Origin of the sequence: Streptomyces sp. NPDC044571 (genome assembly GCF_040647115.1) — a bacterium.
GTDB lineage: Bacteria > Actinomycetota > Actinomycetes > Streptomycetales > Streptomycetaceae > Streptomyces.
Genome location: NZ_JBEZBN010000008.1, coordinates 1 through 56979, shown reverse-complemented (window position 1 = coordinate 56979; position 56979 = coordinate 1). Strand labels below are relative to the sequence as shown.

The 56979-nt window shown below is 72.0% G+C and carries 46 protein-coding genes, 1 tRNA gene and 2 pseudogenes (1 of these 49 only partly in view); 30 read left to right on the top strand and 19 right to left on the bottom strand.

The window, feature by feature from the left end:
• Together iolB and iolC are read right to left on the bottom strand one after the other, a co-directional pair.
• On the bottom strand, positions 1–67 hold the 5' portion of the coding sequence (gene iolB / locus AB0B01_RS06460) for a 5-deoxy-glucuronate isomerase (protein WP_361713665.1). Its footprint begins 770 nt before the window's first position; 67 of the gene's 837 nt are visible here — the first part of the coding sequence; it begins with the start codon at positions 65–67; the stop codon falls past the left edge of the window.
• 7 nt (positions 68–74) lie between these two features.
• Positions 75–1016: a 5-dehydro-2-deoxygluconokinase gene (iolC, locus tag AB0B01_RS06455; protein WP_361713663.1), complete on the bottom strand. Its 942-nt coding sequence runs from the start codon at positions 1014–1016 to the stop codon at positions 75–77.
• 63 nt (positions 1017–1079) lie between these two features.
• Here iolC and AB0B01_RS06450 point away from each other — a divergent pair, with 63 nt between their 5' ends.
• The 5 genes from AB0B01_RS06450 (at position 1080) to AB0B01_RS06430 (ending at position 6335) form a co-directional block, all read left to right on the top strand.
• Positions 1080–1994: a sugar phosphate isomerase/epimerase gene (locus AB0B01_RS06450; RefSeq protein WP_361713527.1), complete on the top strand. Its 915-nt coding sequence runs from the start codon at positions 1080–1082 to the stop codon at positions 1992–1994.
• A 30-nt stretch (positions 1995–2024) separates the two neighbouring features.
• Positions 2025–3035: a Gfo/Idh/MocA family oxidoreductase gene (locus AB0B01_RS06445; RefSeq protein WP_361713525.1), complete on the top strand. Its 1011-nt coding sequence runs from the start codon at positions 2025–2027 to the stop codon at positions 3033–3035.
• Positions 3036–3267: 232 nt separating this feature from the next.
• Positions 3268–3468 (top strand): MarR family transcriptional regulator, encoded by a 201-nt coding sequence (locus tag AB0B01_RS06440; RefSeq protein ID WP_361713523.1) that lies wholly within the window; start codon positions 3268–3270, stop codon positions 3466–3468.
• Positions 3469–3665: 197 nt separating this feature from the next.
• Entirely contained in the window at positions 3666–3908 is a 243-nt protein-coding gene (locus tag AB0B01_RS06435; protein WP_361713521.1) for a heavy-metal-associated domain-containing protein, read from the top strand.
• A 138-nt stretch (positions 3909–4046) separates the two neighbouring features.
• Complete coding sequence (locus AB0B01_RS06430) at positions 4047–6335, top strand: heavy metal translocating P-type ATPase (protein WP_361713519.1); 2289 nt, start codon at positions 4047–4049, stop codon at positions 6333–6335.
• A gap of 349 nt (positions 6336–6684) precedes the next feature.
• Here AB0B01_RS06430 and AB0B01_RS06425 read toward each other — a convergent pair whose 3' ends face one another.
• Together AB0B01_RS06425 and AB0B01_RS06420 are read right to left on the bottom strand one after the other, a co-directional pair.
• Entirely contained in the window at positions 6685–7974 is a 1290-nt protein-coding gene (locus AB0B01_RS06425; RefSeq protein ID WP_356846725.1) for a citrate synthase, read from the bottom strand.
• Between the two features lie 182 nt (positions 7975–8156).
• Positions 8157–10400, bottom strand: a complete 2244-nt coding sequence (locus AB0B01_RS06420) for an ATP-dependent RecD-like DNA helicase (RefSeq protein WP_361713517.1) — start codon at positions 10398–10400, stop codon at positions 8157–8159.
• 270 nt (positions 10401–10670) lie between these two features.
• Here AB0B01_RS06420 and AB0B01_RS06415 point away from each other — a divergent pair.
• A pseudogene (locus AB0B01_RS06415) lies at positions 10671–11024 on the top strand (GNAT family N-acetyltransferase); the annotation flags it as partial.
• Here AB0B01_RS06415 and AB0B01_RS06410 read toward each other — a convergent pair.
• Positions 10975–11928 (bottom strand): EamA family transporter, encoded by a 954-nt coding sequence (locus AB0B01_RS06410; RefSeq protein ID WP_361713515.1) that lies wholly within the window; start codon positions 11926–11928, stop codon positions 10975–10977. The pseudogene AB0B01_RS06415 and the gene AB0B01_RS06410 overlap by 50 nt on opposite strands.
• Positions 11929–12016: 88 nt before the next feature.
• Between AB0B01_RS06410 and AB0B01_RS06405 the strand changes: the two genes are divergently transcribed.
• Entirely contained in the window at positions 12017–12925 is a 909-nt protein-coding gene (locus tag AB0B01_RS06405) for a LysR substrate-binding domain-containing protein (protein ID WP_361713513.1), read from the top strand.
• A gap of 67 nt (positions 12926–12992) precedes the next feature.
• A complete protein-coding gene (locus AB0B01_RS06400; RefSeq protein ID WP_361713511.1) occupies positions 12993–14891 on the top strand; it encodes a glycoside hydrolase family 3 N-terminal domain-containing protein in 1899 nt (632 codons plus the stop codon).
• Positions 14892–14952: 61 nt separating this feature from the next.
• On the opposite strand, the gene AB0B01_RS06395 is transcribed toward AB0B01_RS06400, so the two are convergent.
• The 5 genes from AB0B01_RS06395 to speB all read right to left on the bottom strand — a co-directional run bounded on the left by AB0B01_RS06395 (position 14953) and on the right by speB (position 23731).
• Positions 14953–16386: a S28 family serine protease gene (locus AB0B01_RS06395; RefSeq protein ID WP_361713510.1), complete on the bottom strand. Its 1434-nt coding sequence runs from the start codon at positions 16384–16386 to the stop codon at positions 14953–14955.
• Positions 16387–16471: 85 nt separating this feature from the next.
• A complete protein-coding gene (locus AB0B01_RS06390; protein ID WP_361713508.1) occupies positions 16472–16945 on the bottom strand; it encodes a hypothetical protein in 474 nt (157 codons plus the stop codon).
• A 108-nt stretch (positions 16946–17053) separates the two neighbouring features.
• The gene (locus AB0B01_RS06385; protein WP_361713506.1) at positions 17054–20893 is read right to left on the bottom strand and encodes an ABC transporter ATP-binding protein; all 3840 of its coding nucleotides are present in this window, start codon (positions 20891–20893) and stop codon (positions 17054–17056) included.
• Between the two features lie 203 nt (positions 20894–21096).
• Positions 21097–22764, bottom strand: coding sequence for a thiamine pyrophosphate-binding protein (locus tag AB0B01_RS06380; protein WP_361713504.1), 1668 nt, complete (start codon positions 22762–22764; stop codon positions 21097–21099).
• A gap of 4 nt (positions 22765–22768) precedes the next feature.
• Complete coding sequence (gene speB / locus AB0B01_RS06375; protein ID WP_361713502.1) at positions 22769–23731, bottom strand: agmatinase; 963 nt, start codon at positions 23729–23731, stop codon at positions 22769–22771.
• 117 nt (positions 23732–23848) lie between these two features.
• Here speB and AB0B01_RS06370 point away from each other — a divergent pair, with 117 nt between their 5' ends.
• From AB0B01_RS06370 to AB0B01_RS06355, 4 genes are all read left to right on the top strand, one after another.
• Positions 23849–25402, top strand: a complete 1554-nt coding sequence (locus tag AB0B01_RS06370; RefSeq protein ID WP_361713500.1) for a helix-turn-helix domain-containing protein — start codon at positions 23849–23851, stop codon at positions 25400–25402.
• Positions 25403–25502: 100 nt separating this feature from the next.
• The gene (locus tag AB0B01_RS06365) at positions 25503–26660 is read left to right on the top strand and encodes an acyl-CoA dehydrogenase family protein (protein WP_361713498.1); all 1158 of its coding nucleotides are present in this window, start codon (positions 25503–25505) and stop codon (positions 26658–26660) included.
• A 19-nt stretch (positions 26661–26679) separates the two neighbouring features.
• Positions 26680–27561, top strand: coding sequence for an acyl-CoA thioesterase II (locus AB0B01_RS06360; RefSeq protein WP_361713496.1), 882 nt, complete (start codon positions 26680–26682; stop codon positions 27559–27561).
• Between the two features lie 68 nt (positions 27562–27629).
• Positions 27630–28115, top strand: coding sequence for a hypothetical protein (locus tag AB0B01_RS06355; RefSeq protein WP_361713494.1), 486 nt, complete (start codon positions 27630–27632; stop codon positions 28113–28115).
• Here the strand turns inward: AB0B01_RS06355 and AB0B01_RS06350 are convergent.
• Entirely contained in the window at positions 28081–28554 is a 474-nt protein-coding gene (locus AB0B01_RS06350) for a MarR family transcriptional regulator (protein WP_361713492.1), read from the bottom strand. The genes AB0B01_RS06355 and AB0B01_RS06350 overlap by 35 nt on opposite strands.
• 91 nt (positions 28555–28645) lie before the next feature.
• Here AB0B01_RS06350 and AB0B01_RS06345 point away from each other — a divergent pair, with 91 nt between their 5' ends.
• A complete protein-coding gene (locus AB0B01_RS06345) occupies positions 28646–29494 on the top strand; it encodes an SDR family NAD(P)-dependent oxidoreductase (protein ID WP_361713490.1) in 849 nt (282 codons plus the stop codon).
• On the opposite strand, the gene AB0B01_RS06340 is transcribed toward AB0B01_RS06345, so the two are convergent.
• Together AB0B01_RS06340 and AB0B01_RS06335 are read right to left on the bottom strand one after the other, a co-directional pair.
• Entirely contained in the window at positions 29491–30297 is an 807-nt protein-coding gene (locus tag AB0B01_RS06340; protein ID WP_361713488.1) for a phosphatase, read from the bottom strand. The two genes, AB0B01_RS06345 and AB0B01_RS06340, sit on opposite strands and share 4 nt — an antisense overlap.
• Before the next feature lie 64 nt (positions 30298–30361).
• Entirely contained in the window at positions 30362–30940 is a 579-nt protein-coding gene (locus AB0B01_RS06335; protein WP_361713486.1) for a TetR/AcrR family transcriptional regulator, read from the bottom strand.
• A 108-nt stretch (positions 30941–31048) separates the two neighbouring features.
• Between AB0B01_RS06335 and AB0B01_RS06330 the strand changes: the two genes are divergently transcribed.
• From AB0B01_RS06330 to AB0B01_RS06315, 4 genes are read left to right on the top strand one after another with little or no spacing between them, the layout of a single operon-like run.
• Complete coding sequence (locus tag AB0B01_RS06330; protein ID WP_361713484.1) at positions 31049–32665, top strand: carboxyl transferase domain-containing protein; 1617 nt, start codon at positions 31049–31051, stop codon at positions 32663–32665.
• A 16-nt stretch (positions 32666–32681) separates the two neighbouring features.
• Positions 32682–34769 carry a biotin carboxylase N-terminal domain-containing protein gene (locus AB0B01_RS06325; RefSeq protein WP_361713482.1) on the top strand — a complete coding sequence of 696 codons (2088 nt, stop codon included), beginning with the start codon at positions 32682–32684 and terminating at the stop codon, positions 34767–34769.
• A complete protein-coding gene (locus tag AB0B01_RS06320) occupies positions 34766–35698 on the top strand; it encodes a hydroxymethylglutaryl-CoA lyase (protein WP_361713480.1) in 933 nt (310 codons plus the stop codon). Before AB0B01_RS06325 ends, AB0B01_RS06320 begins: the two co-directional genes overlap by 4 nt.
• Positions 35699–35705: 7 nt before the next feature.
• Complete coding sequence (locus AB0B01_RS06315) at positions 35706–36866, top strand: acyl-CoA dehydrogenase family protein (protein WP_361713478.1); 1161 nt, start codon at positions 35706–35708, stop codon at positions 36864–36866.
• A gap of 249 nt (positions 36867–37115) precedes the next feature.
• Here AB0B01_RS06315 and AB0B01_RS06310 read toward each other — a convergent pair whose 3' ends face one another.
• The gene (locus AB0B01_RS06310) at positions 37116–37868 is read right to left on the bottom strand and encodes an ASCH domain-containing protein (protein WP_361713476.1); all 753 of its coding nucleotides are present in this window, start codon (positions 37866–37868) and stop codon (positions 37116–37118) included.
• Positions 37869–38084: 216 nt separating this feature from the next.
• On the opposite strand from AB0B01_RS06310, the gene AB0B01_RS06305 reads away from it, so the two are divergent.
• On the top strand, positions 38085–39125 hold the full coding sequence (locus AB0B01_RS06305; protein WP_361713474.1) for an ABC transporter substrate-binding protein: 1041 nt from the start codon (positions 38085–38087) through the stop codon (positions 39123–39125).
• Positions 39126–39128: 3 nt separating this feature from the next.
• Positions 39129–40031, top strand: a complete 903-nt coding sequence (locus AB0B01_RS06300; protein WP_361713472.1) for a siderophore-interacting protein — start codon at positions 39129–39131, stop codon at positions 40029–40031.
• A 447-nt stretch (positions 40032–40478) separates the two neighbouring features.
• Here the strand turns inward: AB0B01_RS06300 and AB0B01_RS06295 are convergent.
• Positions 40479–41328 (bottom strand): annotated as a pseudogene (locus AB0B01_RS06295) (IS30 family transposase); the annotation flags it as partial.
• 143 nt (positions 41329–41471) lie between these two features.
• Here AB0B01_RS06295 and AB0B01_RS06290 point away from each other — a divergent pair.
• The 4 genes from AB0B01_RS06290 to AB0B01_RS06275 all read left to right on the top strand — a co-directional run bounded on the left by AB0B01_RS06290 (position 41472) and on the right by AB0B01_RS06275 (position 46696).
• The gene (locus AB0B01_RS06290) at positions 41472–42980 is read left to right on the top strand and encodes an aspartate aminotransferase family protein (protein WP_361713471.1); all 1509 of its coding nucleotides are present in this window, start codon (positions 41472–41474) and stop codon (positions 42978–42980) included.
• An 82-nt stretch (positions 42981–43062) separates the two neighbouring features.
• Entirely contained in the window at positions 43063–44334 is a 1272-nt protein-coding gene (locus tag AB0B01_RS06285; RefSeq protein ID WP_361713661.1) for a SidA/IucD/PvdA family monooxygenase, read from the top strand.
• Positions 44331–44918, top strand: a complete 588-nt coding sequence (locus AB0B01_RS06280; protein WP_361713469.1) for a GNAT family N-acetyltransferase — start codon at positions 44331–44333, stop codon at positions 44916–44918. The genes AB0B01_RS06285 and AB0B01_RS06280 overlap by 4 nt, the downstream gene beginning before the upstream one ends.
• Positions 44915–46696, top strand: coding sequence for an IucA/IucC family siderophore biosynthesis protein (locus AB0B01_RS06275; protein WP_361713467.1), 1782 nt, complete (start codon positions 44915–44917; stop codon positions 46694–46696). The genes AB0B01_RS06280 and AB0B01_RS06275 overlap by 4 nt, the downstream gene beginning before the upstream one ends.
• Positions 46697–46700: 4 nt before the next feature.
• Here the strand turns inward: AB0B01_RS06275 and AB0B01_RS06270 are convergent, their stop codons facing one another.
• Positions 46701–48284 carry a beta-N-acetylhexosaminidase gene (locus AB0B01_RS06270; protein WP_361713465.1) on the bottom strand — a complete coding sequence of 528 codons (1584 nt, stop codon included), beginning with the start codon at positions 48282–48284 and terminating at the stop codon, positions 46701–46703.
• A gap of 51 nt (positions 48285–48335) precedes the next feature.
• Between AB0B01_RS06270 and AB0B01_RS06265 the strand changes: the two genes are divergently transcribed.
• The 3 genes from AB0B01_RS06265 to glmS all read left to right on the top strand — a co-directional run bounded on the left by AB0B01_RS06265 (position 48336) and on the right by glmS (position 51495).
• Complete coding sequence (locus AB0B01_RS06265; protein ID WP_361713463.1) at positions 48336–49232, top strand: DUF4429 domain-containing protein; 897 nt, start codon at positions 48336–48338, stop codon at positions 49230–49232.
• 119 nt (positions 49233–49351) lie between these two features.
• The gene (locus AB0B01_RS06260) at positions 49352–49627 is read left to right on the top strand and encodes a hypothetical protein (protein WP_356846763.1); all 276 of its coding nucleotides are present in this window, start codon (positions 49352–49354) and stop codon (positions 49625–49627) included.
• Between the two features lie 50 nt (positions 49628–49677).
• The gene (gene glmS, locus AB0B01_RS06255) at positions 49678–51495 is read left to right on the top strand and encodes a glutamine--fructose-6-phosphate transaminase (isomerizing) (RefSeq protein WP_361713461.1); all 1818 of its coding nucleotides are present in this window, start codon (positions 49678–49680) and stop codon (positions 51493–51495) included.
• Between the two features lie 94 nt (positions 51496–51589).
• Here glmS and AB0B01_RS06250 read toward each other — a convergent pair whose 3' ends face one another.
• Both AB0B01_RS06250 and AB0B01_RS06245 read right to left on the bottom strand, forming a co-directional pair.
• The gene (locus AB0B01_RS06250) at positions 51590–52156 is read right to left on the bottom strand and encodes a GPR1/FUN34/YaaH family transporter (protein ID WP_361713459.1); all 567 of its coding nucleotides are present in this window, start codon (positions 52154–52156) and stop codon (positions 51590–51592) included.
• Between the two features lie 99 nt (positions 52157–52255).
• Positions 52256–52786, bottom strand: a complete 531-nt coding sequence (locus AB0B01_RS06245) for a universal stress protein (RefSeq protein WP_356846768.1) — start codon at positions 52784–52786, stop codon at positions 52256–52258.
• Positions 52787–53276: 490 nt separating this feature from the next.
• Here AB0B01_RS06245 and AB0B01_RS06240 point away from each other — a divergent pair, with 490 nt between their 5' ends.
• The 4 genes from AB0B01_RS06240 (at position 53277) to AB0B01_RS06225 (ending at position 55962) form a co-directional block, all read left to right on the top strand.
• The gene (locus AB0B01_RS06240) at positions 53277–53564 is read left to right on the top strand and encodes a hypothetical protein (protein WP_361713458.1); all 288 of its coding nucleotides are present in this window, start codon (positions 53277–53279) and stop codon (positions 53562–53564) included.
• A 374-nt stretch (positions 53565–53938) separates the two neighbouring features.
• Positions 53939–55111 carry a helix-turn-helix domain-containing protein gene (locus AB0B01_RS06235; RefSeq protein WP_361713456.1) on the top strand — a complete coding sequence of 391 codons (1173 nt, stop codon included), beginning with the start codon at positions 53939–53941 and terminating at the stop codon, positions 55109–55111.
• A gap of 68 nt (positions 55112–55179) precedes the next feature.
• Positions 55180–55782 (top strand): oligoribonuclease, encoded by a 603-nt coding sequence (orn, locus tag AB0B01_RS06230; RefSeq protein ID WP_361713454.1) that lies wholly within the window; start codon positions 55180–55182, stop codon positions 55780–55782.
• Positions 55783–55889: 107 nt separating this feature from the next.
• Positions 55890–55962: transfer RNA gene (locus tag AB0B01_RS06225), tRNA-His, on the top strand.
• Between the two features lie 99 nt (positions 55963–56061).
• Here AB0B01_RS06225 and AB0B01_RS06220 read toward each other — a convergent pair.
• Positions 56062–56979 (bottom strand): VCBS repeat-containing protein (locus AB0B01_RS06220; RefSeq protein ID WP_361713452.1); only part of this gene is annotated, 918 nt, incomplete at its 5' end.

Below are 56979 nucleotides of genomic sequence, written 5' to 3'. Positions count from 1 at the left end.
CGCCGCACTCGAACCCGTACGTCTCTCCCGGCTCCAGGGCCAGCACCCGCAGCCGGGTGTGGGCCATCCCCCACTCAGACACCACCGGCACGGCCGAGCACCTCCTCCACTTCCTCCGGGTACGGCATCGCCGAGGAGCAGGCCAGCCGCGAGGCCACGATGGCCCCCGCCGCGTTGGCGTAGCGGACCACCCGCTCCAGGTCCCAGCCCGCGAGCAGGCCGTGGCAGAGGGCGCCCCCGAAGGCGTCGCCCGCGCCCAGGCCGTTGACCACCTCCACCGGCACCGGTGCCGCCTCCACCACCGTTCCGTCGCGCCGGGCCGCCAGCACGCCGTCCGGTCCGCGTTTGACCACCGCCAGCTCCACCCCGGCGGCCAGCAGGGCCCGCGCCGCCGCGCGGGGGTCGGACTCGCCCGTCGCGATGGCGCACTCCTGTGCGTTCCCGACGGCCACGGTGGCCAGCCCCAGCGCGTGCGCGTAGGGCCCGCCCGGTTCGTCCTCCCACAGCATCGGCCGCCAGTCCAGGTCGAAGACCGTGATCCCGGCCTTGGCCCGCGCCTCCAGCGCGGCGAGGGTCGCGGACCGGCTCGGCTCCGCGCTCAGGCCCGTTCCGGTCATCCAGAACACCCGCGCCGCCCGTACCGCCGCCAAGTCCAGCTCCCCGGCCCCGATCTCCAGGTCGGGCGCCTTCGGCCACCGGTAGAAGTACAGCGGGAAATCGTCCGGCGGGAAGATCTCGCAGAACGTCACCGGCGTCGGGTACCGCTCCACCTCCCCCACCCACCGGTCGTCCACCCCGAACGCCCGCAGCTCACCGCGCAGATACGCCCCGAAGGGATCGGCTCCGGTCCGGGTGATCACCGCCGTCCGGCGGCCCAGACGCGCCGCCGCGACCGCGACGTTGGTCGGGGAGCCGCCCAGGAACTTCCCGAACGTGTCCGCCTCCGCCAGCGGTACGCCGGATTTCAGCGGGTAGAGATCCACCCCGATCCGCCCCATCGCGATCAGGTCGAACATGACTTCGTCCGCGGTGGTCACACGCAGTCCTCCCACTCGTCCCACACCCCTAAGGTGGCCGTCATGACGTCCTCCCCACCCCCGTTGACCCGTATCCGCATCGGTTCGGCTCCGGACTCCTGGGGTGTCTGGTTCCCCGACGATCCCTTGCAGACCCCGTGGGAGCGTTTCCTCGACGAGGTGGCCGAAGCCGGGTACGAGTGGATCGAACTCGGGCCCTACGGCTACCTCCCCACCGATGCCGCCCGGCTCACCGACGAGACCGCCAAGCGCGGCCTGCGCGTGTCCGCGGGCACCGTCTTCACCGGACTCCATCACGGGCCCGCCGTCTGGGAGCAGACCTGGGAGCACGTGTCGCGCATCGCGGAGCTCACCCAGGCCATGGGCGCCGGGCACCTCGTCGTGATCCCCTCGTTCTGGCGGGACGACAAGACCGGCGAGGTGCTGGAGGACCGCACCCTCACCCCCGGCCAATGGCGTGAACTGGCCGGGCAGACCGAGCGCCTGGGCCGGGAGGTGCACGACCGGTACGGGCTGCGGATCGCCGTCCACCCGCATGCCGACACCCACATCGACACCCCGGAGAACGTGGCCCGCTTCCTGGACGCGACCGACCGCGACCTGGTCTCCCTCTGCCTGGACACGGGGCACTACGCGTACTGCGGCGGCGACAGCGTCCAGGCCGTCGAGACCTTCGGCGAGCGGATCGGCTACCTCCACCTCAAGCAGGTGGACCCGCGGATCCTGGCCGAAGTCGTCGCGGACCAGGTGCCCTTCGGGCCGGCCGTGGCCCGCGGGGTGATGTGCGAGCCGCCGTCGGGGGTGCCCGCGCTGGAACCCGTACTCGCCGCCGCGCAGCGGCTCGGGGTGGACCTGTTCGCCATCGTGGAGCAGGACATGTACCCGTGCCCGCCCGACCGGCCCCTGCCGATCGCCCGCCGCACCCGCGCCTACCTGCGCTCCTGCGGCGCCCGCTGACTCCGAGCCGCACCGAAGGGAACCCACACCATGAGCATGCTCGGCATCGCCGTCCTCGGTACGGGGAAGATGGGCGCCGACCACGTCCGGCGGATCGGGCGGACGGTCGGCGGAGCCCGGGTGGTGGCGGTCGCCGATCCGGACGCGGACCGGGTCAAGGAGGTCGCCGCGGGTCTCGACGGCGCGAGCGCGCACACCGACCCGGCGGCCGCGATGGCCGCTCCCGGCGTCGAGGCCGTGCTGATCGCCTCCCCCGGGCCCGCCCACGAGGAAGCGATCCTGCACGCCCTGCGGCGGGAGCTGCCGGTGCTGTGCGAGAAGCCGCTGACCCCGGATCCGGAGGGGGCGCTGCGGGTGATGGAGGCCGAGCAGCGCCTGGGCCGAAGGCTGGTGCAGGTGGGGTTCATGCGGCGCTTCGATGCCGAGTACGAGCGGCTCAAGGAGCTGCTGGACGCGGGCGGGATCGGCCGGCCGCTGTTCCTGCACTGCCGGCACCGCAACGCGGCCTCGCCGTCCTTCTTCACCAGCGACATGCTGATCAGCGATTCCGTGGTGCACGAGGTCGACGCGGCACGCTGGCTGCTGGGGCAGGAGATCACGGCGGTGTCGGTGTTCTCCCCCACTGCGACCTCGGCGGCTCCCGAAGGACTGCGCGACCCGCGGCTGGTCCTGCTGGAGACCTCCGGCGGGGCGGTCGTGGACGTGGAGATCTTCGTCAACTGCGGGTTCGGCTACGAGGTCCGCTGCGAGGCGGTGGGCGAGGCCGGCAGCGCGCTCATCGGAGGCGGTGAGGGGATGCTCGTCCAGTCGGCGGGGCGCCGGTACGGGGAGATCTCCCAGGACTTCACCGTCCGCTTCGCCGACGCGTACGACCGCCAGCTGCGGCGGTGGGTGGCCGCGGCGGCCCGGGGCCGGGTGGCCGGGCCCGACGCGTGGGACGGCTACGCGGCGGCCGCCGTCTCCCGGGCGGGCATCGCGGCCGCGCGCGGCGGCGTACGGGCAGCGGTGGAGCTGGTGGAACGGCCGGCGCTCTACCGCTGACCCGGCCGGGCCCGCTCCGCCCGTCACGTGTCACGTACGTCACGGGTGTCGCGCGCGTGTCACGCATGTCCGCGTAACGCGGGATTTCCGTCACAGGCAGTCGACAGCCGCTCCCCCGCCTTCACCGTCCGTCGTTCTCCGGGCACTACCCGAGTGATCGTCTGTGTCCGCGCGCGGGCTCCCCCGACGGCCTCCCGGCCGGCCCCGTGGCGTGGACAAGGAGGTGTCGTGCATGAGCGACCGGCAGCTGTGGTCGTACAAGGAGATCGCCGCCCACATCCGGGTCCAGCCGGACACGGTGCGCTCGTACCGCAAGCACGGGCTGCTCCCCGCGCCCGACCACGTGGAGGGCGCCAAGCCGTACTGGTACCCCGCCACGATCCACGCCTGGGTGGCCCGCCGGCCCGGGAACCGGGGGCGCCGCGAGGAGTGACCCCGGCAGGACCGTGCCCGGCGCGGTGCCGGTGAGCGCGGTGCCGCGCGGGGCGGCGAGCCGTGCCCCCACGGACCGGAGCGTGGGCAGCCCTCGCATTCATACCCCCTAGGGGTATAGTCTTCGGGTGTCGGCAGGCCCGTGGCGTGACACCGTGGCCTTCCGCGACCCGATACGCCCTTGAAGAGGAGAACGACATGACCGCCGAGACGGACACCCAGACCACCACCGTCTACCGGGTGACGGGCATGACCTGCGGCCACTGCGAGGGCGCGGTGACCACCGAGCTCTCCGCCCTGCCCGGCGTCAGCTCGGTCAAGGCCGTCGCCGCCACCGGCGAGGTCACCGTGGTCTCCGCGGCCCCGCTCGCCGAGGAGGACGTACGCGCCGCCGTGGACGAGGCCGGATACGCGTTCGCGGGGACCGCCTCCGGGCGCTAGCCGGCCCGAGCCGGGCCCGGGCCCGCCGGACCCGGGCCCGCCGTCCCGCCGCCCCTCCGTGCAGTACCCCGCCGAGCCGTACCGGCCAGCTGATACTGGACCTGTACGGCTCGGCCCACCCCCTGGAGCCGGATCAGCATGAGCACGAACACCAGCAGCCCCATAGCCGCGGCGCCGCCCGCGGACACCTCCGAGGTCGAGCTGTCGATCGGCGGGATGACCTGCGCCTCCTGCGCGGCCCGCATCGAGAAGAAGCTGAACCGGATGGACGGGGTCACCGCCACGGTGAACTACGCCACCGAGAAGGCCCGCGTGTCCTACGGCGGCGCGGTCCAGGTCGCCGACCTGATCGCGACCGTCGTGAAGACGGGATACACGGCGGCCGAACCCCCGCCGCCGCAGCCTGAACCGGCGGCGGCGCCGCCAGGGGAAAGGACCTCCGAGCCGGCCGCCGAGGACCGCGAACCGGCCGCCCTCCGCGTGCGGCTGCTGGTCTCCGCCCTCCTCGCCCTGCCCGTCGTGCTGCTCGCGATGGTCCCCGCCCTCCAGTTCGACAACTGGCAGTGGCTCTCCCTGACCTTGGCCGCCCCGGTGGTCGTCTGGGGCGCCCTCCCCTTCCACCGGGCCGCCTGGACCAACGCCCGGCACGGCGCCGCCACCATGGACACCCTGGTCTCGGTCGGCACCCTGGCCGCCTTCACCTGGTCCCTGTGGGCCTTGTTCTTCGGGCACGCAGGAATGCCGGGCATGCGGCACGGCTTCACCTTCACCGTCACCCGTACCGACGGCTCCTCCACGATCTACCTGGAGGTCGCCGCCGGAGTCGTCGCCTTCATCCTGCTCGGCCGCTATCTGGAGGCCCGCTCCAAGCGGAAGGCGGGCGCGGCCCTCAGGGCCCTGATGGAGCTCGGCGCCAAGGACGTCGCCGTCCTGCGCGGCGGCAGCGAGGTACGGATCCCGGTCGGGCAGCTCGCGGTCGGCGACCGGTTCGTCGTGCGCCCGGGGGAGAAGATCGCCACCGACGGGACGGTCGTCGAGGGCAGCTCCGCCGTGGACGCCTCCATGCTGACCGGCGAGTCCGTCCCGGTGGAGGTCGCCGTCGGCAGCCTGGTCACCGGTGCCACCGTGAACGCCTCCGGCCGCCTCGTGGTCCAGGCCACCCGAATCGGCGCCGACACCCAGCTCGCCCGGATGGCCAGGCTGGTCGAGGACGCGCAGAACGGCAAGGCCGAGGTGCAGCGGCTCGCCGACCGCATCTCCGCGGTCTTCGTCCCGGTCGTCCTGCTGCTGGCCCTCGGCACCTGGGTCACCTGGCTGCTGATCACCGACGACCCGGCCGCCGCCTTCACCGCCGCCGTGGCCGTCCTGATCATCGCCTGCCCGTGCGCGCTGGGCCTGGCCACCCCGACCGCCCTGATGGTCGGCACCGGACGGGGGGCGCAGCTCGGGATCCTGATCAAGGGGCCGGAGGTGTTGGAGTCCACCCGTCGAGTCGACACCGTCGTCCTGGACAAGACCGGAACGGTCACCACCGGCCGGATGGTCCTCGCGGGCGTGCACGCCGCGGCCGGGACGGACGAGCGTGAACTGCTGCGCCTGGCCGGCGCCCTGGAGCACGCCTCCGAACACCCGATCGCCCGCGCCATCGCGGCGGGGGCCGCCGAGCGGGCGGGAGCGCTGCCCGTGCCGGAGTCCTTCGACAACTTCGCCGGGCTCGGCGTCCAGGGCGTCGTGGACGGGCACGCCGTCCTGGTCGGCCGCGAGCAGCTGCTGGCCGAGTGGTCGATCGGCCTTCCCGGCGAGCTCGCCGCGGCCAAGGCGGAGGCGGAGGCGGCGGGCAGCACCGCCGTGGCCGTGGCCTGGGACGGCCGGGCACGCGGGATCCTCACCGTCGCCGACGCGGTCAAGGGGACCAGCGCCGAGGCGGTGTCCCGGCTGCGGGCGCTCGGCCTCACCCCGGTCCTGCTGACCGGCGACAACAAGGCCGTCGCCGAGACGGTGGCCCGGCAGGTCGGCATCGACGAGGTGATCGCCGAGGTGCTCCCCGAGGACAAGGTGGACGTCGTACGCCGCCTGCAGGCCGAGGGCCGTACGGTCGCCATGGTCGGAGACGGGGTCAACGACGCGGCGGCCCTGGCCCAGGCCGACCTGGGGCTCGCCATGGGCACCGGGACGGACGCCGCGATCGAGGCGGGCGACCTGACCCTCGTACGGGGGGACCTGCGGGTCGCGGCGGACGCGATCCGGCTCTCGCGGAGGACCCTGGCCACCATCAAGGGCAACCTGTTCTGGGCCTTCGGCTACAACGTGGCGGCGCTGCCGCTGGCGGCCGCAGGCCTGCTCAACCCGATGATTGCGGGGGCCGCGATGGCGTTCTCCTCCGTTTTCGTGGTGAGCAACAGCCTGCGGTTGCGATCCTTCCGGTAGGGGCCCCTCCTCCCCACTCCGTCCACACTTCCTTCACAGGAGACGCAGATCACAGTGACTGCAACGTAACCATCGGGCACTGGAGTGGGTCTAATGGGGCGGTGCCAGGAACGTCTTGGGGGACGTTCACGGAGGTCTTGGGGGACATCCGTGGCACCAGCCGGCCGGGACGCGTGCCCGCGGGAAGCTTTGAGCGGCCCTCCCGACCCGAACGGGTCCCGGCACACTGACGCCCCGGCTCGGGTCCCGTGGGGGGAATCCGTTCCGGGGAAAGGAAAGCGCCCCGCCCGTCGACCCGTGGGGGGATCGACGGCGGGGCGCTTTTCGTACGCGCGGGGAGAGCCTCGGGTCAGCGGGCCTCGACCGGGACGAAGTCGCGCAGGACCTCGCCGGTGTAGATCTGGCGCGGGCGGCCGATGCGGGAACCCGGCTCCTTGATCATTTCCTGCCACTGGGCGATCCAGCCGGGGAGGCGGCCGAGCGCGAAGAGCACCGTGAACATCTCGGTCGGGAAGCCCATGGCCCGGTAGATCAGACCGGTGTAGAAGTCCACGTTCGGGTAGAGGTTGCGCGAGACGAAGTACTCGTCGGCCAGCGCGTGCTCTTCCAGCTTGAGCGCGATGTCGAGCAGCTCGTCGCTCTTGCCGAGCGAGGACAGGACGTCGTGCGCCGCCGCCTTGATGATCTTCGCCCGGGGGTCGAAGCTCTTGTAGACGCGGTGCCCGAAGCCCATCAGGCGGACGCCGTCCTCCTTGTTCTTCACCTTGCGGATGAAGGCGTCGACGTCGCCGCCGTCGTTCTTGATGCCTTCGAGCATCTCCAGGACGGACTGGTTGGCGCCGCCGTGCAGCGGACCCCACAGGGCCGAGATGCCGGCGGAGATCGAGGCGAACATGTTCGCCTGCGAGGAGCCGACCAGGCGCACGGTGGAGGTCGAGCAGTTCTGCTCGTGGTCCGCGTGCAGGATCAGCAGCTTGTCGAGCGCCGAGACCACGACGGGGTCGAGGTCGTACTCCTGGGCGGGCACGGAGAAGGTCATGCGCAGGAAGTTCTCGACGTAGCCGAGGTCGTTGCGCGGGTAGACGACCGGGTGGCCGACCGACTTCTTGTACGCGTAGGCCGCGATCGTCGGCAGCTTGGCCAGCAGGCGGATCGTCGAGAGGTGGCGCTGCTTCTCGTCGAACGGGTTGTGGCTGTCCTGGTAGAACGTCGACAGCGCGCTGACCACGGAGGACAGCATCGCCATCGGGTGCGCGTCGCGCGGGAAGCCGTCGTAGAACCGCTTGACGTCCTCGTGCAGCAGCGTGTGCTGGGTGATCTCGTTGCGGAACGACGCGAGCTGGTCGACGGTCGGCAGCTCACCGTTGATCAGCAGGTACGCGACCTCGATGAAGGACGAGCGCTCCGCCAGCTGTTCGATCGGGTAGCCGCGGTAGCGCAGGATGCCCTGCTCACCGTCGAGGTAGGTAATCGCGGACTTGTAGGCCGCGGTGTTGCCGTAGCCGCTGTCCAAGGTGACGAGCCCGGTCTGGGCCCTCAGCTTCGCGATGTCGAAGCCCTGGTCACCGACGGTGCTCTCGACCACCGGGTAGGTGTATTCACCGTCCGCGTACCGGAGTACTACAGAGTTGTCGCTCACGTCATCCCTCACCGACGTAGTGCCTCTTCTTCGAGGTGCCCTGACTGCCTCTACCTTCCCCCATTTGGCGCAGGAGAGTGCACTCGGGGTCGGCCTTTGGTCCTTTTGACGGCACTGAGTGCCTTCAACCTGCTCATCCTGCCCCCTCCGCACGGGTGGCGGAACCCCAAATGATCGATCATTTAGGTGATGTTTCCCACCGGTATGCGGCCGGACAGCCGGGGGGCGACCGCCGTGTACCTCCTGCCTGCGGAAACCGTACGCACAGCCTGGCCGAGGGCCTTGCGGGACCCGACCAGGACGACCAGTTTCTTCGCCCTGGTCACCGCCGTGTAGAGCAAGTTGCGCTGGAGCATCATCCAAGCCCCCGTGGTGACGGGGATCACCACGGCCGGGTATTCGCTCCCCTGGGAGCGGTGGATGGTGACGGCGTAGGCGTGCGCCAGCTCGTCCAGCTCGGTGAACTCGTACCCGACCTCCTCGTCCTCCTCCGTCCGGACCGTCAGCCGCTGTTCGACCGGGTCGAGGGCGGTGACCACGCCGACGGTGCCGTTGAAGACGCCGTTGGCCCCCTTCTCGTAGTTGTTCCGGATCTGGGTGACCTTGTCGCCGACGCGGAAGACCCGGCCGCCGAACCGCTTCTCCGGCAGATCCGGCCGGGCCGGGGTGATCGCCTGCTGCAGCAGGCCGTTGAGGGTCCCGGCGCCCGCCGGGCCGCGGTGCATCGGCGCGAGCACCTGCACGTCGCGCCGCGGGTCCAGCCCGAACCTGGCCGGGATCCGGCGGGCGGCCACGTCCACGGTGAGCCGGCCGGCCTCCTCGGTGTCCTCCTCGGGGAAGAGGAAGAAGTCCGGCAGCCCGTCGGTCAGGGGCGGCAGGCCGGTGTTGATCCGGTGGGCGTTGGTGACCACGCCCGACTGCTGGGCCTGCCGGAAGATCCGGGTCAGCCGGACCGCGGGCACCGGGCCGTCCTCGGCCAGCAGGTCCCGCAGCACCTCCCCGGCGCCGACCGAGGGCAGCTGGTCGACGTCCCCGACCAGCAGCAGATGGGCACCGGGCGCCACGGCCTTGACCAGCTTGTTCGCCAGCAGGAGGTCCAGCATCGAGGCCTCGTCCACCACCACGAGGTCGGCGTCCAGCGGCCGGTCCCGGTCGTACGCCGCGTCCCCGCCCGGCTTGAGCTCCAGCAGCCGGTGCACGGTGGAGGCCTCGGCGCCGGTGAGCTCCGAGAGCCGTTTCGCGGCCCGGCCGGTGGGCGCGGCGAGCACCACCTTGGCCTTCTTGGCGCGGGCCAGCTCCACGATCGAGCGCACGGTGAAGGACTTGCCGCAGCCGGGCCCGCCGGTGAGGACGGCGACCCGGCGGGTGAGGGCCAGCTTCACGGCGTCCCGCTGCTCCGGCGCCAGCGTGGCCCCGGTGCGCGTCGCCAGCCAGGTCAGCGCCTTGTCCCAGTCCACGTCCCGGAAGGAGGGCATCCGGTCCTCCTCGGCCTGGAGCAGCCTGCGCACCTGCCCCACCAGCGACAGCTCGGCGCGGTGGAAGGGCACCAGGTAGACGGCGGTGAGCGGCGGCCCGCCCTGCGGGTCGGGCACCGGTTCGCGGACCACGCCCTCCGGGTCCGCGGCCAGTTCGGCCAGGCATTCGATGACCAGCCCGGTGTCGACCTGGAGCAGCTTGACCCCGTCGGCGATCAGCCGCTCCTCGGGCAGGAAGCAGTGGCCCTGGTCGGTGGACTGGGACAAGGCGTACTGGAGGCCGGCCTTGACCCGCTCGGGGCTGTCGTGCGGGATGCCGACGGACTGGGCGATCTTGTCGGCGGTGAGGAAGCCGATGCCCCACACGTCGGCGGCGAGCCGGTACGGCTGGTTCCGGACCACCGAGATGGAGGCGTCGCCGTACTTCTTGTAGATGCGGACGGCGATGGAGGTGGAGACGCCGACGCCCTGCAGGAAGACCATGACCTCCTTGATGGCCTTCTGCTCCTCCCACGCGGCACCGATCATCTTCGTCCGCTTGGGGCCGAGCCCCGGCACCTCGATCAGCCGCTTCGGCTCGCTCTCGATCACGTCCAGGGTGTCGGTGCCGAAGTGCTCGACGATGCGGTCGGCGATCCTCGGGCCGATGCCCTTGATCAGGCCCGAGCCGAGGTAGCGCCGGATGCCCTGGACGGTGGCCGGCAGGACGGTGCGGTAGTTCTCCACCGTGAACTGTTTGCCGTACTGGGGATGGGAGCCCCAGCGGCCCTCCAGGCGCAGCGATTCGCCGGGCTGCGCTCCGAGGAGGGCGCCGACGACCGTGAGCAGGTCACCGCTGCCGCGGCCGGTGTCGACCCGGGCGACGGTGTAGCCGCTCTCCTCGTTGGCATAGGTGATGCGTTCGAGGACGCCCTCGACCACCGCCAGTTGCACCGCCCCGTGGATTGCCATGGCACGAAGCTACCGCCCGGCGCGGACAACCCGTCAGGCCTGTGGACAACGAGGAACGGAAGGGCCCCGAAACCCAGAAGGAGGTCCGGCCTCGCGGCCGGACCCCCTCACGGTTACCCCTCCCGTGCCGGACTTCCCGATCCCCCCAGATCCTCCCCCGGAAGTACCGACGCACCATACGACCCGCCATGGCGCCCGGGGGTTGCACATCGATCCGGAACTTTACGTTTCCATTACCTGGCGGTCCGTACGGCGGGCACCCGGGCGGCCCCGTACCTGGAGCGGGTGTGGATCGCCGAGCTGGACGGCCGCCCGGTCGGCTCGGTGATGTGCGTACGCGAGGACGGCTTGCCCGGCACCGCGCGGCTGCGGCTGCTCCTCGTCGAGCCGGAGGGCCGCGGGCACGGAATCGGGGCCCTGCTCGTGGACACGGTCGTCTCCTTCGCCCGCTCGGTGGGCTACCACGAGCTGGTGCTGTGGACCAACGACGTGCTGACCTCGGCCCGTTCCCTCTACCTGCGCGCCGGCTTCACCCTGGTCGCCGAGCGCCCGCACCGTTCGTACGGGGTGGAGCTCACCGGGCAGGACTGGCGGCTGCCCCTGCAGGAGGACTCCCCGCGCTGACCCCGGCCGCAGCACCCCCCTCCCCACGGGCTCCGGTACGGGTTGCCGCGCGGGCGGGGGCCAGCGAGGTCAGGGCCACCCCGCCGACCAGCAGGACCGCGGCCAGCCAGCGCAGCCCGGAGACCCCCTCGCCGAGGACCAGGGCGGCCGAGGACATCCCGAACACCGGCACCAGCAGCGAGAACGGCGCCACGGAGGAGGCCGGGTAGCGGCGCATCAGATGGCTCCAGGCACCGAAGCCGAACACCGTGGACACCCAGGCGACGTACACGATGACGCCCGCCCCCGACCAGTCCAGCCCGCGCAGCGCGGCCAGGTCCCGCTCGGGCCCCTCCAGCAGCAGCGAGAGCGCGAACAGCGGCAGCACCGGGACCGTGCACACCCACACCATGAAGTTCATCGCGTCGGGCGGAGCGGCCTTGCGGGTGAGCACGTTGGACACGCCCCAGCAGGCGGCCGCGGCGACGACCAGGGTGAAGCCGAGCACCGGCCCCGAGGTGCCCCCGTCGACGGCGGCGACGACGATCCCGGCCAGCGCGACGACCATGCCGGCCATCCGGACCCGGCCGGGCCGCTCGCGCAGCACGACGGAGGCGAGGGCGGCGGTGAAGACGGCCTGGACCTGCAGGACCAGGGAGGAGAGCCCGGCCGGCATCCCCGCGGCCATGCCCGTGAACAGCAGGCCGAACTTGGCGACTCCGAGCGCCGCCCCCACCCCGAGGATCCACTTCCAGGCGACCTTGGGCCGGCCGGTGAAGAAGACGGCGGGCAGGGCGGCGACGAGGAAGCGCAGGGCGGACAGGAGCAGGGGCGGGAAGTGGCCGAGACCGATCTGGATGACGACGAAGTTGAAACCCCAGACGGCGGCGACGAGTACGGCGAGAGCGGTGTGTACGGGACGCATGCTCCGAGCATCGGCGCCCGGACCATGTAGCACCAGCGCGGATCTCTTCCGGGATGGATGAAGCATTGCTTACGCCTACGATGGGCGCATGCTCGATCTCGCCCGGCTGCGCGCGCTCCACGCCGTCTCCGTCCACGGCTCGGTCGCCGGGGCGGCGGCCGCCCTCGGCTACACCCCCTCCGCGGTGTCCCAGCAGATCGCCAAGCTGGAGCGGGAGACCCGGACCACGCTGCTGGAGCGCCGCGGGCGCGGGGTCGCACTGACCGAGGAGGCCCGGCACCTGGCGGACACGGCCCGGGAGTTGCTGGCGATCGTGGAGCGGGCCGAGACCACCCTGGAGGAGCGGCGCGGGCGGCCGAGCGGGCTGCTGACCGTCGCCGCGTTCGCCTCGGCGGCGCGCGGGCTGCTGCCGGGAGTCCTGGCCGATCTGGCGCACCGCCATCCGGCGCTGGACGTACGCCTCACGGAGGTGGACCCCCACCTGTCGGTGGACCTGGTGGCCCGGGGCGTCACCGATCTGGCGGTGGCCCACGACTGGGACATCGCCCCGCTGCCCGCGCCCGAGGGGGTCGAGCAGGCCGTGATCGGGGACGACCGGTGCGACCTCGTCGTCCCCGAGGGGCATCCGTTCACCACGCGGGCGGTCATCCGCAGGGCGGACCTCGGCGGGCTGCGCTGGGTGTGCCAGCCGCCCGGCCGGGTCTGCCACGACTGGCTGGTGCGGACGCTGCGGACGGCCGGTTTCGAGCCCGACATCGCCCATGTCGCCGAGGAGAACCACACCATCGTCGCGCTGGTCGCGGCCGGGCTCGGGGTGGCCGTGGTGCCGCGGCTCGGCACCGGTGCACTGCCCGCGGGCGCGGTGGCCGTACCGCTGGAGCCGGGTCCCGTCCGCAGGTTGTACGCCCTGTGGCGGAGCGGGGCGGCCCGCCGGCCCGCGATCACCGAGGCGGTGCGGACCCTTCAGGAGCACTGGGCCGGGTCCGCCCCGGCGTGAACCCGTCCGGGGGACCTCCCGAGTGTCCCGCGGCTCCCGGGGCGCGGTCCGGCATAGGGTCCGGCGCGTGCCGAACCACGCCTCCCGCCGGTCCCTGCTCACCGCGGCCGCCGCGGCCGCCGTCACGGCCGCCGGGGTCGCCTCGTACTCCGTGGGCGGGGGCGGCGGCCCGGACGACGCCCGCCCCGGCGACCGCGCTCCGGGTCCTGCCCCCGACCGGGCTCGGCTGCGCCGGGTGGTGTCGGCCATGACCCTGCCCGAGCTGGTCGGGCAGCTGTTCGTGTCCCGGGCGTACGGGCATTCGGCGACGGATCCGGACCCGGCGGACGCCGAGCAGAACACGGCCCTGTTCGGGGTGCGCACCGCCGCGGAGGTGGTCTCCCGCTACCACCTCGGCGGGATCATCTACTTCGCCTGGGCGCACAACACCCGCAGCCCGCAGCAGATCGCCGAGCTCTCCAACGGCCTCCAGCGGGCGGCGGCCGACTCCGGAGCGGGGATCCCGCTGCTGCTCTCCACCGACCAGGAGCACGGCGCCGTCGCGCGGATCGGCAGACCGGCGACGCTGCTGCCCGGGGCGATGGCGCTGGGCGCCCTGCACGGCCCGACGGCCGGCGCGCCCGACGCGACGCCCGGTGCGACGGCCGCCCCGACCGCCTCCCCCGGCGCGGCCACGGGCGGGGCGGGTTCCCCCGCCGAGGCCCGGCGGGCTGCGCGCATCGCGGGGGCCGAGCTGGCCGCGATGGGGATCCGGCAGGACTACGCGCCGGTGGCCGACGTGAACGTCAACCCGGCCAACCCGGTGATCGGCGTACGGTCCTTCGGCTCCGACCCGCACGCCGTCGCGGCCCTGGTCGCCGCCCAGGTGCGTGGCTACCAGGGGGTCGGGGTGGCCGCCACCGCCAAGCACTTCCCCGGCCACGGGGACACCGAGACCGACAGCCACGTCGGCCTGCCGGTGATGCGGCACACCCGCGCGCAGTGGGAGGAGTTGGACGAGCCGCCGTTCCGGGCGGCCGTGGAGGCGGGCGTGGACGCGGTGATGACGGCGCACATCGTCTTCCCCGCGCTCGACCCGTCGGGGGACCCGGCCACCCTCTCCCGGCCGATCGTGACGGGCATCCTGCGCGAGCGCCTGGGCTTTCGCGGGGTGGTGGTCACCGACGCCCTCGACATGGCGGGGGTCCGCCAGAAGTACGGGGACGACCGGGTGCCGGTGCTGGCCCTCAAGGCGGGCTGCGACCAGCTGCTGAACCCGCCGGACCTGGGGCTCGCGCACCGCAGCGTGCTCGCGGCGGTCGGGTCGGGCGAGGTGTCGCGGGCCCGGGTCGAGGAGTCGGTGCTGCGGATCCTGGAACTCAAGGCCCGGCGGGGCCTGTTCGGGGAGGCGTACACCACCTCCGCCCGGGTGGAGGCGGCCGTGGGCGTGCCGGCGCACCTGGCGGCCGCCGACGAGATCGCGGCCGGTACGACGACCCTGCTGGCCAATCCGGCGGGGCTGCTGCCGCTGGACCCGTCGGCCGCGCCCCGGCTGCTGGTGACGGGGACCGACCCGGTGTCCCCCAGCGGTACGACGGGCCCCCCTACCGCGGTCCTGGCCCGGGAGCTGACCGCCCTGGGCTGTACGGCGGTGGCGGTGGCGCCGGCCCGGGCGGCGGCCGCGGCGCCCGGCAACGCGGCGGTGCTGGTGTGCACGTACAACGTCCCGGAAGGGGAGAGTCCGCAACGCACCCTGGTCACCGAACTCCTGGCCACCGGCGTGCCGGTGGTGGTGCTGGCGATCCGCAATCCGTACGACCCGGCCCGCCTTCCGGCGTGCGCCGCGGAGCTGGCCACGTACACCTGGGGCGACGCGGAGATGCGGGCTGCCGCCCGGGTGATCACCGGGGCGGCACGGCCCGCGGGCCGGCTCCCGGTCCCGGTGCCGGGCCGCTACCCGCTGGGCCACGGGCTGACGTACGGCTGAGGCGTACGCCGGGCCCGTGGCCCGGGCTGCCGACCGGGGACCGGCCGGCAGCCGCGGTGCGCTACGGGCGCAGCTGCAGCTCGCGCTCCAGGTCCTGCTGGTCGAGCTGCGGGTCGGGCTTCGCCAGGGGCTGCGCCGTCGCCTTGCCGGTGAGGGTGGCGGCCGGGGCCACGCCCGCCCACTGGAGGATCTTCGCGGTGGCCAGCTCGCGCTCGCCGTCCTGGAGCTTGGCCACGTTCGCGCCGTGGTTGGCGCCCGGCGCGATCATCACGTAGCTGTCGCGCACGGTGTAGCCGAGATGGAACGGTTCAGCACCCCACGGGTCGTTCTGCCCGTACACGAACAGCATCTGGTTGGCGTTGTTCCGCACCCACTTGTCCACGTCCGCCATGACCCCCGGCTGGAAGGTCATCGGGATGTCGCGGGGCACGAAGTTGCGCGGCGGCTGGTAGCCGTAGCGGCTCAGGTTGCCCAGGTGCGGCTGCTTGATGTCGGGCGAGCCGAGCTGCGTCCCCGCCTGGTAGTAGTACGGCGTGTAGGTCTCCAGGCCCTGGTCGGCGTAGGCCGAGAAGCCGGAGATCGCGTCGACCGAGTCCCAGATCTCCTGGTCGCTCGCGGTCGCGGCGGTCGGGACGGTGGCGCAGTCGGCGAGCAGGCTGTACTGCCAGAAGGCCCAGACGTAGTCGAGCACGACGGCCTCGAACGCCTTGTCGAGGCTGCCGACGGTGGTGAAGGTCCAGCCGTTCGCGGCGGCGGCGGCCGCGTACTTGGCCTCCAGCGGCTCACGCCGCACCAGGGCCTCGCGCTGCACCGCGTTCAGCTTGTCGCGGCACTCCTTGGTGCCGACCTTGGCGAAGAACCGGTCGTAGGCCGAGTCCTCCTTGTTGACGACGTCGTTGGGCGCGACGTACGCGACGACACCGTCCATGTCCCGCGGGTAGAAGCGCTCGTAGTACGTGGCGGTCATGCCGCCCTTGCTGCCGCCCGTGGCGAGCCAGTTCTTCTTGTAGACCTTCTTCAGGGCGGTGAAGAGGCGGTGCTGGTCGCTGGCGGCCTGCCAGATGTCCAGGTTCGCCCAGTTGGCCGGGTCGGGCCGGGAGGGCGTGAAGAATCGGTACTCCAGCGACACCTGGTTGCCGTCGACGATGGTCGTCGGCTCGCTGCGGCGCGGGTTGATGTTGACGTTGTACCCGGAGGTGTAGAAGACCGTGGGCCGGGAGACGTCCTTGTGCAGCAGGGTGAAGCGCTGCTTGAAGGTGCCCTTCGAGGGCTGGCGGTGGTCCACCGGCTGCTCGTAGTTGAGTACGAAGAAGCGGTAGCCGGGGTACGGCTTCTCCTCGATCAGGCTCATCCCCGGGATGGCGAGGATCTCGTCCTTGATGTCCGTGGCGACGGACGGCCCTGCGGCGGTGGCCGCCTGGGCCGTGAAGCCGGCCGCGCCCATGGTGCCGATCAGCACCACGAGCGACAGGAGCCAGCCGAGCGTCTTGCGCATTCACCCTCCCCTTGAGTTCACTGCGGTCGCCCGTGAACCTAGCGGGGTCAACGCCGCGCTGACCAGACCCAGTTGGGCCGCTCCTTCAGCACAGGATCCAGCCGGATTCCACCGATCCGGCCGCAACGCTCCCCTTTACATACACGCAGCGGTTGATCGCACCGACGGTGACGGGTCCGGCATACCGGGTGAACTGCCCGGCATCGCGGACCGGGACGCCGCCGCGCGGCTGGATGCTCACCGACATCGGCCGGCGCGGACCCGGATCGCCGGCGACGGTCATCGCACAGGCCTGGGTGCGGCTCTTGTACACGCGCACCTCGCCGCCGGAGAACGGCAGGGTCCGCACCAGCTGCCCTCCGCAGCCGGACGCGGCCTGTGCGGACGGCGCGGCCAGCAGGCCGCCGGCGCACAGCGCCAGCACCGCGGTCACCACCGCCGCGCCGGCGCTCCCCCGGCGGCGGTCCTTCGGTCCGTGCTGCGTCCGCCCGTACTGTGTCCGCCCGTACTGCGTCCGTCCGTACTGCGTCCGTCCGTGCTTCTTCCGCCCGTGCTTCACGCTGTCCCCCGATCGGTCGTACGTAACACGTACGCATGTACGACGCGCCGGCCCCCCGGAAGGTTGCGCACGGCAAGCTCCGGGGGGCCGGTTTCGGTCAGGGGCGGTTCAGGCCGCGGCGCGCTCGTCCTCGCCGGCGAAGGTCCGCCACAGTTCGGCGTACCGGCCGCCGTGCGCGAGGAGTTCGGCGTGCGTGCCGTCCTCCACGACGCGGCCGCGGTCCATGACCACGACCCGGTCGGCGCGGGCGGCCGTGGTCAGCCGGTGGGCCACCACGAGGGTGGTGCGCTTGCCCGCGAGCCGGTCGGTGGCCTGGTTCACCTGGGCCTCGGTGGCCAGGTCGAGCGCGGCGGTGGCCTCGTCGAGCAGCAGCACGTCCGGGTCGACGAGTTCGGCGCGGGCCAGTGCGATCAGCTGCCGCTGGCCCGCCGAGAGGTTGCGGCCGCGCTCGGCGACGGTGTGCAGGTACCCGCCGTCGAGGGTGGCGATCATGTCGTGCGCGCCGACCGCGCGGGCCGCCGCCTCGACCTCGGCGTCGCTCGCCCCGGGCCGTCCGTAGGCGATGGCGTCGCGGACCGTCCCCGGGAAGAGGTACGGCTCCTGGGGGACGACCCCGAGCCGGTGGCGGTACGCCGAGAGGTCGACCTCCCGCAGATCGATGCCGTCGGCGGTGACCCGGCCCGAGGTCGGGTCGTAGAACCGGGCCACGAGCTTGACCAGGGTGGACTTGCCGGCGCCGGTCTCGCCGACGAAGGCCACGGTCTGCCCGGCGGGTATCCGCAGGCTGATTCCGGCCAGCGCGTCCCCCTTCTCGCCGCGCTCCTCGGCGGTCCCGTACGCGAACCGCACGTCCTCGAAGGCGATCTCGCCGCGCAGCTCGGGCAGCGGGCGAGGGTCGGCGGGGCGCGGGGTGGTGGTGGGCTCGCGCAGCAGCTCCTGGATCCGGCCGAGGGAGACGGTGGCCTGCTGGTATCCGTCGAACACCTGGGAGAGCTGCTGGACGGGGGCGAAGAACAGGTCGATGTAGAGGAGGTACGCCACCAGCGCGCCGGTGGTGAGGGTCCCGGCCTCCACCCGGCCCGCGCCCACGATCAGCACCGCGGCGGCCGCGCCCGAGGACAGCAGCTGGACGAAGGGGAAGTAGACGGATATCAGCCACTGGCCGCGCACCCGTGCCTCGCGGTACGCGTCGCTGCGCCCGGCGAAGCGGACGGCTCCGTCCCGCTGGCGGCGGAAGGCCTGCACGATGCGCAGCCCGGAGACGGACTCCTGGAGGTCGGCGTTGACCAGGCTGACCCGGTCACGGGCGAGCTCGTACGCGGCGACCGACTTGCGGCGGAAGACGATCGTGCCGATGACCAGCAGGGGCAGGGTGGCGAAGACGATCAGTGCGAGTTCGACGTCGAGGACGAGCAGGGCGATGAGGATGCCGAAGAAGGTGAAGACGGAGACGACGGCGGTGACGAGCCCGGTCTGCAGGAAGGTGGACAGGGCGTCCACGTCGGTGGTCATCCGGGTCATGATCTTGCCGGTCAGTTCGCGCTCGTAGTAGTCGAGGCCGAGGCGCTGGAGCTGGGCGAAGATCTTGACGCGCAGGGCGTAGAGCACGCGCTCACCGGTGCGCCCGGTCATCCGTGTCTCGGCGAACTGGGCGGCCCACTGGGCGAGGACGACGGCGAGGGCGAGCCCGGCGGCCACCCAGACGGCGCCGAGCGCGGCCTGCTCCACGCCCTTGTCGATCCCGTGCCGGATCAGGATGGGCAGCAGCAGGCCGGCCGCCGCGTCGACGGCGACCAGGGCGAGGCTGACGGCGAGCGGCGCCCAGAAGCCGCGCAGCAGCCGGCGCAGGTTGTAGCTGTCCTCGGCGGAGGCGGCACGGGCCTCGTCCACGCCGGGCTCGTCATCGGCGGGTGGCAGGGCGGCGACCTGCGCAAGCAGTTCCGGGGTGGCCGGCATTCCGGCGACGGCCCCGGCCATGGAGTGCCCGGCGCCGGGGGCGGCGGGCGCCCCGGGAACGGCGGTGGGGGCGGTGCCGGTGCTCTCCTCGCGGCGGCGCCACAGCTCGGGGGTGACCCCGTCCACGGGCCGGCGCTTGGCGCTGACCGGCTCGGAGTCGATCTCGGCTTCGAGCTCGATGTCCCGTTCGAGGTCGCGCTCGAACTCGGCCATGGCGGGGGCGTCGGCGGTGCGCGGGGAGCCGGCGGCGAGCGCGTCCGGGTCGGTGAGCAGCCGCCGGTACAGGGGCGAGCGGCGTTCCAGCTGCTCGTGCGTACCGATGTCGGCGAGCCGCCCGTGCTCCAGTACGGCGATCCGGTCGGCCAGCGCGAGCGTGGAGCGGCGGTGGGCGATGAGGAGGGTGGTGCGGCCGGTCATCACGGTGCGCAGCGCCTCGTGGATCTCGTGCTCGACGCGGGCGTCGACGGCGGAGGTGGCGTCGTCGAGGAGCAGCAGCCGGGGGTCGGTGAGGAGGGCGCGGGCGAGCGCGATGCGCTGGCGCTGGCCGCCGGAGAGGGTGAGCCCCTGCTCGCCGACCTTGGTGTCGTACCCGGCGGGCAGGGCCTCGACGAACCCGTGGGCCTGGGCGGCGCGGGCGGCGGCCTCGATCTGCTCGTCGGTGGCGCCGGGGTGCCCGTAGGCGATGTTGGCGCGGATGGTGTCGGAGAAGAGGAAGGAGTCCTCCGGAACGAGCCCGATGGCGGCGCGCAGGGAGTCGTACGTCAGCTCGCGCACGTCGTGGCCGCCGATGCGGACGGCGCCGCGGTCGGGGTCGTAGAAGCGCGGGAGCAGCAGGGAGACGGTGGACTTGCCGCTGCCGGAGGAGCCGACGACGGCGATGGTCTCGCCTTCCCCGATCGAGAGGGAGAAGCCGTTCAGGACGGGCCGCTCGGGGTCGTACCCGAAGACGACGTCCTCGAAGGCGACGGTGGCGGGCGCGTCGGCGGGCAGCTCGCGCTCCCCCTCGCGGATGACGGGCTCGGTGTCGATGAGCTCGAAGACGCGCTCCACGCCGGCGCGGGCCTGCTGCGCGACGGTGAGGACCATGGCGAGCATGCGGACGGGGCCGACGAGCTGGGCGAGGTAGGTGGAGAAGGCGACGAAGGTGCCCAGCGTCACCTGGCCGTTGGTGGCCATCCAGCCGCCGAGGGCCAGCATGGCGACCTGTGCCAGGGCGGGGACGGCCTGGAGGGCGGGGGTGTACTTGGAGTTGAGCCGGATGCTCCGCATCCGGCCGGCGAACAGGCGGCGCCCGGCGGCGCGCAGCTTGCCGGTCTCCTGCTCCTCCTGGCCGAACCCCTTGACGACGCGGACGCCGGTCACGGCCCCGTCGACGACTCCGGCGACGGCGGCGGCCTGGCCCTGCGCCCACCAGGTGGCGGGGAACAGCTTCTTGCGGCTGCGCTTGGCGATGAACCAGAGGGCCGGGGCCATCAGCAGGGCGACCAGGGTCAGCACCGGCGACAGGGCCAGCATGATCCCGAGGGATATCCCGAAGAGGAGGAAGTTCCCGATGGTCATGGGGAGCATGAACAGCAGGCCTTGGATCAGCTGGAGGTCGCTGGTGGCCCGGCCGACGACCTGACCGGTGGACAGCTCGTCCTGCCGGCGCCCGTCGAGGCGGGCGATGGTGTCGTACATGTCGGTGCGCAGGTCGTGCTGGACGTCGAGGGCGAGGCGGCCGCCGTAGTACCTGCGTACGTAGGTGAGCGCGTACACGAGGACGGCCGCGCCGATGAGCATCCCGGCCCAGGGGCCCATCGGCTTGCTCTGGTCGCCGATGACGTCGTCGATGATGACTTTGGTGACGAGCGGTACGAGTGCCATGACGGCCATGCCGGCCAGCGAGGACCCGAGCGCGAGCAGCACATTGAGCTTGTAGCGCCAGGTGTAGGAGGCGAGCCGCCTGCCCCAGCCCTGTTTCCGGTCGGTCGCCGTCTTCGCCGCCACCACGTGGTGCCTCCCCGTTCGTCCTGTCCTGCCGCCTCCCCCAACGCCGTGACCGGCGGATTTCATCCCCCTGCAACAATCGGGCCGGGGCTGTGGACGACGCCCCGGGGCGTCGTCCACGTCGCCGCCTGGCCGGTTGGCCTCGAAGCAAGGGCCTTCGGCGCGCCCCACGAGCGGAAACGGCGGAGCACCGAGGCCGAGTGAGGTCAGAGGTGCGTCGGGGTGAACATCCTGAGGGTGGTGGGGAGGACCAGGACGGAGGGGCCCGGGGTGGTCAGGGCCGTGGTGAGGCCCTCGGTGAGGGTGGCTGCCGTGGTGGTGGCCGCCGGGACGCCGAAGGACGCCGCCAGGGACACGAAGTCGGGGCCCGGCAGGTCCGTGCCCGTGGCGCAGCCGTACTCGCGCAGGATGCCGTAGCCGCCGTCGTCCACGATCAGCCAGGTGACGTCCAGGTCGTGCTGCTTCGCGGTGGCCAGCTCCGCGATCGAGTACATGGCGCCGCCGTCGCCGGAGACGGCCAGCACCGGCGTGCCCGGTTCCGCCGCGCACGCGCCGAGCGCCGCGGGGAAGGCGTAGCCGAGGCCGCCCGCCCCCTGCGCCGAGTGCATGGTGTTGGGGTGCTTCGCGTCGAACGCCGACCAGGCCCAGTAGGACAGGATCGTCATGTCCCAGAAGGACGGCGAGCGCGGCGGCAGCGCGGCCCGGATGGAGGTCAGGAGCTGCTGCTCCAGCTCCACGTCCTGGGCGGCGAGGCGCGCCGCGATGTCCGACAGGACCTTCCGGACGCGGGCGGGCGCCGAGGGGTCCTCCCGCTCGGACACCGTTTCCAGCAGGGCCTGGAGGGCGAGCCGGGCATCGGCGTGGATGCCGAGGCCCGGGTGGTTGGACTCCAGCTTCCCGAGGTCCGCCTCGATCTGGACGACCCGGCCCCGGGGGAAGAACGTGTGGTAGTTCGAGGAGATTTCCCCCAGGCCGGAGCCGACCACCAGGAGGACGTCCGCGTCCTCCAGGAAGTCCGTCATGTGGCGGTCCTCCAGCCAGGACTGGAGCGAGAGGGGGTGCGTCCAGGGGAAGGCGCCCTTGCCGCCGAAGGTGGTGACCACCGGCGCGTTCACCCGCTCGGCGAGTTGGCGCAGCTTGCCCGCCGCGTCGGAGCGGATCACCCCGCCGCCCGCGATGATCACGGGGCGGACGGCCGTCTCCAGCCAGTGCGCCGCCAGGGCCGTCAGCTCGGGGCGCGGTGCGAGCTCGTGCGGGGTGGCGTCCATGCCCGTCACCTGGGGGACGAGGGTCTCCGCCCGCAGGACGTCCTCCGGGATCTCCACCCAGACCGGCCCGTGCGGGGCCGTGAGCGCCGATTCCCAGGCCGCGGCGACGGCGGAGGGGATCTGGGAGGGGGTGCGGGCCGTGTGGACCGACTTCACCACGTCGCGGAAGGACGCCGCCTGGTCCCGCAGCTCGTGCAGGTGCCCGCGCCGGCCGCCGCCCAGGCCGACCACCGGGACCTGGGAGGAGATCGCCAGCACGGGGGCGGAGGCGGCCGCGGCCTCCGCCAGGGCGGGCAGCGCCATCAGCGCGCCCGGCCCGGTGGACAGCAGGAGCGGAACGGCCTCGCCCGTGATCCGGCCATAGGCGTCCGCCGCGAAGCCCGCGTTGTTCTCCGTCCGCAGCCCGACCAGCCGCAGATCGGAGCGGCCCACCGCCTCGAAGAGGGCGAGCGCGTGCTGTCCGGGCAGCCCGAAGACGGTGGTGGCGCCCAGCGAACGCAGCGTTTCCACGACCAGGTCCCCGCCCGTGCGCCCCGGCGGCGGCGCGAGCGCTGCCGCCGTCTGGGCCTCGGTCGGCCGGAGTACCAGGTCGTGGTCGTGCGTCACTTCGCTACTTGCCCTTCGACTGCGCGATCTGCCGGCTCATGATCGTGGTCAGCTCGTACGCGGTGTGCGAGGCCGCGACCGAGGTGATCTCGGCGTGATCGTACGCCGGGGCGACCTCGACGACGTCCGCGGAAACCAGGTTGCAGGAGGACAGGCCGCGGATGATCTCCAGCAGCTCGCGGGAGGTCATGCCGCCCGCCTCCGGGGTACCGGTGCCGGGCGCGTGGGCCGGGTCCAGCACGTCGATGTCGATCGAGATGTAGAGCGGACGGTCGCCGATGCGCTGACGCAGCTGGTCGGCGACCTCGTCGGCGCCGCGGCGGTAGACGTCCGCGGAGGTGACGATGCCGAAGCCCATCTTGGCGTCGTCGTCCAGGTCCTGCTTGCCGTACAGCGGGCCGCGCGTACCGACGTGGGACAGCGCCTCGGTGTCGAGGATGCCCTCCTCGACGGCGCGGCGGAACGGGGTGCCGTGCGTGTACTCGGCGCCGAAGTACGTGTCCCAGGTGTCCAGGTGGGCGTCGAAGTGGAGCAGCGCCACCGGGCCGTGCTTCTTCGCCACCGAGCGCAGCAGCGGGAGCGCGATGGTGTGGTCGCCACCCAGGGTCATCAGGCGGGAGCCGGCGCCGAGGAGCTCGTCGGCGGCGGCCTCGACCGTCTCGACGGCCTCGTTGATGTTGAAGGGGTTCACGGCGATGTCGCCGGCGTCGGCCACCTGGGCGAGGGCGAAGGGGGAGGCGTCCTGCGCCGGGTTGTACGGGCGCAGCAGGCGGGAGGCCTCGCGGATGGCGTTGCCGCCGAAGCGGGCGCCGGGACGGTAGGAGACCCCCGAGTCGAACGGCACACCGACGACGGCGACGTCCGCGGAGCCGACCTCGTCCAGGCGGGGCAGCCGGGCGAAGGTGGCGGGTCCCGCGTAGCGCGGGATGCGGGAGGAGTCGACGGGGCCGCGCGGCTGCGTGCTCATGGGAAGGCCTTCCGGGTCGGGAGGGGGGTGTGCGGTGTTTCGAGCGTAAGCCGCCGTGCGCCCGTCGCGAAGTGTACGTTTCATCCATGGGGCCAAGCCGACCTGTACGGAGTATCCATGCCGACCTCTGCGCCGACCTCGTCCGAAGCGCCGCTCACCCCGCCGGTGCCGCTGTCGGCGCTCCTCGGCGAGCAGGCGCTGGGGCTGCGCCGGCTCGCCGGGCCGGCGCGGGCGGAGGTGCACGGGGTGCACGCCTCCGAGATGGCGGACCCGTCCCCGTACCTGCTCGGCGGCGAGCTGCTGCTCACGGCGGGCGCGGGCCTCATGGAGCCGGAGGCGGACGTACGCCACCCCGGCGGGTCGGCCCCGGCGGCCGGCCCCCTGGTGCAGGAAGGCTCGGCTGCGCGTGAGCACCCGGCCGGCCCGGCCGATGCGTACGTCCGGCGCCTGGTCGCCTCCGGCGCGGCCGCACTCGGATTCGGCGTGGCACCGCTGCACGCCGAGGTGCCCCCGGAGCTGGCCGCCGCCTGCGCGCGGCACGGGCTGCCGCTGCTGGAGGTGCCGCCGCGGACCCCGTTCACCGCGGTCGCCCGCGCGGTGGGACGGCTGATGGCGGAGGCCCGTACCCGCGAGCTGCGCCGGGTGACCGAGGCCCAGCAGTCGCTGGCCGCGGCCGCCGCCCGGCCGGACCCGGTCCCCGCGGTGCTGCGCCGCCTGGCCGCCGGCCTGGGCGGCTGGGCGGTCCTCCTCCCCCCGCCCACGCCCACGGCCCCGCCGGCCCCCGCTCCGCCCGCCCCCGCGGTGCGGGATGTGCTCTTCGCCGGGGGCGAGCCCCCCGAGGAGGTGTTCGGCGGGCTCGTCGCGCTGGCCGGGCGGGTGGCGCCGGGGGCCGCCGCCACGGCCACCGGCGCCGTGGCGGGAACCCAGCTCAGCGCCTACGCCCTCGGCGGCGGGCACGTGCTCGGGGTCGCCGCGCCGGAGCGGGCGCCCGGCGACCACACCATCGCCTCCGTGGCGGCCGTACTGCTGACCCTGCTCACCGCGCGCCGGGCACCCGGGACCGGTGAGGCGGCGGCCCTGACCCGGCTGCTGCTGGACGGGGATGCGGCCGGGGCCCTCGCCCCCGGCCCCTGGCACGTCGTCCACGCCCGCGGCTCCGGTGACCCGCAGACCCTGGCGGCGGCCCTCGGCACCGTACTGCTGGACCCGGAGGGGCCGACGGCTCGCCTCCTCACCGACCGGGAACCGGCCCCGCAGCCCGGCTGGCGCCTCGGGGTCAGCGCACCGGCCGCACCGGCGGAGCTGCGCACCGCCCAGGCGCAAGCCCGGCGGGCCCTGGAACGGGCGGAGGCGGCCCGGACCCCGCTGGTCCGCCACACCGGGGACGGCCTGTCCGGGCTCCTGGACCCCGCGGAGGCCCGCGCGCACGCCGAGGCGCTCCTCGCCCCGCTGAACCGGGCGCACGCGCAGACCCTGCGCGCGTGGCTGGCCCACCACGGCAGCTGGGACCGCACGGCCGCCACCCTCGGCATCCACCGCAACACCGTCCGCCAGCGCATCGCCCGCGCCGCGGCGCTCCTCGCCCGCGACCTCGATGACCCCGACACCCGCATGGAACTGTGGTTCGCGCTACGTACTCTGGACACCGAGGACAACCCGCCAGTAACTTAGTCTGAGCAAGCGCTTAGAGTTCGCCCTCCGCTGAGCGGCGACGGCGCGCAACCATGACCGCGAGAGCGGCGGCGGTTCAGCCGCAGAGGGGAGTCCGGCCGTGCGCCGTACCGTTTTCAACGAGGACCACGAGGCATTCCGCGAGACCATCCGCGCCTTCATCGAGGCCGAGGTCGTCCCCGTCTACGACGAGTGGTTCGCCGCCGGCCAGGCGCCGCGCGACTTCTACTACAAGCTCGGCGAGCTGGGCGTCTTCGGCATCAACGTGCCGGAGGAGTTCGGCGGCGCGGGACTGGACACCCACAAGTTCGAGGCCGTCCTCTACGAGGAGACCTCCCGCGCGGGCGTCAACTTCGGCGGTTCCGGCGTGCACGTGCTGCTCGCCCTCCCCTACATCAAGATGCTCGCCACCGACGAGCAGAAGAAGCGCTACCTGCCGCAGTTCGTCAGCGGTGAGGAGATGTGGGCCCTCGCCATGACCGAGCCGGGCACCGGCTCCGACGTCGCGGGCATGAAGACCACCGCCAAGCTCTCCGAGGACGGCACGCACTACGTCCTCAACGGCTCCAAGACCTTCATCACCGGTGGCGTCCACGCCGACCGCGTGATCGTCTGCGCCCGCACCTCCGCCCCGCGCGAGGACGACCGCCGCTTCGGCATCTCCCTGTTCGCCGTGGACACCAAGTCCGAGGGCTACTCCATAGGCCGCAAGCTCGACAAGCTGGGCCTGCGCACCTCCGACACCGCCGAGCTGGCGTTCGTCGACGTCAAGGTCCCGGTCGAGGACCTGCTCGGCGAGGAGGGCAAGGGCTTCTACTACCTCGGCCACAACCTGGCCTCCGAGCGCTGGGGCATCGCCTTCGGCGCGTACGCCCAGGCCGCCGCGGCCGTCCGGTTCGCCCAGCAGTACGTCACGGACCGGACCGTCTTCGGCAAGCCCGTCGCGCACTTCCAGAACACCAAGTTCGAGCTGGCCGCCTGCCAGGCCGAGGTGGACGCCGCCCAGGCCGTCGCCGACCGCGCCCTGGAAGCCCTGGACGCCGGCGAGCTGACCCCGGCCGAGGCCGCCTCGGCGAAGCTGTTCTGCACCGAGGTCGCGCACCGCGTCATCGACCGCTGCCTCCAGCTCCACGGCGGCTACGGCTACATGAACGAGTACCCCATCGCCCGCCTGTACGCCGACAACCGCGTCAACCGCATCTACGGCGGCACCAGCGAGATCATGAAGTCCATCATCGCCAAGTCGATGGGCCTGTAAGGAACTCAGTCTCAGTCCCATGAACGAGGCACTGACGACTCTCCTCGATCTGCTCGACCTGGAGCAGATCGAGGAGGACATCTTCCGCGGTACCAGCCGTCCTTCGCTGGTACCGCGGGTCTTCGGCGGTCAGGTCGCGGCCCAGGCGCTGGTCGCGGCCGGCCGTACCGTGCCCGAGGACCGCACTGCGCATTCGCTGCACTCGTACTTCCTGCGCGCCGGCGACCCGGGCGCGCCCATCGTGTACTCGGTCGACCGGATCCGCGACGGGCGCTCCTTCACCACCCGGCGGGTCGTCGCCGTCCAGCACGGCCAGCCGATCTTCCACCTCTCCGCCTCCTTCCAGGTGTACGAGGAGGGGCTGGACCACCAGGTGGCCATGCCGGCCGCGCCGGACCCGGAGACCCTGCCCACGGCCGCCGAGTCGCTGCCCGCGTACCGGGAGGTCTTCCGGGACCCGGGCACGGTCGAGCGGCTGGCGGAGGCACGCGGCGCGGTGGACCTGCGGTACGCGACGACCCCGCCGTGGGGCAGCGTGGGCGTACCCCGGGAGCCCCATTCCCAGGTGTGGTTCCGCACGGCCGACAAGCTGGAGAGCGACGACGCGCTGCTCCACACCTGTCTGGCCACCTACGTCTCGGACATGACCCTCCTCGACTCGGTGCTGCTCGCGCACGGTCGGGGCGGGTGGGCCGTCGGCGACGTGGTGGGCGCCTCGCTGGACCACGCGATGTGGTTCCACCGGCCGTTCCGCGCCGACGAATGGCTGCTGTACGACCAGGAATCGCCCTCGGCCGCCGCCGGGCGAGGCCTCGGCCAGGCCCGGATCTGGACCCAGGACGGCCGGCTGGCCGTCACGGTCATCCAGGAGGGCGTGGTCCGCGTACCGCGCGGGCAGTAACGCACGGCGGCGCGTGGGGCGGGCCACAGGGCGGAACCGCCGGGCCCGGCCGCGCGTCGCCAGCTTGCATGATCCTTCTGCTTCTCGCCTTCGCCCTGCTCTCGCCGTTCGCCGGGATGCTGCTCCTCGGCCGGCTGGCGGTGCAGGTGGGGCGCGTCGTACGGCGCGGCTCCGCCGGGGACCTGCTCGGTGGCGGCACGTTCCTGCTGGTCGCCCTCATGGCGCTGTGCGCCGCGGGATCGGCGTACGTCTGGGGCCTCTCGGCCGGTGTCTACGTGCTCGATCCCGAGGAGGTGTGCGGCTACGCCCAGTGGGGTGAGCACGAGAGCGTGGTGGTCTGGGAATCGCGGTTCCCGCTCTCGGTCCACTGCGCCGACCACCCCGGGGACCCGGGCGGGCGCCAGCTGATCCCGGGCTGGGTGAACCCGGCCGTCATCGCCGCGGCCGCCACGGCCGTGGCCTTCGCGCTGGCGGCCCCGCTGGCCCCCTGGCTGCGCCGCAGGGCCTCGGCGGGCCGGGCTACGCCTGCCGGTCCGGCCGCGGAACGGCCTTGAGCTTGGCCCAGATCCCTTCCAGAGCCTCGATGTCCGCGTCGTCGAGCACGTCGTCGAAGACCTCGGCGAGGGCCTCGCGCCGGGTGGCGTCGGCCTCCGCGAAGGCGCGGCGGCCGGCGTCGGTGAGCGCGATCCCCACCGAGCGGGCGTCCGTCGGGGACGGTATCCGCTCGACCAGCCCCCGGCCCCGGAGCGAGTCGACCACCCGGGACACCTGGCTGCGGCTGAGCAGCGTCATGGCGCCGAGCTCCGAGGCGGCGACCGGCTCCTCCTGGAAATGCAGCCAGAGCATGACCTCGAACCACGAGAGCGGGAGGTCGTGGCGGCGCGCGAGGGCCTGGTCGACCCGGGCGGTGAGCGTGGATCCGGCCCAGACGAGACCGTAGAAGGCATGGTCACGGGCGGTGAGACTGCCCAGGGAGAGTGCGTTGCGCGCCATGGGAGCAGCGTACCGGGAGGAGACCAATGTTGCGTGCGCACGCACAGAAATGTAATGTGTGCGTGCACACGCACTGAGATGGAGATACCCCATGACCACGAAGACCGTCCTCATCACCGGCACCTCCTCGGGCATCGGCCTGGCAGCCGCGGTCGCCGCGGCCCGGGCCGGCTGGCACACCGTCGCCACCATGCGCGACACCTCCCGCGCCGACGCCCTGCTGAAGGCCGCCGCCGAAGCGGGCGTCGCGGACCTCGTCCAGGTCAAGCGCCTGGACGTGACCGACTCGGAATCCGCGGCCGCCTGCGTGGCCGAGGTCGTCGCCGAGCACGGGCGCCTGGACGCGGTCGTGAACAACGCGGGCGCCGGCTTCGTCGGGACCATCGAGCAGCACGGCATGGAGCAGGTCCGCTCCGTGATGGAGGTCAACTTCTTCGGCGTCGTCGAACTCACCCGGGTCGCGCTCCCGCACCTGCGCGCCTCGGGCGGCCGGGTCATCACGGTGACGAGCGTCGGCGGGGTGGTCGGCCAGCCGTTCAACGAGGCCTACTGCGCGGCCAAGTTCGCCGTCGAGGGCTTCATGGAGTCCCTGGCACCGGTGGCCGCGTCCACCGGTGTCCAGGTGGCCGTCGTCGAACCGGGCGCCGTCGCCAGCGAGTTCGTGAACAACGTACGGCTCGACGTGCCGGCCATGCTCGCCGAGGCCGGCCCGTACGCCCGGGCACTCCAGGGCTACGTCAACCACGCCATGGAGGCCTTCGACGCAGACACCGCCCAGACCTCGGAGCAGGCGGCGGCGCCCGTCATCGAGGCGCTGACCGCCGAGACCATGCCGTTCCGGATCCAGACCTCCGAGTGGGCCCGCGACTTCGTCGCTGCCAAGCTCACCGACCTGGACGGCTCGGCCGTCCAGGCGATGACCACCGCCTGGCTGCGCTAGAGCAGGTCGGCGGCCGCCAGCAGGTACGCGACCATCGGGTCGTACGCGCGGGGGTCGCGGACGTGGTCGTCCAGCGGGACCGCCACCTGGAGGGTGCCCTCGGCCTCGCCGAGGAAGAGGGCCGGGTCGTTGCAGTCCGCGTACCCCACCGCGTCGAGGCCCCGCTGCGCCGCGCACCCCGCCCAGCCGTGGTCGGCCACCACCAGGTCCGGCAGCGGGCGCCCCGCCGCGGCCAGCCCGTCCAGGATGGCGGCCATCGGCTCCGGGGAGTGGGTGTGCCACAGGGTCGCGCCCCGCTCCAGCACCGCGACGTCCGCGACCTGCCACACCGCGCCCTCGTCGGCCACCAGCCCCGGCGGGATGACCACGATCTCGCAGCCCGCCGCGCGCAGGGCGCCCGCCGTGGCCCGGTGGACGTCCAGCAGCCCGCCCGGGTGGCCGGTGGCCAGCAGCACGCTCTGCCGGTCCAGTGCCGCCTTGCGCAGCCGTGCCGCCATCCGGTCGAGCGCGTCGACCGTGAGCTCCGGGTCGATGGTGTCCTGGCCGTACCGGTGCGCGGCGTCGTCGACGACACCGCACCGCTCCGCCATCACCGCGAGCACGTCCTGCTCGTCCGTCCAGCGGTCGCCCAGCTCCAGGCCGAGCCAGTAGTGCCGGTCGCCGTTGGCGAGCTTGCGGTAGTGCGCGAGGTTGTTCTCGCGCGGGGTGGCGACCTGTCCCGCGATCCGACTGCGGACGAGATGGTCGACGAGTTCGGCGCGGCTGGGGACGGGCTGCTCTATCGGCTTCGGCATGCGCCCCATTCTGCCGCCGCGCACGCGGAGCCGCCCCGTCCACCCCGGCCGGCGGCCCCGGCGTGTCACCGGGTCATCCCGACAGCGCCCCGAAGGCTCCGTGCGCAAGACGCCTGAGCAGCGACTCCGTCGCCTCCCGGCCCAACGCCGCCAGGTGCGGGGTGGAGTTCAGCAGGCCGAAGACGGCGTGTACGGCCACGCGCACCTCCGCCTCGCCGACTTCGGGATGCAGTTCCCGTACGACCGCCACCCAGAGCTCGACGTACTGCCGCTGGAGCTGGCGCACGAGCTTGCGGTCGGCGTCCCGCAGCCGGTCCAGCTCCCGGTCGTGCAGGGTGATCAGCGCCCGGTCGTCCAGGGCGAAGTCGATGTGGCCGTCGATCAGCGAGGCGAGCACCGCGGACGGGTCCCCGGCCGCCTCCTCCACGCGCCGGCGGCCGCCCGTCAGCAGCCGTTCGCTGATCCCCACCAGCAGCTCGGCGAGCATGGCGTCCTTGCCTGCGAAATGCCGGTACAGGCCGGGGCCGCTGATGCCCACCGCGGCCCCTATCTCGTCGACGCCGACCCCGTGGAATCCGCGCTCGGCGAAGAGGCGAGCGGCCTCGTTGAGGATCTGCTCGCGACGGGTCGGGGCGGCCGCTCTGGTGCTCATGGGAATCCATTCTAGACAGGGCCGTTAGCGCTCGTTAACCTAGGCTGCATCAGTGTTAACGCTCATTAACCGCGTTGACCGCGAGGACCGAGCAAGGGAGCTCGACCGATGCAGCAGGCACCAGTGCTGACGAGCGCCGCGGACCCGGCGTCCGAGGCCTGGCGGACCAACGAGGCCGCCCACCGCGAGCTCGCCGAGGGGCTGCGCGCCCGGCTCGGCGCGGCCCGCCTCGGAGGCGGCGAGAAGGCCCGCGCCCGCCACACCGCCCGCGGGAAGCTGCTCCCCCGCGACCGTGTGGACACCCTCCTCGACCCCGGGTCGCCCTTCCTGGAGCTGGCCCCGCTGGCCGCCGAGGGAATGTACGGGGGCGCCGCCCCGGCCGCCGGGGTCATCGCCGGCATCGGCCGGGTCAGCGGGCGCGAGTGCGTGATCGTCGCGAACGACGCCACCGTCAAGGGCGGCACGTACTACCCGATGACCGTCAAGAAGCACCTGCGCGCCCAGGAGGTGGCCCTGGAGAACCGTCTCCCCTGCCTCTACCTGGTCGACTCGGGCGGCGCGTTCCTCCCGATGCAGGACGAGGTCTTCCCCGACCGCGAGCACTTCGGCCGCATCTTCTACAACCAGGCACGGATGTCCGGCGCCGGCATCCCGCAGATCGCCGCCGTCCTCGGCTCCTGCACGGCGGGCGGGGCGTACGTCCCGGCGATGAGCGACGAGGCGGTCATCGTCCGCGGCCAGGGCACGATCTTCCTCGGCGGCCCGCCGCTGGTGAAGGCCGCCACCGGCGAGGTCGTCACGGCCGAGGAGCTCGGCGGCGGCGAGGTCCACTCCCGGGTCTCCGGCGTGACCGACCACCTCGCGGAGGACGACGCGCACGCGCTGCGGATCGTCCGGAACATCGTGGCGACCCTGCCCGAGCGCGGGGCCCTGCCGTGGTCGGTCGAGGCTCCGGAGGAGCCGAAGGTGGACCCGTACGGCCTGTACGGCGCGGTCCCGGTCGACTCCCGCACCCCGTACGACGCCCGGGAGATCATCGCCCGTGTCGTGGACGGCTCCCGATTCCAGGAGTTCAAGGCGGAGTTCGGGCAGACCCTGGTCACCGGCTTCGCCCGGATCCACGGCCACCCCGTCGGGATCGTCGCCAACAACGGCATCCTGTTCTCCGAGTCGGCGCAGAAGGGCGCGCACTTCATCGAGCTGTGCGACCAGCGCGGCATTCCGCTGGTCTTCCTCCAGAACATCTCCGGCTTCATGGTCGGCCGGGACTACGAGGCCGGCGGCATCGCCAAGCACGGCGCGAAGATGGTCACGGCGGTGGCGTGCACCCGCGTCCCGAAGCTGACGGTGGTGGTCGGCGGCTCGTACGGGGCGGGCAACTACTCGATGTGCGGCCGGGCGTACTCGCCGCGGTTCATGTGGATGTGGCCCAACGCCAAGATCTCGGTGATGGGCGGCGAGCAGGCCGCGTCCGTCCTGGCGACGGTCAAGCGCGACCAGATCGAGGGCGCGGGCCAGGAATGGCCGCTTGAGGACGAGGAGTCCTTCAAGGCCCCGGTCCGCGCGCAGTACGAGGAGCAGGGCAACGCCTATTACGCCACGGCCCGGCTGTGGGACGACGGCGTCATCGACCCGCTGGAGACCCGGCAGGTGCTGGGACTGGCCCTGACCGCGTGCGCGAACGCCCCGCTGGGCGACCCCGCTTTCGGCATCTTCCGTATGTGACGTGAGGACCTCTTCGATGTTCAGCACTGTTCTGGTCGCCAACCGGGGCGAGATCGCGGTCCGGGTCATCCGCACGCTGCGGGAGCTCGGTGTGCGGTCGGTGGCCGTCTTCAGCGACGCGGACGCGGACGCCCGTCACGTACGGGAGGCCGACACGGCCGTCCGGATCGGCCCGGCGGCCGCCGCCGAGAGCTACCTGTCGGTGGAGCGGCTGCTCGACGCGGCCCGCCGCACGGGGGCCGAGGCGGTCCACCCGGGGTACGGGTTCCTCGCGGAGAACGCGGCCTTCGCGGCGGCCTGCGCGGAGGCGGGCCTGGCCTTCATCGGGCCGCCGGCCTCGGCCATCTCCCTGATGGGCGACAAGATCCGCGCCAAGGAGACCGTCCGCGCCGCCGGTGTCCCGGTGGTGCCCGGCTCCTCCGGCAGCGGCCTGTCGGACGCCGATCTGGTCGCGGCGGCCGAGAAGATCGGGATGCCGGTGCTGCTGAAGCCCTCCGCGGGCGGCGGCGGCAAGGGCATGCGCCTGGTCCGGGACGCGGCCGTGCTGGCGGAAGAGATCGCGGCGGCCCGGCGCGAGGCCCGCTCCTCCTTCGGCGACGACACCCTGCTCGTGGAGCGGTGGGTGGACCGGCCGCGGCACATCGAGATCCAGGTGCTGGCGGACGCGCACGGCAACGTGGTCCATCTCGGGGAGCGCGAGTGCTCGCTCCAGCGGCGCCACCAGAAGGTCATCGAGGAGGCCCCCTCGGTCCTCCTGACCCCGGAACTGCGGGCGTCCATGGGCGCGGCGGCCGTGGAGGCGGCCCGCTCGTGCGGTTATGTCGGCGCGGGCACGGTGGAGTTCATCGTGCCGGGCGGGGACCCGTCCTCGTACTACTTCATGGAGATGAACACCCGGCTCCAGGTGGAGCACCCGGTCACGGAGCTGATCACCGGCCTGGACCTGGTGGAGCAGCAGCTGCGGGTGGCGGCGGGCGAGCCGCTCGGCTTCGACCAGTCCGGGGTCCGGCTCACCGGGCACGCCATCGAGGCCCGCGTCTGCGCGGAGGACCCGGCGCGCGGGTTCCTGCCGTCCGGCGGTACGGTCCTGGCGCTGTCGGAGCCGTCGGGCGGTGCGGTGCGCACCGACTCGGGCCTGGTGGCGGGGGTGGACACGGGGTCGACGTACGACCCGATGCTGTCGAAGGTGATCGCCTACGGGCCCGACCGAGCCAGTGCCCTGCGGGTGCTCCGGGGGGCGCTCGCCGACACGGTGATCCTCGGCGTCCAGACCAATGCGGGGTTCCTGCGCAGGCTGCTGGCGCACCCGGACGTGGTCTCCGGGGACCTGGACACCGGGCTGGTGGAGCGGGACCTGGTCACGCTCCTGCCCGACGGCGTCCCGCCGGAGGTGTACGCGGCGGCGGCCCTGCTGTCGCTCGCCCACCCCGCCCCTTCCGGAAACGGGCAGGCCGGGCAGACCGGATGGGTCGACCCGTTCGACACCGGCGGCGGCTGGCGCCTCGGCGGCACGCCCGCCTGGACGGTCCACCACTTCCGCCTGCCGGGCCTCGACCCGATCGAGGTCCGCACCCGCCCGCGCGGCTCGGAGCAGGAGCTGCTCCTCGCCGACCCGGCCGGGGCAGAGTCGGCCTCGCCGGCGATTGAGGCGCGGGGCCTGGGGCAGAGCCCCGGCGCACCGGCGCGCGGCCGGATCGTGGCCCGCACCACCCACGACCTCACCATCGAACTCGACGGCGTCACCCACCGGTTCAGCCACGCCGCCTCCCCGGAGGGGGTCTGGCTCGGGCGCGACGCCGACTCCTGGCACGTGCAGCACCACGACCCCGTCGCCGCGGCGCTCACGGGCGCGGGCCGGTCGGGCGCCGACACCCTCGCCGCCCCCATGCCCGGCACCGTCACCGTCGTCAAGGTGGCCGTCGGCGACAAGGTGGCCGCCGGGCAGAGCCTGCTCGTGGTCGAGGCCATGAAGATGGAGCACGTCATCTCCGCCCCGCACGCCGGCACCGTCACCGAGCTGGACGTCTCCCCCGGCACCACCGTCGCCATGGACCAGGTCCTGGCCGTCGTCACCCCGGACGAAGAAGAGGAGGAGGCGGCATGATCGGCCTGCCCATGACCGTCCCGGCCCCCGGCCTGCCCGCCCGGGTACGGATCCACGAGGTCGGTGCCCGCGACGGCCTGCAGAACGAGAAGACGGCGGTTCCCACCGCCGTCAAGGCGGAGTTCATCCACCGCCTCGCGGCGGCGGGCCTGGACACCGTGGAGGCCACCAGCTTCGTGCACCCCAAGTGGGTGCCGCAGCTGGCGGACGCGGAGCAGCTGTTCCCGCTGCTCTCCGACGTGGACGCGGCCCTGCCCGTGCTGGTCCCCAACGAGCGCGGGCTCGACCGGGCGCTCGCCCTCGGGGCCACCCGGATCGCCGTCTTCGGCTCGGCGACCGAGACCTTCGCCTCCCGCAACCTCAACCGCACCGTCGACGAGTCCCTCGCCATGTTCGAGCCCGTCGTGGCGCGGGCCAAGGAGGGCGGGGCGCACGTGCGCGGCTACCTCTCCATGTGCTTCGGGGACCCCTGGGAGGGCGCGGTCCCGGTCCCCCAGGTGGTCCGCGTCGCCAAGGCCCTGCTCGACCTCGGCTGCGACGAGCTCAGTCTCGGCGACACCATCGGCGTCGCGACCCCGGGCCATGTCCGGGCGCTGCTGGAGGCGCTGGGCGAGGAGGGCGTCGCCGTCGACCGGATCGGCGTCCACTTCCACGACACCTACGGGCAGGCCCTCTCCAACACCCTCGTCGCGCTCCAGCACGGCGTGACCACCGTCGACGCGTCCGCAGGCGGCCTCGGCGGGTGCCCGTACGCCAAGAGCGCCACCGGCAACCTCGCCACCGAGGACCTGGTGTGGATGCTCGACGGCCTCGGCATCGAGACCGGGGTCGACCTGGCCGCCCTCACCGCCACGAGCGTGTGGATGGCCGAACAGCTGGGGCGGCCCAGCCCCTCCCGTACCGTCCGCGCCCTCTCCCACAAGGAGTAAGAACACCATGTCCCTCGACCACCGGCTCACCCCCGAGCACGAGGAACTCCGCCGCACCGTCGAGGAGTTCGCGCACGACGTCATCGCCCCCAAGATCGGCGACCTGTACGAGCGGCACGAGTTCCCGTACGAGATCGTCCGCGAGATGGGCCGCATGGGCCTGTTCGGGCTGCCCTTCCCCGAGGAGTACGGCGGCATGGGTGGGGACTACCTCGCCCTCGGCATCGCCCTGGAGGAGCTGGCCCGCGTCGACTCCTCGGTCGCCATCACCCTGGAGGCCGGCGTCTCCCTGGGCGCCATGCCGATCTACCTCTTCGGCTCCGAGGAGCAGAAGCAGGAGTGGCTGCCGAAGATGTGCTCGGGCGAGGTGCTGGGCGCCTTCGGCCTGACCGAGCCGGGCGCGGGCAGCGACGCGGGAGGCACCCGCACCACCGCCGTGCGCGAGGGCGACGAGTGGGTGATCAACGGCTCCAAGTGCTTCATCACCAACTCCGGTACGAACATCACGGGTCTGGTCACCGTCACGGCGGTGACCGGCCGCAAGCCCGACGGCCGCCCGGAGATCTCCTCGATCATCGTCCCGTCCGGCACCCCCGGGTTCACGGTGGCCGCCCCGTACTCCAAGGTCGGCTGGAACTCCTCGGACACCCGCGAGCTGGCCTTCGACAACGTCCGGGTGCCGCTCGCCAACCTGGTGGGCGAGGAGGGCCGCGGCTACGCCCAGTTCCTGCGGATCCTCGACGAGGGCCGCATCGCCATCTCGGCGCTCGCCACGGGTCTCGCGCAGGGCTGTGTGGACGAGTCGGTGAAGTACGCCAAGGAGCGGCACGCCTTCGGCAAGGCGATCGGCGACAACCAGGCCATCCAGTTCAAGCTGGCGGACATGGAGATGCGCGCCCACATGGCCCGCATCGGCTGGCGCGACGCCGCCTCCCGCCTCGTGGCGGGGGAGCCGTTCAAGAAGGAGGCCGCCATCGCGAAGCTGTATTCCTCGACCGTGGCGGTGGACAACGCGCGCGACGCCACGCAGATCCACGGCGGCTACGGGTTCATGAACGAGTACCCCGTGGCCCGGATGTGGCGCGACTCCAAGATCCTGGAGATCGGCGAGGGCACGAGCGAGGTGCAGCGCATGCTCATCGCGCGCGAGCTGGGCTTCGCCGGCTAGTGCTCTGACCGGGAACCGTTCACCGGGTTGCCGGTAGCGGCGGCGGGGCAGGCTGGTGCCGGTTGGATTTCGCTGTGCCGTCCAACCGGCGTGGGGAGGGTCGGTGGCACAACCGGTCAAGGTCGGCCACCACGAGCCCGACGAAACTGGGCGCCTCCGCAGGGAGAAGGGCATCCGCTGGGGAGGACGCCCCCTGCAAGGAGCGGCATGATCAAGGTCCGCACCTCGTTCGCTCGGTGGCGGAAGCAGTCAACTCATGAGACGGAAGTGGACAATGGTGGCTTCATCGGTCGACTTGATGTCGGGGTAGTGGAACCGCAGCCTGTCTTGCAGCTCGGCAAGATCGCGAAAGCCGTCGGCGATAGCGTCCGCCTCGGTCAACTCGGCAACGCCCTTGGAAGTGATCTGAGTGACCACACCGGGCAGCACTACCTCGTCATCCAACTCAAACACCATGTTCACCAGGCCCGTCTGCACTGGGTCTTGGAACCGCACTGTGGTCGTCTTCCGCCCAGTGCGTACAGCTTCGAGATAGGTCCGATGGAAGTGCAGGGACTGTGTCGCGGCCGAGCGCAGCGCTCTGTCGGACCTCGCGGACTGCTCCGCCCAGACATAAGCATGCGGCAGAAGGTCGGTGATGGCGACACTGCGAATTCCGTCAGCCACCGGCACGAGAACGCGGATACCCGGGTAGTAGTCCAGCAGGACCTGCCGGTCCCGGCCACACGGCGTGAGCACGCCGCGCCCCGCGTCACCGACGGCAACAATCGCCGCCAGGTCACGTGCTCCCGCAGCGCGCGCATGCCCGAGCGCCACCAACTCCGCGCAAGGTCCACCCGTGAAGTGATAAAGGTTGATGCCACCGAACATCCGGCCCTGCGCGTCTCGCACGGCTGCTCCGACGGTGTGCACCTCACCCTCACCGTTGGCCTCGACAATGCGCTGGGCGAATTCGACCAGCTCCAAATCTTCTTCCGTCGGCAGATGCATCGTGCTGTCCATCCAACAAACACTACTCATACACGTCCCGAAGCCATGCAACCCGGTGAACGTTCCCGGCCACGGCGCTAGCCGCGTCCTCGCACCACCGGAGGGCACCCTGACAGTTCCGAGTTAGGGTCCCCTTACCGCCTCCAAGGAAGGTTAGGCTAACCTTCCTCGCGAACGGCCCCCGGCGCATGCCCGTGGCCGCCGGCTCGCACGAAAGCGGACTTCGACATGCCCACGTCCCGTACCTCACCCCTCTCCCGCCGCGGACTCCTCGCGGCCGGCGGCGCCCTCGGCCTCGTCGCGGCGCTGACCGCGTGCGGCGGCTCCGACTCCGCGAAGGACGGGCCGGGCGGCACCGACAAGGGCACCGCCGCCTCGGGCGCCTGGACCTTCAAGGACGACCTCGGCAAGGAGATCAGCCTCAAGGCCAAGCCGAAGAACATCGTGGCCTTCACCGGCACCGCCGCCGCGCTGTACGACTACGGCATCCCCGTCAAGGGCGTGTTCGGCCCGACGAAGACCGCCGACGGCAAGCCCGACGTCCAGGCCGGCTCGCTGGACATCTCGAAGGTCGAGATCCTCGGCAACGCCTACGACGAGTTCAACGTCGAGAAGTACGCGGCCCTGCAACCCGAACTGCTGGTCACCAACACCTGGGACGGCACCTACTGGTACGTCCCGCAGGCATCACGGGAAAAGATCCTCAAGCTGGCCCCGGCCGCCGCGGTCTCGGTGGGCGGCGACGCCTCCCTCGACAAGGCCCTGGAGCGCACGGCCGACCTGGCCAAGTCCCTCGGCGCCGACCTGAACAGCAAGAAGACGGCCGACGCGAAGGCCCGCTTCGAGGCCGCCGCCGGCAAGGTGCGCGAGGCCACCAAGGCCAACCCGGGCGTGAAGGTGCTCGTCGGCTCCGGCTCCGCCGACCTGTTCTACGTCTCCACCCCGAAGACCTCCGCCGACCTCAAGTACTTCGAGCAGCTCGGCGTCCAGTTCGTCATCCCGGAGAAGCTGGACCAGGGCGGTTTCTACGAGAGCCTGAGCTGGGAGAACGCCGGCAAGTACCCGGCCGACCTCATCCTGCTCGACAACCGCACCGGCACCCTCCAGACGCAGGACCTCAAGGCCAAGCCCACCTGGAACGAACTGCCCGCGGTCAAGGCCGGCCAGGTCGCCCCGCGCGTGACCGAGCCGATCTACTCGTACGACAAGTGCGCCCAGATCCTGGAGGACCTCGCGAAGTCCATCCAGAACGCCAAGAAGGCCGGCTGACCCGTGACCGTGGCCGACTTCCGCTTCTTCACCCTCGAAGTGGTCCGCACCCTCCGGGTCGGACACTCCTTCCTGCGGGTCACGTTCGGCGGCGAGTCCCTCGCGGACTTCCGCTCGGGCGGCTACGACCAGAGCCTGTCGCTGTTCCTGCCGCCCCCGCACCGGGAACACACCCGGCTCCCGTCCACCGACGAGGACACCTGGTTCGCGGCCTGGCGGGCGATGCCCGACGAGGAACGCCCGGTGATGCGCTCGTACACCGTCCGCGAGCAGCGCGGTACGGGCACGGACACCGTCGAGCTCGACATCGACTTCGTCCGGCACGGAACCGGGACGTCCGCCGCCGACGCGGCGGACTCCCCCGCCTCCTCCTGGGCCGGGCGTGCCCTCCCCGGCCACCGGATCCAGGCGATCGGTCCGGCCGTCGCGCAGAACAAGTCCGTACGCTTCCAGCCGCCCGCCGGGACCGACGCGCTGGTGATGTACGCCGACGAGACCGCCCTCCCGGCGGCAGCCGCGATCCTCGAACGCCTTCCGGAGGGCAGGCGGGTCACCGCCTGGTTCGAGGTACCGCACGCGGACGACCGGCTCGCCCTGCGGACCCCTGCCGACGCGGACATCACCTGGATCGTGCGGGAGGAGGGCGCGGGCCGGGAGCGTACCGAGCGACTGCTGGAGGTGGTCCGGGCGGCGGAACTGCCCGCCGCCGAAGCGCCGTACGCCTGGGTGGCGGGCGAGGCGGGGACGATCCGCGCCGTACGCCGCCACCTCGTGAAGGAACGTTCCCTCGACCGGCGCGCCGTGCGGTTCACCGGCTACTGGCGGCTCGGCGCGAGCGAGGAGGAGCTCCTCGCGGAGGCCTACGCGGGGCGGGCGCCGAGCGAGGAGCCGACCGCCGAGCTGTAGCAACGCTGTTTTTTTCCACGAGAGTTCAGAAGGGCCCTGGCTGGGTGGATTGCAGGGATCGTCGCAACACATGATCACTGGTCTGTCTGGCGAGCAGTGTAAGCAGTGGCTTGGCTGGGAGTTCTCAGTCAAGCCACTGCTGCGTTGTCTCGGTGGGATTGCGCCGTTCCCGGCGAGCCCGGGGGTTGAGTGGCTCACAGAGGTCCCGCCTGGCCCCAGCTGCTCGGCCCTCCACGGGCAGGAACAGAATGAGCCCCATGGATGACGGATCGGACTGGCCGACGGACAAACTGACCGCGCTCCGACTCGGGAGGCGGCTGGTTGTGGAAGTCCCGGCATCACGGCCGGATCGCCGCGCATCCGCGGATGTCCGCCCCGCGTGGAGTGAGCCTGACGTCCTGGCTCGGGACGAGGGATGGGCTCGCAGCTCCGCCCGGTGAACGCGTCCAGGTCCTCGCGGGTGTGCCGGGACAGGTCAGTGCCCTTGGGGAAGTACTGCCGCAGCAGGCCCTTGGTTTTCTCGTTGGAGCCGCGCTGCCATGGGCTGGCGGGGTTGCAGAAGTAGACCGGGATGTCTGTCGTGACGGTGAAGTGGTGGCGGTAGGCCATCTCCGTGCCCTGGTCCCAGGTAAGCGACCGCATCAGATGGGGCGGAAGCGTCTGGACAGTCTGCGCGAGCGCGGCATTGACGGCGGCGGCTGAGTGCCCGCGGGGAAGAGGGACGAGCCTCAGGTGGCGCGTGCTCCGCTCGACCAGGGTGGCGAGGGCGGAGCGGGAGTTGCTGCCGACGATGAGGTCGCCCTCCCAGTGGCCCGCAACGGGACGGTCGGCGACCTCGGCGGGCCGATCACTGATCATGACCATCGGGTGCGGAAACCGCTGCCTGCGGCTCGCCGCCTGCCGGTGGGGCCGGCGCATCGCCCGTCCGGTCCGATGAAGTCCCGCAGCTCGTGGTTCTGCGCGATCTTGCCGGTCTTGGGCCGTGGCTTGCGCTTGTCCGCACGACGCTGAGCGGCATGCGGCCGGTAGTACCAGCGGCCGTCGGGAAGCACCGTCCGGTTGCGGCGGACGTCCCGGCCGATGGTGGAGGGACTGCGGCCCACGCCTTCTTCTTTCCGGATGCCTGCCGTCCGCAGCGCCATCGCGTGCCGGTGCGGCGGTTGATGCCGACGATCCGGCAGGCTTCCGTGTTGCTTACCCCAAGATCCACGAGCCGAAGGTTCCTCCACTCCCGCTCACGGGCTAGTGGATTGCGGCCGTAGTTGCCCCGCCGCCCGGATCTCGAAGTCCATCGCACCCCTTGAGCTGGGGTGTTGCGACGAACGCTAGAACTCAAGCCGTGTCAGCCGGGGCCCTTTCCCTGGTGGCCGAGAAGTTAGGTTAGGCTAACCTAAGTAACAACTTCCCCGCCCACCCCGCCCCCTGCCCGGAGGAACGTTGATGCGCTCGCATCTGCTGAATGAGTCGACCGCGGACCTCTACCGGCGCTCCGTCACCGAAGGCGTCGAGCGCGTCGCCGCCAAACTCGCCTCCACCCGGCGGCCCCACACCGGCCGCTCCGTCGACGCACTCGCCCCGGTCATCGACGGGATCGACCTGGACCGGCCGCTCGCCGACCCGGCCGCGGTCCTCGACGAGCTGGAGGAGGTCTACCTGCGCGACGCGGTGTACTTCCACCACCCCCGCTACCTCGGCCACCTCAACTGCCCGGTGGTCATCCCCGCCGTGCTGGGCGAGGCCGTCCTCTCGGCCGTCAACTCCTCGCTGGACACCTGGGACCAGTCCATCGGCGGCACGCTCATCGAGCGCCGCCTGATCGACTGGACCGCCGAGCGCATCGGCCTCGGTCCCGCCGCGGACGGCGTCTTCACCTCGGGCGGCAGCCAGTCCAACCTCCACGCGCTGCTCCTGGCGCGCGACGAGGCCTGCCGGTCCGTCGCGCAGAACGGCCCGCGGGCCCTGCTCAAGTCCGAAGTCCTCCCGAAGCTACGCATCTTCACCTCCGAGGCCGGCCACTTCAGCGTGCAGAAGTCGGCCGCCCTGCTCGGCCTCGGCCACGAGGCGGTCATCGCCGTTCCGGTGGACCGCAACCGCCGTATGGACACCGCGGTCCTGGCCCTGGAACTGGAGAGCTGCGCCCGCGAGGGCCTCGTCCCGATGGCCGTCGTCGCCACCGCCGGTACCACCGACTTCGGGTCCATAGACCCGCTTCCCGAGATCGCCCGCCTGGCCGCCGAACACTCCGCCTGGATGCACGTGGACGCCGCGTACGGCTGCGGACTGCTGGTCTCCCCCACCCGCCGGCACCTCCTCGACGGCATCGAGCGCGCCGACTCGGTGACCGTGGACTACCACAAGTCCTTTTTCCAGCCGGTCAGTTCCAGCGCCGTACTGGTCCGCGACCGCGACACGCTGAAGCACGCCACGTACCACGCGGACTACCTCAACCCGCGCCGGATGGCCGAGGAGAGGATTCCCAACCAGGTCGACAAGTCCCTCCAGACCACCCGCCGCTTCGACGCGCTCAAGCTGTGGATGACCCTGCGCGTGATGGGCGCCGACGGCGTCGGATCGCTCTTCGACGAGGTCGTCGACCTGGCCGCGGCGGGCTGGGAGGTCGTCGCCGCCGACCCGCGCTTCGAGGTGGTCGTCAGACCGCAGCTCTCCACCCTGGTCTTCCGCTACTGCCCCGGCCACCTCCGGGAGGGACCCCCGGCCGCGGGAGACGTCCGGGCGGACCTGGTCGACGAGGCGAACGTGCACGCCCGCAAGGCCCTGTTCGCCTCGGGCGAGGCCGTCGTCGCGGGCACCCGGGTGGACGGGCGCCAGTACCTGAAGTTCACCCTGCTCAACCCGCAGACCACGACGGCCGACATCGCGGCAGTCCTCGACCTCCTCGCGTCCCACGCCGAGCAGTACCTGGGAGAATCCCTTGCAGTCATCCCGTGAGCCCCGTGCTCTCCGTGCGCCTCGTGACCCTCGCACGCGTGAGCCCCGTCGGCCCCGTGAGCACCACCGGCCCCACGACTTCATCGGTATCGGCCTCGGCCCCTTCAATCTGGGGCTCGCCTGCCTGACCGCGCCGATCGGCGAACTCGACGGCCTCTTCATCGAGACGAAGCCGCACTTCGAGTGGCACGCCGGGATGTTCCTGGACGGCGCCCACCTCCAGACGCCGTTCATGTCGGACCTGGTCACGCTCGCCGACCCGACCTCGTCCTTCTCCTTCCTCAACTACCTGAAGGACCGGGACCGGCTGTACCCCTTCTACATCCGGGAGAACTTCTACCCGCTGCGCACCGAGTACGACGACTACTGCCGGTGGGCCGCCGACCGCCTCGACAACGTCCTGTACTCCACCTCCGTCACCGAGGTCACCTACGACGAGCGGGCCGGCCTGTACGCGGTCCACACCGACCGCGGCGGGACGCACCTCGCCCGCCACCTGGTCCTGGGCACCGGCACCCCGCCCTTCGTCCCCGAGGCCTGCGCCGGCCTGCCCGGCGACTTCACGCACACCAGCGGCTACATGCACCACAAGGCGGAGCTGCAGAAGAAGAAGTCGATCACGCTGGTCGGTTCGGGCCAGAGCGCCGCCGAGATCTACTACGACCTGCTCGGCGAGATCGACGTCCACGGCTACCGGCTCAACTGGATCACCCGCTCCCCCCGCTTCTTCCCGCTCGAATACACCAAGCTGACGCTGGAGATGACCTCACCGGAGTACGTGGACTACTTCCACGCGCTGCCCGAGCACACCCGCCACCGCCTGGAGACGCAGCAGAAGAGCCTCTTCAAGGGCATCGACGGCGAGCTGGTCAACGCCATCTTCGACCTGCTCTACCAGAAGAAGGTCTCCTTGCCGGGCCCCGTCCCGACGACCCTGCTGACCAACACCTCGCTCAACTCGGCGGCGTATGACACCACGGCCGCCGCCTACACCCTGGGGCTGCGCCAGGAGGAGCAGGAGCGCGACTTCTCCCTCACGACCGAGGGCCTGGTCCTCGCGACGGGCTACGCGTACACCCTCCCGGACTTCCTCGCCCCGGTCCGCGACCGCCTCCGCTTCGACGGCCGCGGCCGTCCCGACGCGGCCCGCAACTACAGCATCGACGTGACCGGCCGCGGGGTCTTCCTGCAGAACGGCACGGTCCACAACCACTCCGTCACCTCGCCCGACCTGGGCATGGCCGCGTACCGCAACGCGTACATCATCGGCGAGCTCCTCGGCCGGGAGTACTACAAGATCGAGAAGTCCATCGCCTTCCAGCAGTTCGGGGCCCCGGAAGGGATCAGCGCATGAGCACCACCGGCATCCTCTTCAGCCGGACGGACCCGGCCCGGGGGACCTTCTCCCTCCGGCCCTTGGACCCCTTCGCCGACGCGGAGCTGCTCCACGGTTGGGTCACCCACCCCAAGGCCGCGTTCTGGCTGATGCAGGACGCCACGCTGCCGGACGTCGAGCGCGCGTACATGAAGATCGCCGCGTCCGAGCATCACGACGCCTTCATCGGCCTCCACGAGGGGGAACCGGCCTTCCTGATGGAGCGCTACGACCCGGGCAGGCTGGAACTGGTCGGCCTGTACGACGCCCGGCCCGGCGACGTCGGCATGCACTTCCTCGTCGCGCCGAGCGACCGGCCCCTCGGCGGCTTCACCCGCGCGGTGATCACGACGGTGATGGCCGCCCTGTTCGCGGACGCGGCCACGCAGCGCGTCGTGGTCGAACCGGACGTCGGCAACACGGCGGTCCATGCGCTCAACGAGGCGGTGGGCTTCGTGGCGGACGGCCCGATCCGCAAGCCGGAGAAGGAGGCCCTGCTGAGCTTCTGCACCCGCGCCGGCTTCGAGGCCGCCACCGGCATCACGACGGGAGCCTCGGCATGAGCCTCGCCGACGCCGTCTCCCACCTCTCCCCCGAGCCGTGGGCCCGGGCGAACCGCGCCCTGGTCCGCAAGGCCCTGGCGGAGTTCTCCCACGAGCGCCTGCTGACCCCGGAGCCGCTGGGCGAGGACCGCTGGGCGGTCCGGAGCGACGACGCCTCGGTGGAGTACCGCTTCTCCGCCCGCCTCCACGCCCTGGAGCACTGGTCGGTGGACGCGTCCTCGATCACCCGGCACCGGGACGGCGCCGAGCTCCCGCTGGACGCCCTGGACTTCCTCATCGAGCTGCGCGAGACGCTGGGGCTGAGCCCCGAGGTCCTGCCGGTGTACCTGGAGGAGATCTCCTCCACCCTGGCGGGCGCGGGCTTCACGTACACGAAGCCGCAGGTGTCGGCGGCCGTCCTCGCGAAGTCCTCGTTCCAGGACATCGAGACGGGCATGACGCAGGGCCACCCCTGCTTCGTCGCCAACAACGGCCGCCTCGGCTTCGGCCTGCACGAGTACCTCTCGTACGCCCCCGAGGCGGCGAGCCCGGTCCACCTGGTGTGGGTGGCGGCCCGCAAGGACGTGTCCACCTTCACGGCGGGCTCGGGCCTGGACCACGACGCCTTCATGCGGGCGGAGCTGGGCGAGGAGACCCTCGCGGCCTTCGAGGCCCGCATGTCCGGCCTCGGCCTGGACCTGGCGGACTACCACCTCCTGCCGGTCCACCCCTGGCAGTGGTGGAACAAGACCACGGTCACCTTCGCCTCCGAGATCGCGAACCGCCGCCTGGTCCTGCTCGGCGAGGGCGCGGACTCCCACCTCGCCCAGCAGTCCATCCGCACCTTCTTCAACACCAGCGCCCCCGCGAAGCACTACGTCAAGACGGCGATCTCGGTGCTGAACATGGGCTTCATGCGGGGACTCTCGGCCGCCTACATGGAGGCCACCCCGGCGATCAACGACTGGCTCCACCAGCTCGTCGGGTCCGACCCCGTCCTGCGGTCGGTCGACTTCTCGATCATCCGCGAGCGCGCGGCGATCGGCTACCACCACCGCCAGTACGAGCGGGCCACCGACCGGCACTCCCCGTACCGCAAGATGCTGGCGGCCCTGTGGCGCGAATCCCCTGTGGCCTCCCTGCGCCCCGGCGAACGCCTGGCCACCATGGCCTCCCTCCTCCACGTCGACGTGGAGGGCCGATCCTTCGTCGGCGCGCTGATCGAGGAGTCGGGCCTGCCCCCGCGGGAGTGGCTGCGCGCGTACCTGCGCGCCTACCTGGTCCCGCTCCTGCACTGCTTCTACCGGTACGACCTCGCGTACATGCCGCACGGCGAGAACACGATCCTGGTCATCGAGAGCGGGGTCGTGAAGCGGGCGGTCTTCAAGGACATCGCCGAGGAGATCGTGGTCATGGATCCGGACGCGGTCCTGCCGCCCGCGGTGGAACGCATCCGGGCGGACGTCCCGGAGGACATGAAGCTGCTGTCGATCTTCACGGACGTCTTCGACTGCTTCTTCCGCTTCCTCGGCCCGATCCTCGCCGCGGAGGGCCTGTGCGAGGAGTCGGTGTTCTGGCAGGCGGTGGCGGACTGCGCCCACGCCTACCAGGAGTCGGTGCCCGAGTTGGCGGACCGCTTCGCCCGGTACGACCTCTTCGCCGAGGAGTTCCGGCTGTCCTGCCTCAACCGCCTCCAGCTGCGCAACAACCGGCAGATGGTCGACCTCACCGACCCCTCGGCGGCCCTCCAACTGGTGGGCACCCTCAAAAACCCCGTCGCGCCCTTCGCCCGGCGGTGACGGCTCACCCCCAGGGCACGTCCGGGGAGCGGTAGTACGTGGTGTCCTGGGCGTCCAGGCGGGGGGCCTGGACGGCCAGGCGCTGGCGGTAGGAGGGCCAGTTCGCGGGGCCCGGGGACCAACCCAGTTCGGCCAGGCCGAGGATCCGCGGAAAGGCCATGAACTCCAGGTCCGGGCGGGTCGCGATGGTCTCCGTCCACAGGGGTGCCTCCACCCCGAGGACCGCGGACTGCGGGACTCCGGACGCGGCCAGGTAGGTGCCGGGGTTCCAGTCGTAGGCGCGCTTGACCGGGACGTAGCCCGCCCAGGCCAGGCCCTGCTTGGTGGTGGTGTCGTACTTCATGTCCAGGTACAGCCGGTCCGCCGGGGAGAGGATCAGCGGGTGGCCCGCCTTCGCCGCGGCGGCCACCGCCGCCTTCTCCGCGGCCGGGGTCCGGTCGTGGCCCCAGTACTGGAGGACCGCGCCCTGCGACGGGCGGGCCGCGGCCAGCTGGTGCCAGGCCACCACCGTCTTGCCGTGGCGGCCCACGACCTCCTGGGCGCGGTCCATGAACGCCGCGTAGTCCGCCGCCGGGGTGGAGTGCGCCTCGTCGCCGCCGATGTGGAGGTAGCGGCCCGGCGTGATCTCGGCGAGTTCGCCGAGCACCTCGTCGATGAACTCGTACGTCCGCTCCTTGCCGACGCACAGCGAGCTGAAGCCGACCTTGGTCCCGGTGTAGCGCTCGGGCGCCTTGCCGTCGCAGTTGAGTTCCGCGTAGGAGGCCAGGGCGGCGTTCACGTGCCCCGGCATGTCGATCTCCGGGACCACGTCCACGTAGCGCCGGCCGGCGTAGGCCACCAGGTCCCGGTACTGGTCCTTCGTCCAGTACCCGCCCGGGCCCCCGCCGACCTCGCTGCCGCCCCCGTACTCCGCCAGCCGCGGCCAGCCGTCGACGGCGATCCGCCAGCCCTGGTCGTCGGTGAGGTGGAGGTGGAGCGTGTTGACCTTGTAGGCGGAGATCTGGTCGACGTACCGCTTCACCTGCTCCACCGTGAAGTAGTGGCGGGCGATGTCGAGCATGGCCCCGCGGTACGCGAAGCGGGGCGCGTCGGTGATCTCCCCGCCCGGCACCGTCCCCGGCCCGGTCACCGGGAGCAGCTGGCGCAGGCTCTGGCCGGCGTGGAAGAGGCCCGCCGGGGTCCGGGCGGTGAGGGTGACCCCGCGCGGGTCGGAGTGCAGCCGGTAGCCCTCCTCGCCGACCCCCTCGGCCCCCTCGTCGAGCAGCAGCCGCACCCCGTCGCCCTCGGAGCCGCCGACCACCGGGAGCGGCAGCCCGCTGGAGGCCCGGAGCTGTTCCGCGAGGAGTTCGCCGACTCCCCGGACCTCCTCGTCGCCGCCCGGGCCGGTACGGATGACCGTGCCCGCCCCGAAGAGGTACCCGGCGCCCTCGGCGCGGGCGGAGGCGGGCGCCGGCAGGAGCCGTTCGTAGGGGGCGAGGACGGCGGGGCGCACGGTCCCGGGTCTGGCGTCGTCGCCGGGGGCGGGGGCGCAGGAGACGGCCGCGCCGAGGAAGAGGAGGGTTCCGAGCGTGCGTCGCAGGACTCTCATGGCCCAGGTATAGGCCAACTGGCCTTCCAGGAGCGGTGCGAGAATCGCTGGATGGCGGAAATCATCCAGAAGGACGGCACATGGACCTTCGAGGGCGACGTGGTGCGGATCGTGCCCGGCCGCGACAAGGGGGTGGGGCTGTTGCGCCAGACCCTGGGCGAGGTGGTCGTACCGCTGCGGGCGCTCGCCGGGGTCTCCTACGAACCGGGCCGCAAGGCGGGCCGGCTGAGACTGCGGCTGCGTGACGGTGCGGACCCCCTGCTCCAGGTGACGGGCGGGCGGCTGCCGGAGGCCTCCGACCCGTACCGGCTGACCGTGGAGGCGGACCGGAGCGGGGTGGCGGAGTACTTCGTGGACGAGGTGCGGAACGCCCTGTTGCTGGAGCAGGTGGCCCCCGGCCCGGTCGACGCGTACCTGCTGCCCGGCCCGGCCGTTCCGATCACGGTCGGCGCGGGGGACGGGACGGTGGCCTTCGACGGCGACCGGGTGGTCCTGGACTGGAACTGGACGACGGAGGAGGCCAAGAGCTCGGGGGGCCCGCGCGAGTTCCGGGTCGCGGACGTGAAGGCGGTCGAGTGGTCTCCGTCGAAGGGGCTGGAGAACGGCTGGATCCGCTTCACCCTGGCGGGTGCCCCGCCCGCTCCGGCGCCGAAGTACGACCCGCACACGGTGGAGCTGTTCGGTTTCAAGAAGGACCCGCTGATGGCGCTGGTCGCGGCGGCCGTGGCGGTGCGGATGCCGCATCCGGCCACCCCGGCCGAGCCCGCGCCGGTCATGGCGGTGGCGCCGGTGGCGGAGCTTGCGGCCGCGCCTCCCGGGCCGGCGGCCGCCGAGGACCACGACGCGCTGCTGCGCCGGCTGCGGGAGCTCGGCGAGCTGCACCAGACGGGCATCCTCACGGCTGACGAGTTCACCGCGGCCAAGCAAGCCGTTTTGCGCCGCTTCTGACCTCTTTAGCACCCTTTTGCAACCGGATGAAAGGATTGCCCTGGTCCAGACCAGAGTGATCCTGCCCGGAATCGGGCAGGATCTTTGCTTTCCCAGGGGAGTCCAGTCAGTATCTACGGGTGCTCGATCGCCGCCCGTCCCATGACGACCTCGTCGACCACCTGGTGCGCAGCACCTCGCTGCAGCGCGGCGAGGCCGCCCGGGTGGTGCTCGACGTACTCGCGTACTTCGACGAGACGACCGAGGAATTCGTCCGCCGCCGGCACCGGGAGCTCCAGTCCGGCGGCGCGGTCAACGCGGAGATCTTCGAGCGCATCGCGGCCGAGCTGCCGCACCGTGCCGTGGCACCGCCGCAGCTGTCTCTGCGGCAGCTGCGCCGCATCGTCTACGGCTGAGCACCGGCGCGACCGGCACGGCAACCGAACCTCAGGAGGGGCAACACTTTATGTGCGGAATCGTGGGATACATCGGCAAGCGTGACGTGGCACCGCTGCTGCTGGAGGGCCTGCAGCGGCTGGAGTACCGCGGATACGACTCCGCGGGCATCGTCGTCAACAGCCCGAAGTCCGCGGCGCTGAAGGTCGTCAAGGCCAAGGGCCGCGTCCGCGACCTGGAATCCCGCGTGCCCAAGCGCTTCGCCGGCACCACCGGCATCGCCCACACCCGCTGGGCCACCCACGGCGCCCCGAGCGACATCAACTCCCACCCGCACCTCGACGCCGACAACAAGGTCGCGGTCGTCCACAACGGCATCGTGGACAACGCCGCCGAGCTCCGCGCCAAGCTGGAGGCGGAGGGTGTGGTCTTCCTCTCGGAGACCGACACCGAGGTCATCGTCCACCTGATCGCGCGCTCCGTGGCCGACACGCTGGAGGAGAAGGTCCGCGAGGCCGTCAAGGCGATCGAGGGCACCTACGGCATCGCCGTCATGCACGCCGACTTCCCCGACCGCATCGTCGTCGCCCGCAACGGCTCCCCCGTCGTGCTCGGCATCGGCGAGAAGGAGATGTTCGTCGCCTCGGACGTCGCCGCGCTCGTCGCCCACACCCGCCAGGTCGTCACCCTCGACGACGGCGAGATGGCCACCCTGAAGGCCGACGACTTCCGCACCTACACCACCAGCGGTGCCACCACCACCGCCACCCCGGAGACCGTGGAGTGGGAGGCCGCCTCCTACGACATGGGCGGCCACGACACCTACATGCACAAGGAGATCTCCGAGCAGCCCGACGCGGTCGACCGCGTGCTGCGCGGCCGGATCGACGACCGCTTCAACACCGTCCACCTGGGCGGCCTGAACCTGGACCCCCGCGAGGCGCGCGGCATCCGCCGCGTCAAGATCCTCGGCTGCGGCACCTCGTACCACGCGGGCCTGATCGGCGCCGGCCTCATCGAGAGCATGGCCCGCATCCCCGCGGACGCCGAGCCGGCCTCCGAGTTCCGCTACCGGAACCCGGTCGTGGACCCCGACACCCTCTACATCGCGGTCTCCCAGTCCGGTGAGACCTACGACGTGCTGGCCGCCGTGCAGGAGCTCAAGCGCAAGGGCGCCCGCGTCCTCGGCGTGGTCAACGTGGTCGGCTCCGCGATCGCCCGCGAGGCGGACGGCGGCGTGTACGTGCACGCCGGCCCCGAGGTCTGCGTCGTCTCCACCAAGTGCTTCACCAACACGGTCGTGGCCTTCGCGCTGCTCGCCGTGCACCTCGGCCGCATCCGCGACCTGTCGGTGACCGACGGCAAGCGGATCATCGAGGGCCTGCGCAGGCTGCCCGCCCAGATCGAGGAGATCCTCAAGGGCGAGGAGGACATCAAGCAGCTCGCGGCCGAGTACGCCGAGGCCAAGTCGATGATGTTCATCGGCCGGGTCCGCGGCTACCCGGTGGCCCTGGAGGCCTCGCTGAAGCTGAAGGAGATCTCCTACATCCACGCCGAGGCCTACCCGGCCTCCGAGCTCAAGCACGGCCCGCTGGCGCTCATCGAGCCGGCGATGCCCACGGTCGCGATCGTCCCGGACGACGACCTGCTGGAGAAGAACCGCGCGGCGCTGGAGGAGATCAAGGCCCGCAGCGGCCGGATCCTGGCGGTCGCCCACCGCGAGCAGGAGAAGGCGGACCACACCATCCTCGTGCCCAAGAACGAGGACGAGCTGGACCCGATCCTGATGGGCATCCCGCTCCAGCTGCTGGCGTACCACACGGCCCTTGCCCTGGGCCGGGACATCGACAAGCCGCGCAACCTGGCGAAGTCCGTCACCGTCGAGTAGTCGGCAGGCCGGTCGCCGACCAGGCACGAGTGGACCCCCGGGCGCCCTGCGCCCGGGGGTCCTGCCGTACTGCGGTGCCGCGCCGCGGGTGCGCTCAGCTCGCGGCGACCGCGCCCCTGCGGGACCTGCCGAGCGCCATCGGCCAGTGCGCGAGGGCCGCGGTGGCCCCGTACCAGGCCAGCAGGCCGGACACGGCGGCGACCCAGCCGCCGGCCTTGGCCAGTACGCCACTGTCGGCGAACGAGGCGATGGCCAGCAGGAGGAGGGACAGGGTCAGCAGGGCGTACACGCCCTGGCCGAAGACACCGCTCGCGGCGGCGAGGGTGAGAGTCAGCGCGAGCATCGCGAAGAGCACCAGGAACGTTCCGGCAGCCTCGTCGGAGACCGACGCGCCCGCACCCTTGGCCCACGTGAACCAGAAGATGCCGAGGCCCGCGAACGCGGTGCCGTTGAACCCGTTGCCGCCGCGGTACTCCAGGAGGCCGAGGAGGAAGAGGGCTGCGCCGCCGACGTACATCGCGAGCGACGCGGAGCCGGCAGCGGACACGCCGTCGATGATTCCGGTGTGGCCGATACCGAATGCGAGAAGGGTGAGACCCAGGGCTATGTGCCCGAGGGTCGAAGTCGAGGCCGTGCTTCCCGCAGAGACACCATTGTCCACGGCGGGCTCCCTTCGATCTGCAGTTGTTTGCTGCGTCCCAGCAGCACTTATCTACCCTTTACATGGGGGTTCACAACCGCACAACCGGCATACAACGGGTTACGGAATGACAACAACGGGTCGCTGGGCCCGCTTGGCCAGCCGCCCCGCCACCGAGCCGAAGATCCGGCCGACGATCCCGTGCGTGGAGCCGACCACGATGGCGTCCGCCGAATACTCCCGGCCGACCTCCTCCAGCTCGTGGCAGATGTCCCCGCCCCGCTCGACCAGGATCCAGGGCACCTCGGCGAGGTAGTCGGCGCAGGCGAGCTCCAGCCCCAGCACCTCGGTGCGGTGGTCCGGCACGTCCACGAAGACGGGCGGCTCGCAGCCCGCCCACACGGTGGTGGGCAGCCGGTTCGCCACGTGCACGATGATCAGGCCCGATCCGGACCGGCGGGCCATCCCGATCGCGTAGGCGAGGGCGCGCTCACTGGACGTGGAGCCGTCGAAGCCCACCACGACCCCGTGCCGGAAGGCCGGGTCGCAGGCGTGGCGCGTCTGTTCCACCGCGCGCAGGTCGCTCGACGCGTGGTCGGCGAGGGGTTTGCGCTTGCGGTCCGCTGGTTCGGGGAATTCGTGACCGGCCATGGATGTCTCGGCGAAGAGGTCCTCGGGCGAAGGGACAAGGCGACGGGGCGGCGATGGGCGAAAACGACGACTCAGGGTGACGGAGCTCTGTCCGGGAAGCATCTTCCCAAGCCCGTTACCCCCAGGGTACGGCGACACTCCTGTCCTGCACAGGGCTTGCCGCCCTTGGAGAGCGTCCCAGGGAGCATGCCGGAGCGAGGGCTCCTTGGCAATGGCCGCTGTTCCCTACAGCCAGTGACGAGCCGCCCGGTTCGCCACCCGTGAGCGCAGTGACCGAGGCCGTCCGCACGCCGTTGGTCAGGCGTCCGACCGTCCAGGAAGAGCCCGCAGGGAGCACGCCGTGCCCGGCCATCCGGTTCACCCCGTCCAGCCCGCCCAGTCCGCTCGGTCCGTCCACCGCGTCGACACGACACCGCATTTCACCCCCTCCCCCCTTCACCCGTCCGTGCCATCCGCCCGGCGCCCGCATGACGACCCCGCGGGTGACGTGGTGCGCTGGGCGGTCTTCAGCTGCCTGCTGGTCCCGGTGGTGCTCGTCATCTACGGGACCTCCTTCGGCGGGGCCGCCGTCGCGACCCTCGGGCTGGCCGCCGTCACCGCGGTGTGCCGGGCGATGCTGCGCTGCTCCGAGAAGGCCGAGCGGGCCGCCGCCATGGTCCTGGCCGCCGACCGGCCGGCGCCCGGCCGGCGCCGCCGCCGCTCGCGCGGCGGGAGCGCATCCGGGGGCGGCGGACACCGGGGCCGCTCCGGTACCGGCGGCATCTCCCCTCAGGACTGACTTATTCGCACACCCACACCCGCACGTTTTCAGCCAACTTCCCAGCAGGGTGCCGGTCTTGTCGGAATGTCCCCCCAACCCCCCCACCACCAGCGACGACGGAGCCAGGGGGGCGCCGCGACCCTATGGGTACTGGCCACGGCCGGAGCGCGAGCTTCCCACTTCGGTAGCGGAGTGGAACGCTTCCTGATCGAATGCTTTTCGCCAAGTTGCCAAGTCGACATAGCGCTGCGTGCTGAACTTGTCACGCCGACACCACGGGACGCAGTAGATTCGATCATGTATTTACGGCGGGGGATCCACGTGCAAGGCCGAGGGGAAACGTGCAGGTGCGACCAGACCAAGGAGTCGCGACACCCAAGGGGGGCTTAGCCATGAGCCAGGATTCCACCGCCGTCGTCACGGACGCCGGCCGGAAGCTCGCGGGGCGTCGCCGCAGGGAGATCGTCGCGGTGCTGCTGTTCAGCGGCGGACCGATCTTCGAGAGCTCCATTCCACTCTCCGTGTTCGGCATCGACCGGCAGGACGCGGGAGTTCCACGCTATCGACTGCTCGTGTGCGCCGGGGAGGACGGTCCGCTGCGGACCACCGGCGGGCTTGAGCTGACCGCGCCGTACGGGTTGGAGGCGATCGCCCGGGCAGGCACGGTCGTCGTGCCCGCATGGCGCTCCATCACATCGCCGCCGCCTCCGGAGGCCCTCGACGCCCTGCGTCAGGCCCACGAGGAGGGCGCCCGGATCGTCGGGCTGTGCACGGGGGCCTTCGTGCTCGCCGCCGCCGGTCTGCTGGACGGCCGGCCCGCGACGACGCACTGGATGTACGCGCCGACGCTGGCCAAGCGGTACCCGTCCGTCCATGTCGATCCGCGCGAGCTGTTCGTCGACGACGGTGACGTCCTCACCTCGGCGGGAACCGCGGCCGGAATCGACCTGTGCCTCCACATCGTGCGCACGGACCACGGCAGCGAGGCGGCCGGCGCGCTGGCCCGCAGGCTGGTGGTCCCGCCGCGCCGCACGGGCGGGCAGGAGCGCTACCTCGACCGGTCGCTGCCGGAGGAGATCGGCGCCGACCCGCTGGCCGAGGTCGTCGCCTGGGCGCTGGAGCACCTCCACGAGCAGTTCGACGTGGAGACGCTCGCCGCCCGCGCCTACATGAGCCGGCGCACCTTCGACCGGCGCTTCCGCTCGCTGACCGGCAGCGCGCCGCTCCAGTGGCTGATCACCCAGCGGGTGCTCCAGGCACAGCGGCTGCTGGAAACCTCCGACTACTCGGTCGACGAGGTCGCCGGGCGCTGCGGGTTCCGCTCGCCGGTGGCCCTGCGCGGGCACTTCCGACGGCAGCTGGGGTCCTCCCCGGCCGCGTACCGCTCCGCCTACCGGGCCCGTCGGCCGCAGTCCGAGGTGGCACAGGTGGCGGAGATCTCCGGCGGGCCGGTCCCGCACCAGCGCACTCCGCAGCCCCAGCGGGCGGCGGCGGCGCTCGCCGCGGCCGGGCCGACGGTGACGGAGCTGTACGCCCCGGGCCGCGTCCTGCGCGAGCACGCGTAGCCGTAGCCGGCAAGGTCCGCCCCCTCGGTCGTCACCGAGGGGGCGGACCTTCCGCATAAGGTGGACGCATGAACGATCGCATGGTGTGGATCGACTGCGAGATGACCGGGCTCTCGTTGACGGACGACGCACTTATCGAGGTGGCCGCGCTGGTCACCGACTCGGAGCTCAACGTGCTCGGCGAAGGCGTGGACCTGGTGATCCGCCCGCCGGACGCGGCCCTGGAGACCATGCCCGACGTGGTGCGCGAGATGCACACGGCCTCCGGCCTGCTCGACGAGCTGGCCGACGGGATCACCCTCGCGGATGCCGAGGCGCAGGTCCTGGCGTACGTACGGGAACACGTGAAGGAGCCGCGCAAGGCTCCGCTGTGCGGGAACTCGGTCGGCACCGACCGCGGCTTCCTGCTGCGCGACATGCCCGCCCTGGAGAGCCACCTGCACTACCGGATCGTGGACGTGTCCTCGGTCAAGGAGCTGGCCCGCCGCTGGTACCCGAGGGCCTACTTCAACAGCCCGCCGAAGAACGGCAACCACCGGGCGCTCGCGGACATCAAGGAGTCCATCGCCGAGCTGCGCTACTACCGGGAGGCGGTCTTCGTGCCCCAGCCCGGACCGGACTCGGACACGGCCCGGGCGATCGCGGCCAAGTACACCCTGCCCGCCGAGTAGGACCCGGCCGGGCCCCTCCGGAGACGGGGCGGAGGAAAGGGAGGAGCGAGCACCCTCTCGGACCCTGTACCCTTTTCTTCGGCCGGTCGGTTTCCCGACCGGACATGGTGGGTGTAGCTCAGTTGGTAGAGCACCTGGTTGTGGTCCAGGTGGCCGCGGGTTCGAGTCCCGTCACTCACCCTGAAAGAGGGCCCCGGTCCGCGTGAGCGGACCGGGGCCCTCTGCTTATCCGCCACCCGAAGTCAGTAACGCCTGGGACTCGGCCGAGCCCCTTACGGGTCAGGCGAGGTCGCTGCGGAACCAGTTCCAGGAGCCGGTGCTCTCCCACTTCTTCAGCGGGGCCGCGAAGCCGCTGCCGTTGCTGGTGAAGGACCACAGGCCGGTGCGACTGGTGCCGTCGCCCTGCTGTCCATAGCTGTAGAGCACACCGACGTCGGTCCTGCCGTCCCCGTCGAAGTCGCCGGCGGTGACCTTGCTCGCGTCGGCGTTCCAGCTGTTGCTGCCGGAGTCCCACTTCTTGACGGGGCCGCTGAAGCCGGCGCCGGTGCTGGTCATCGTCCACAGGGCGGTGTGGTTGGTGCCACCCGCGTCCTGCCCGTTGTCGTACAGCACGCCGACGTCGGCCTTGCCGTCACCGTTGAAGTCGCCGGCGACGGGCTTGGAGCGGTCCCAGTTCCAGGAGCCGGTGGTCCGGTCGTCGTTGTCCCACTTCTTGACCGGGCCGTTGAAACCGGCACCGGTGCTCGTGAAGGTCCACAACGCGGTGATGTTCGTGCCGTCGGCCTGCCGGCCGTTGTTGTAAAGGACGCCGACGTCGGCCTTGCCGTCACCGGTGAAGTCCCCGGCCACCACCTTGGAGCGGTCCCAGTTCCAGGAGCCGGTGGTCCGGTCGTCGTTGTCCCACTTCTTGACCGGGCCGTTGAAACCGGCACCGGTGCTGGTGAAGGTCCACAGCGCGGTGATGTTCGTGCCGTCGGCCTGCCGGCCGTTGTTGTAGAGCACGCCCACGTCGGTCTTGCCGTCGCCGTCGAAGTCACCCGAGGTCAGCTTGGAACGGTCCCAGTTCCAGGAGCCGGTGCTCTCCCACTTCCGGACCGGATTGGCGAAGCCGCTGCCGGTGCTGGTGAACGTCCACAGCGCGGTGTGGTTGGTGCCGTCCGCGTCCTGGCCGTTGTTGTACAACACGCCGATGTCCGA

What these genes read in the sequence shown, in the direction of transcription:
- iolC (WP_361713663.1), bottom strand. Translation starts at nt 1,016, where the DNA reads ATGTTCGACCTGATCGCGATGGGGCGGATCGGGGTGGATCTCTACCCG.
- AB0B01_RS06450 (WP_361713527.1), top strand. Translation starts at nt 1,080, where the DNA reads ATGACGTCCTCCCCACCCCCGTTGACCCGTATCCGCATCGGTTCGGCT.
- AB0B01_RS06445 (WP_361713525.1), top strand. Translation starts at nt 2,025, where the DNA reads ATGAGCATGCTCGGCATCGCCGTCCTCGGTACGGGGAAGATGGGCGCC.
- AB0B01_RS06440 (WP_361713523.1), top strand. Translation starts at nt 3,268, where the DNA reads ATGAGCGACCGGCAGCTGTGGTCGTACAAGGAGATCGCCGCCCACATC.
- AB0B01_RS06435 (WP_361713521.1), top strand. Translation starts at nt 3,666, where the DNA reads ATGACCGCCGAGACGGACACCCAGACCACCACCGTCTACCGGGTGACG.
- AB0B01_RS06430 (WP_361713519.1), top strand. Translation starts at nt 4,047, where the DNA reads ATGAGCACGAACACCAGCAGCCCCATAGCCGCGGCGCCGCCCGCGGAC.
- AB0B01_RS06420 (WP_361713517.1), bottom strand. Translation starts at nt 10,400, where the DNA reads ATGGCAATCCACGGGGCGGTGCAACTGGCGGTGGTCGAGGGCGTCCTC.
- AB0B01_RS06410 (WP_361713515.1), bottom strand. Translation starts at nt 11,928, where the DNA reads ATGCGTCCCGTACACACCGCTCTCGCCGTACTCGTCGCCGCCGTCTGG.
- AB0B01_RS06405 (WP_361713513.1), top strand. Translation starts at nt 12,017, where the DNA reads ATGCTCGATCTCGCCCGGCTGCGCGCGCTCCACGCCGTCTCCGTCCAC.
- AB0B01_RS06395 (WP_361713510.1), bottom strand. Translation starts at nt 16,386, where the DNA reads ATGCGCAAGACGCTCGGCTGGCTCCTGTCGCTCGTGGTGCTGATCGGC.
- speB (WP_361713502.1), bottom strand. Translation starts at nt 23,731, where the DNA reads ATGAGCACGCAGCCGCGCGGCCCCGTCGACTCCTCCCGCATCCCGCGC.
- AB0B01_RS06370 (WP_361713500.1), top strand. Translation starts at nt 23,849, where the DNA reads ATGCCGACCTCTGCGCCGACCTCGTCCGAAGCGCCGCTCACCCCGCCG.
- AB0B01_RS06360 (WP_361713496.1), top strand. Translation starts at nt 26,680, where the DNA reads ATGAACGAGGCACTGACGACTCTCCTCGATCTGCTCGACCTGGAGCAG.
- AB0B01_RS06355 (WP_361713494.1), top strand. Translation starts at nt 27,630, where the DNA reads ATGATCCTTCTGCTTCTCGCCTTCGCCCTGCTCTCGCCGTTCGCCGGG.
- AB0B01_RS06350 (WP_361713492.1), bottom strand. Translation starts at nt 28,554, where the DNA reads ATGGCGCGCAACGCACTCTCCCTGGGCAGTCTCACCGCCCGTGACCAT.
- AB0B01_RS06345 (WP_361713490.1), top strand. Translation starts at nt 28,646, where the DNA reads ATGACCACGAAGACCGTCCTCATCACCGGCACCTCCTCGGGCATCGGC.
- AB0B01_RS06340 (WP_361713488.1), bottom strand. Translation starts at nt 30,297, where the DNA reads ATGGGGCGCATGCCGAAGCCGATAGAGCAGCCCGTCCCCAGCCGCGCC.
- AB0B01_RS06335 (WP_361713486.1), bottom strand. Translation starts at nt 30,940, where the DNA reads ATGAGCACCAGAGCGGCCGCCCCGACCCGTCGCGAGCAGATCCTCAAC.
- AB0B01_RS06330 (WP_361713484.1), top strand. Translation starts at nt 31,049, where the DNA reads ATGCAGCAGGCACCAGTGCTGACGAGCGCCGCGGACCCGGCGTCCGAG.
- AB0B01_RS06325 (WP_361713482.1), top strand. Translation starts at nt 32,682, where the DNA reads ATGTTCAGCACTGTTCTGGTCGCCAACCGGGGCGAGATCGCGGTCCGG.
- AB0B01_RS06320 (WP_361713480.1), top strand. Translation starts at nt 34,766, where the DNA reads ATGATCGGCCTGCCCATGACCGTCCCGGCCCCCGGCCTGCCCGCCCGG.
- AB0B01_RS06315 (WP_361713478.1), top strand. Translation starts at nt 35,706, where the DNA reads ATGTCCCTCGACCACCGGCTCACCCCCGAGCACGAGGAACTCCGCCGC.
- AB0B01_RS06310 (WP_361713476.1), bottom strand. Translation starts at nt 37,868, where the DNA reads ATGGACAGCACGATGCATCTGCCGACGGAAGAAGATTTGGAGCTGGTC.
- AB0B01_RS06305 (WP_361713474.1), top strand. Translation starts at nt 38,085, where the DNA reads ATGCCCACGTCCCGTACCTCACCCCTCTCCCGCCGCGGACTCCTCGCG.
- AB0B01_RS06290 (WP_361713471.1), top strand. Translation starts at nt 41,472, where the DNA reads ATGCGCTCGCATCTGCTGAATGAGTCGACCGCGGACCTCTACCGGCGC.
- AB0B01_RS06280 (WP_361713469.1), top strand. Translation starts at nt 44,331, where the DNA reads ATGAGCACCACCGGCATCCTCTTCAGCCGGACGGACCCGGCCCGGGGG.
- AB0B01_RS06275 (WP_361713467.1), top strand. Translation starts at nt 44,915, where the DNA reads ATGAGCCTCGCCGACGCCGTCTCCCACCTCTCCCCCGAGCCGTGGGCC.
- AB0B01_RS06270 (WP_361713465.1), bottom strand. Translation starts at nt 48,284, where the DNA reads ATGAGAGTCCTGCGACGCACGCTCGGAACCCTCCTCTTCCTCGGCGCG.
- AB0B01_RS06265 (WP_361713463.1), top strand. Translation starts at nt 48,336, where the DNA reads ATGGCGGAAATCATCCAGAAGGACGGCACATGGACCTTCGAGGGCGAC.
- glmS (WP_361713461.1), top strand. Translation starts at nt 49,678, where the DNA reads ATGTGCGGAATCGTGGGATACATCGGCAAGCGTGACGTGGCACCGCTG.
- AB0B01_RS06245 (WP_356846768.1), bottom strand. Translation starts at nt 52,786, where the DNA reads ATGGCCGGTCACGAATTCCCCGAACCAGCGGACCGCAAGCGCAAACCC.
- AB0B01_RS06235 (WP_361713456.1), top strand. Translation starts at nt 53,939, where the DNA reads ATGAGCCAGGATTCCACCGCCGTCGTCACGGACGCCGGCCGGAAGCTC.
- orn (WP_361713454.1), top strand. Translation starts at nt 55,180, where the DNA reads ATGAACGATCGCATGGTGTGGATCGACTGCGAGATGACCGGGCTCTCG.